The following is a 57,146-nucleotide window of genomic DNA, read 5'->3' on the forward strand; positions in this document are numbered from 1 at the left end:
CGACAAGCGTGGCGGGCTCGCCCACCCGGCCGCCGTGGCGCCGGAGGTCGTCAGGGGGCTGGGAGTCGGGTACGACGGGCAGTGCCGTAACCGCAACGACGTGGTCGAACGCGCGGCAGCCGCCTGGCTCCTGGGTCGCGAGCCGCGGTCCGACGTCGGGCTGGTGCCCGGTCTGGTCGAGGAGGATCCCGGGATCAACCCCGAGGCGGTCACCCTGTGGCGCGGGCTGCGTGAGCTGCCCGACGGCGAGGCGCTGGCCCGGGTCACGGCCGTCCGCGACGCGCTCCGCACCTGCCAGGACCCCGCCGGACTGCTCTCCGGGAGGGCCGGGTGACCGGGACGCTGCTGTACCTGCGTTCCCGGCGCGTACCCCTGGCCCTGGCCGCGGCCATCGGCGGCGTGGCCGTGGTCTGGGCGCTGTGGCTGGCGTTCGCCGAGGAGCGGGACGCCAGCGCAATGACCGTCGTCATGACCGTCGTGCTGATGGTCGCGGCGCTCGCGTCCACCCTCGGCGGCCCGGACGAGAACCTGGACCGGACCGCGTCGATGCGTTGGCCCTGGCGGCGCGCGGCGCATCTGCTCGCCGCTTTCCTGGTCGTCCTGGCGGCGCTGCTCGCCACTCGGCACACCGGCGCCCGGTTCGGACCCGCCGCCCTGGTGGCCCGCGACGCCGCCGGCCTGCTCGGGTTGACCGCGCTCGGTGCGACGGTGTTCGGCACCGCCCGGTCGTGGTTCCTGCCGCTGGCCTGGACCACCGTCGCGGCCCTCTACCCGCAGGGCGGCACCTGGGGAGCGGCCGCGACGTGGCAGGGCCAGCCACCCGGCAGCCGGGTCGCCGCGCTGACGGCGGCGGTGTTCGCCGTCGGTGGGCTGGTCGCCTACTCGATCGCCGGCCCGGCCCGCAGGGAGCCGGCCGAGTAGCGCGAAGCGGCGACAAAATTTCCGCACCCGGTGCAACTTTCCGGCGGGCCGCCTCCGTTCTACCTCCGTCACGAGGAGGCAGGCGACGTGAGAGCCGAAGACGAGCAAGCATTCCGCGAGTTCGTGACGTCACAGATGGCGTCGCTGCGGAAGCTGGCGTACATGACCTGCGGCGACTGGCACACGGCGGAGGACGCCGTGGCCAACGCGCTGGTCAAGCTCTATCCGCGGTGGCGGAAGCTGGAACGGCCCGATCTGTACGTCAAGACCATGGTCTATCGGGCCGCGGTCGACGAGACCCGCCGCCCCTGGCGGCGTGAGCGGTCGGCCGGCGACGCCATGCCCGACGTCGCGCTCCGGGACCCGGCCGGCGGGACCGACGAGCGGATGCGCCTACGGGCGGCGCTCGACGCCGTGCCGGCCCGGCAGCGGGCCGCGGTGGTGCTCCGGCACTACCTGGACCTGAGCCTGGAGGACACGGCCCGCGTCCTCGACTGCACCGTGGGCACGGCCAAGAGCCAGGTCTCCCGGGGCCTGGCGAAGCTGCGCGAGTCGCTCGGCGGCGAACACGTCAATCTCACCGGGAAGCCGATGGAGGAGTGGATAAATGCAGTTGCGTGAGTTCGTGGACGCCGTGACGGACGGCGAGCCGCCGATGGCCCGTACCGCCGACGACATCGTCGCGGCCGGGCGGCGGGCGCAGCGGCGTCGCCGCGCCGGGTTCGCGTCGGCCGGCGCGGCCGGGCTCGTCGTGGTCGCGGTCACCGGCGCGTTCCTGTTGCCGGCCCTGGTCGGCGAGCGGGACACCTCGGCCACGCCGGCCCCGGCCGGCGCGGCACCGCCGAGGGCCGTCGACGCCGGCTGGCCCGACGCCGCGCCGTTCGCCTTCACCTTCCGCGGGTACGACGCTGGCACGCTGCACGTGCAGGACCCGATCGTCACGTCCACCGGCTACCAGATCGCCTCCGTCTACTCCGACAAGCACACCTCCAACGACAAGCCCCAGACGGCGGAGGAGGCCGAGGCGCAGGGCAACATCGTCGAGCGGAAGAAGAAGGCCGGGGGGAAGCCGTCGCTGTGGGCGTACCTGACCGTCTACCGGCCGGGCGTCTTCGACCCCGCCGGGGTCTCCGGCGGCACGAACATCACCGTGGCCGGGCACCGGGCCGTGCGGGCTACGCTGCCGGTCGACCTCGACCCGAGCAAGCCGGTGGACGAGCGCAACAAGCTGTTCGCCTGGGAGTACGCCGACAACGCCTGGGCGGCGGTCACCTCGTTCTCCGGCGACGCGGCCACGCCGAGCTTCGAGGACCTGGGTGGCCTGGTCCAGGGCCTGAAACCCAGCCGTCCGAAGCCGGCCCTGGTGCCGCTCACGGTCGGCTATGTGCCGGACGGCTACCTGCCGCTCCAGACCGGCACCCACGCCATGCCCGGTCTCGTCGGGGTCGCCACGGCCCGCGAAGGTGACTACGGCGGCGCCACGTACACCCGGCCGGCCCTGCCCACCGCCGGTCTGACCGCGCCCTACGACGCGACCAGGGGCGTCATCACCGACGGGTTCCACATCTTCCTCACACCGAGCACCAGCGCGAACCAGTCGCCGGAGCCGGGCGCGACGAAGTGCTACGAGGTGGACCGCCGTCGTGTCCGGGAGGCCGGCCTGTCGGTCGGGGACTTCTGCAACATCTGGAGCGCCGACGGCAAGGTCGTCCTCCAGGTCAGCGCCACGGGCTCCGACAACAAGCTGCGGCGGGCCGAGCTGGAGAAGATCGCCAGGGGGATCACGGTCGCCGACGTCGGGGACGAGTCGACCTGGACCGCCGCGGAGGATGCCCTGCGGCCCTGACACGGTCTCCTGGAACGAGGCGGTGCCGGCACCTCGACAGGTGCCGGCACCGCCCGTCTGTGGTCGACTCGGGTGGCCGGCCGCCGGCGGCGCACGCGTTACGGGTGGACGAGCCGTGCGTTAGATCATCGTCGGGAAGGCCACCCACTTGAACCACTGGGTCGACATCCCGGCGTCATCCCAACCCGTCACGCAGGAACTGAGCATCGTGAGCGCGGAGTCGGCGAGCGGTTCCAAGAGGTGGACGGGCAACGAGAGGGCGATGTCGACAGCGACCTGAAGCCAGCTGATCATGGGCATGAGGCACCGTACCCATGATCGACAACACGCGCGAGCACTTTTCATATTTTGGGACGTATCTTTTATGTGCCATTAAGTGCATTTTTTAAATGACATGCAGGGAGTGGCAGCGATTATAGCGATCTGTGTCGACTGCGGGAGCCCCTTGCCGGGTGCGCTCTGGCGTTAGGCTCACCGGTAACGGCAATGCGAAGCGTCTATGTGAGTCGTGGTTCGTGGGAGGCCGTGCATGGATGACCAGATCGTCCTCGCTGTCGCGACCGCACTGGCGACCAAGGGTGCGGAGGCGCTCGGTGTCGGTGCCCGGAGCGCGATCGGTTCGCTGTTCAGTCTGGTCCGCGGCCGATTCGGATCGGGGACGCGAGAGTCGGCGGTGCTCGACGCCGCGATCACCCATCCGCAGGAGCGTTGGCGGCACGCCGCGCTCGCCTCAGCGTTGGCGGACGTGATGGCCCGGGACCCGAACTTCGCCGCCGCCCTCGACGACGAGTGGCGCAGGCTGGCGAGGACAGGCGTCGTAGCGGTCCAGGGCCAGGTGGTCAACCACTTCAGCGGGACGGCCGGCAAGGTCGTGCAGGCGCGCGACATACAGGGGGACATCAACTTCTAGGTCCGGCCGGGTCGGACGTGCGGCGGGCGGGTTGGGGCGCGGCGATTGGGAACGGATTCCAGCGGAACCGAGCGAACGATGCCGTCCGGTACGTCGAACGAACAGTCCGGGAACGTGTCCGGATTGAGCGTCCAGGCCGGTGTCATCCACGGCGGCGTGCATTTCGGTGGCGCTCCCGTCGACCGTTCTCCGATCCCCCGGCAGCTACCGGCGCCGTCGCCGAACTTCACCAACAGAACCAGCGAGATGTGCGTGCTGGACGGGTATCTCGCCGAGCGGGGAAACCTCGTCGCCGTTCTGTTCGGTCCGGGCGGCGTGGGAAAGTCGGCGCTGGCGAGGCAGTGGGCGCACGGCAGGCTGGACCGTTTCGCGGACGGGCAGCTCTATGCGGACCTGCGGGGGTTCAGCGGCACCGAGCCTCTGGACCCGGGCGTGGTGCTGTCCGCCTTCCTCCGGGCCCTGGGGGTGGCCCCGGACCGGATTCCCCCGCACCTGGCCGAACAGGTCACCCTCTACCGCACGGTGACCGCGGACAGGTCCCTGCTGGTGGTCCTCGACGACGCGTTCTCGGCGGCTCAGGTCAGAGCGCTGCTGCCGGCGTCGGCGTCGGCGGTGGTCGTGGTGACCAGCCGCCGGCGACTGACCGGGTTGCTGCCCGACGGCGCCCGCCTGGTCGAGGTGGGTCCGTTGCCGGCCCCGGAGGCGGTGGAACTGTTGGGGCGGGCCGTCGGCCGGGAGCGGATTCTCCGCGAGTTCGCGCCGGCCGAGGAACTGGCGGGCATCTGCGGCGGTCTGCCCATCGCGCTCGTCGTGGCCGCGGGACGGCTCGCTTCCCGTCCCAAGTTGACAGTACGACGGATGGTCGCCGAGCTGGCCGACGAGGCGCAGCGGTTGACCCGGCTTTCGGTGGTGGACGGTTTGTCGGTCCGGACGACGTTCCAGTTCTCGTACGAGGCGCTGACGCCGGAGGCGTCGATGTTGTACCGGAGGTTGGCTCTGCACCCGGGGGCGGAGTTCGGGATGGATCTGGTCGCGGCGGTGGCCGGCGCCGACGGGGCCCGGGTGGGCGCCGTGGTGGGGGAGTTGCTGGACGCGAACCTGGTGGAGGAGGTGGCCGAGGATCGCTTCCGCTACCACGATCTGCTCCGGCTGTACGCGCGGGAGATGTCGGAGCAGCATGATCGGCCCGACGGCCGGCTGGCGGCGGTGCGCACGATGCTGGAGTTCTACCTCGCCGCCGCCCGTCGGGCGGATCTCGTGGTGACCCCTTACCGGCGACGGTTGCCGTACGTCTATCAACAGGACCTGGACGGGCCACCGGAGTTCGCCGACCGGGCTGCCGCCCTCGGTTGGCTGGATCGGGAGCGGAGCAACCTGCTGGAGGCCGGCCGGGTCGCCTTCGACCTGGGCCTCCACGAGTTGGCTTGGCAGCTCAGCGACGTGGTCTGGCCACTCCTGCTCTATTTCAAGGGCTACGAGGACCGGCTGGCGATCGACGAGCGCGGGGTGCTGGCCGCCCGGGCCTGGGGCAACGTGTGGGCCGAGGCGGTCATGCTCAAGCGGCTGGGTCGGGCGTACAGCCGCCTCGGCGACCATGACGCGGCCGAGCGACATGGTCGGGCGGCGGTCGACAGGTATCGGCAGGTGGGCGACGCTCAGGGCGTCATCGACGCCGAGGAGGGGCTGGCCACCCTCTATGCCGATACCGGCCGGGAGGAACTGGCGGCGGAGGCGTACACCCGGGTCCTCGCCGGACGGCGGACGCTGCCGAACGTCCGGAGCGTGGGCCTGTCCTGTCTCAACCTGGGCATGCTCCGGACCCGGACCGGCCGGCCGGCCGAAGCGCTACCGCTGTTGGTGGAGGCCGGGCAGATCTTCGCCGAGCTGTCCGAGGTCGACCCCTACAACGCCGCCCGGGTGCTGATCGGCCTGGCCGATGCCCGCCTCGGCACCGACGACCTGGGCACCGCCGAGGAGTCGGCAACCGAGGCGGTACGCCGGATGGCCGGACTCGGCGCCGACAGTGAACGGGCAGAGGCGGTGTTCCTGCTCGGCCGCATCGCCCATCGGCGCGGCGACGACGAGACCGCACGACGACACTACCGGGAGGCCGCCAGCGTCTTCGCCGCGCTCACCGCGCCTCGGCTGCCCGACGTGCTCCGCCGGCTGGACGAGTTGGGTGGCGACGCGGACGAGCGATAGCACCTCCGCGCGGGTACGCCGGTGGCGCAGGGTTCCGGTGACCCACCGGCGGTGGAGCAGCCGACCCGTGACGGTGAGCAGCCCGATCGTCAGCCGGCCGGGTGCGGCCAGCCGGCCGAGGCGAAGTGGCGGATCGCCGCGCACCCCAACGGCGACCTCCCCCGCCGGGGTGCCGACGACGGCGAGGGCCAGCCCGGGATACGCCGTCAGCAGGCCCGCACCGACCTCGGCCGGGTCGTCGCCGTCGACGATGGCCACGACGATGTCGGCCAACCGGGCCGGGCGCGGCGCCTGCCCACCGGCCGACAGTGCCACGACGACGGGCTCAGCCGGCGAGGTCATGCCGGGCCTCCCGACGGTCGAGGCTCGGCACCGGCACGGGGCCTGACTGTCGGTGCCGGCCGGGCTCGGTCAGCTGGAGCAGGCGGTACATGGTGCGCCGCAACAACACGCCGGCCTCCCCCGGACGGCTGGTCAGCGCGGCCATCACCGCCTGCTCGTCGACTCCCGTGATGAGGGAGAGCTGGGGAGGAATCGGCCGGCGCGGATCCAGGCGGTTGGCGCCCGCGGCCAGCAGGTGCTGAGGCGTGCCGGCGGCCGGCACCGACCGCAGCGCGGGTAGCAGCAGGGTCGGACGTCCGATGGCGGCGGCGTACGCGGTGACGGAGCCGTGGTCACCGATGACGTGGTCGGCGGCGACCACCGGGCCGCGCCAGTCCTCGGTCGGGTCGGACAGCAGCAGCCCGACGTCGAGGCAGTCCCGGAGCCAGGCTCGGATCTGGCGGTGTCCGTGGGCGTCCCAGACCGCCGGGTGCAGCAGCGCGGCGATCCGGTACCGGCCCGCCGGGAGCTGCGTCATCAACCGCGGAAGCAGGTCGGGCCACCGTCCGAAGACGCCGTCCCGGCCCCAGGTGGAGGAGACCACGACGAGTTTCTCCCGCTCGCCCAGCCCCAGGCCCCGCCGGTAGTCCCGCCGCCGGGGGAGGCTGGCGACGAGCCGATCGGCGCAGGGGTCGCCGACCACCACGGCGGCCTCGACCGCCTCCGGGCACTGCCGGCGCAGCACCTCCAACTCGTGATCGTGGGAGAGGGCGAGGGCCGTCGGGAGGACCCGCCCACCATGGGTCAGTCGCTGCGCGTCGAGACCGTACACCGGCGGCTCGGCGAGCAACGGTCCGCCATGCGGTCCGGGGCGTACCCGTTTGCCGTGCCCGGCGCCGTGGGCCATCAGGAGCAGGGGTGCGTGCAGGTGGTGGAGTCCGCCGTGGGCGGCGGCGAGACCCAGATCGAACCGTTCCCGGACGGCCTGGTGCCAGGGGAGGACGAGCGCGCCCAGCCGGTCGAGGAATCGCTTCACCTGATGGTTGAAGACGTCCGGCGCCACCGTGAAGACCAGCTGCACCCTCGGGTCGCTCTCGACGTACTCGATCACGTCCAGGAGCCGCCGGCAGCTCGCGATGGTGTGCGCCACGACGAGCACCGTCCGGCAGCCCGACCGGGTTGCCCAGCGGTGGGCGTCGATGCCAACGGGGGTGGATGACCATTCCAGCGACGTCATTGGTGTCCCTCCAGCATTGAATGTCGGCGGGATTCAGCGTCGAAGAGCCGGTTGCGGATCAGCTTGCCGGTCGCCTTGCAGCGGGCTTGCAGAAGGCTGGGAAGTGGGGTGTCTGATTTTTGATTCCGCGGAGAAGGGTTTGAAGCGCTTGACCGCTGGAACGAGAATGAAATAGGCACATGTCGATCAAGAATGGTGGGGGCGGAGCTGATGGAGTTCGCGATTCTGGGTCCCACGAAGCTTACGGTCGAGGGGCGGTCGATCCCGCTGGGTGCGGCAAAGCAGCGCGGCCTGCTCGCCGTCCTTCTCTATCACGCCGACAATCCGGTGCGGGTGGAGACGATCGTGGAATTTCTGTGGCAGGACTCGGCTGTCGATGCTCGCCGCCCGCTGCTCTACACACTGGCCAGTCGTCTGCGGGCCGCCCTGAGGGTGGTCGACCTGCAGAACTCCCTGGTTCGAGTGCCCGGGACCGGCGCCTACCGGCTGGCCATCGATCCCGATCTGGTGGATTACCACCGATTCCTGCGGTTGGCCGCCGAGGCGAGGAAGGCGGTCGACCGAAATCAGCATGACCGGTGCGTCGCCCTGCTCACCAAAGCGGACGAGCTGTGGCGGGGCGATCCGCTCGCGGACCTGCGCGGGGCGCGGTGCGAACACCTTCGACGGGATATGCGCGAAAGGCAATTCAGCGCAGTGAAAATGCTGGCGGAAAGCGAGTTGGCCATCGGTCAGCACAACCGGGTGCTGGCTCGGCTGGAACCGTTGCTGATCGAGAACCCACTCGACGAGGGCCTGGCAAGGCTGTGGATCACCGCACTGCATGCGGCCGGGCGCACCTACGACGCGCGGGACTTCCTCGCCGCCTACCGCCGCCGCTACCGCCGTGCGATGCGAGCCGATCCGGTGCTCACCATCGCGGATCTCCTGCCCGGCATGTCCGCCGGGAACCACCTCACCGCCGAGGGCGCGGCGGTACCGGTGCCCCGGCAGTTGCCGAACGACGTGCCCGACTACACCGGGCACCGCGGCCTACTGGACGAGCTGGACGCCCTCGCCGCCGGCGAGAGCACTTCGAAGGTGGTGGTGTTGACCGGGATGCCCGGAGTGGGCAAGACCACCCTCGCCGGGCACTGGGGACATCGCAGGCAGGGGTGGTTCCCCGACGGACAGCTCTATCTCAACGCCGAAGCACACGGCCCGGTACCGCCCGTAGACACGCAGGAAGCGCTGCACCGCTTTCTCGTCGCCCTCGGTGTCCCGGCGGATCGGGTGCCCGCCGACGCCCATCGACGCGTCGAGCTGTACCACCGGCTGATGGACGGGCGGAACATGCTCGTCGTGCTGGACAACGTCGTCGACTCCGACCAGGCGCAGCAGCTCCTGCCCCGCTCCGACACCAGCCTCACAGTGGTGATCAGCCGCAATCGACTCCGCGGGTTGAGTGTTCGGCACGGCATCCGCAGCCTCACCGTCGCACCCCTGTCGCACCTGGAACGACACCACATGCTCGGCCGCATCATCGGACCCGAACGCACCGACGCCGAACCCGCGGCACTGGAGACGCTGGCCCGGCTGTCGGGCGGTCTGCCGCTGGCGTTACGGGTCATCGGCGAGCACGTGGTCTCCCGGCCCCAGGCACGACTCGGCGACCTCGCCGACGAACTCACCGGTCGACTACTCGACATCGAGGGCGACGACACCGATGAGATGACCCTTCGGACTGTCTTCGCCTGGTCGGTCAACGCGCTCGCTCCGATACCCACTCGGCTCTTCCTGGGCCTCGGCCTCTTTCCGGGCGGCACCATCGGGGCGGAGGCCGCGGCGGCGATGCTGGCGGTGGACGTCGCCGGTGCCGAGCGGGCCCTCGACCGGCTCGCCCGCGCCCACCTGGTCAGCCACGACACCGTCCGCCGATATCGGATGCATGATCTGCTACGCCGGTACGCCGCCGACCGGGCCCGGGCGGAGGAGCCCGCCGAGCAGCGGCGAGCGGCACTGCGCCGGCTGTTGGACTGGTACCTGCTCACGGCGGTCAACGCCGTCGCCATCCTGGAGCCCACCCGTGCACCCGTGCCCGACCTGCCCGAGCCGGGCGTGGTGCCACCCATGACGTTCACCTCGGACGGCGCCGCCCTGCGATGGTTCGAGACGGAGCGGACCAACGTGCTCAACCTGGTCCGCAGCGCGGCGGTGGAGGGGTTCCACAGGCATGCCTGGCAGACCGTCGACACGGTCCACGAGGTCTTCGACCGCTCCGGAAGTCAGGAGGACATGCGGGAGATGTTGCGCATCGCACTCGACGCCGCGACTGCCGACGGTCACGACCCGGGCCGGGCGGGCACCCTCGTCAACCTCGGGGCCACCTACTTCACCACCCACGACTATCACCGCGCCGGCCGACTGTTCGCCGAGGCTCTGCGTCTCGCCGAGGAGAACGGCTTCGCCGAGTTGCAGACGGCCTGCCGGCACAATCTCGCCTCCGTGCACCTACGGACCGGGGCGACCACCACCGCCATCGAGACCTTCGAGGAGGTCCTGACCGACTGTCGCGCGGCCGAGAACGCGACAGGTGAGGCGTACACGCTTTACCACCTCGGTGACGCCCACCGCCAGCTCGGACGGTACGACCAGGCCCGTCTTCTCTACCAGCAGGCACTCGCCATCTGGGACCGGATCGGCTCGCTTCGGGGCCGTAGCCTCCACCACGTTCGGCTCGCCGAACTGAGCCTCGACACGGGCCACCCCGAGACCGCGCTCGACCTCGGCCGCGCCGCTCTGGACCTGCACGACCGGGTCACCGACGACACGATCCGGTGCGACGCCCTCATCATCTCGGCCGAGGCCCAACTCCGCCTGGGGCGGCACCGTGACGTGCTGGCCGACGCCACCCTCGCCCGGGCGATCGGCGACGAACTGGCCGACCCGCTACGTCAGGCGCGTGCCCTCGCCGTACTGGCGGAGGCTCTCTGCGCCGTCGGCGACCACGACAACGCTCTCCGTCGGGGCCGGGAGGCCCTCGACCTGCTCGACGACACCGACGATCCGCAGCGGCTGGCCATTCGGGAGCGGATCTCCGCGTACCACGCCCACCAGGATCGGTGACGGCGCTGCCCGACCGGGTCGTGCTCGCCTCAGGTGGCGGTGGGGAAGTGGAAGTCCGAGCGGAACGTCTCGGTGCCGCCCGGCCACCGGCTGGTGACGACCTTTCCCCGGGTGTAGAACGCCACCCCCTCCGGGCCGTGGATGTGGGTGTCGCCGAAGAGGGACGCCTTCCAGCCGCCGAAGGAGTGGTAGGCCATCGGCACCGGCAGCGGGACGTTGACGCCGATCATGCCGACGGTGACGCCCCGGACGAAGCGGCGGGCCGCCGCGCCGCCGGAGGTGAACAGCGCGGTGCCGTTGCCGAACGGGTTCGCGTTGATGATCGCCACGGCCTCGTCCAGGCTCTGCGCCCGCAGCACCACCAGGACCGGTCCGAAGATCTCCTGCTGGTACGCGGACATCTGCGGGGTCACCCGGTCGAGCAGGCACGGGCCGACGAAGTATCCGCCGTCGTGTCCGTCCACCCGCAGCCCGCGGCCGTCGACGACGACCGTGGCCCCGGCCCGCTGCGCCTCGTCGACGCTGCTGATGACCCGCTCGCGGGCCTCGGCGGTGACGACCGGTCCCATCTGGGCGGACTCCTGGTCGCCGGGGCCCACCACGATCGTCGAGGCTTCCTTGTCCAGCAGCTCGACCAGCTCGTCGCCGGCCGGGCCGACCGCCACGACCGCGGAGATCGCCATGCACCGTTGCCCGGCCGAGCCGTACGCCGCGGAGGTGATCTGCCGCGCCGCGTCGGCCAGGTCGGCGTCGGGCAGCACCACGGCGTGGTTCTTCGCCCCGCCGAGGGCCTGGACCCGCTTGCCGGAGGTGGCGGCGCGCTCGTGCACGTACCTGGCGATCGGGGTGGAGCCGACGAACGACACCGCCGCCACGTCCGGGTGGTCGAGCAGCGCGTCGACGGCAGCCTTGCCGCCGTGCACCACGTTGAAGACCCCGTCGGGCAGGCCGGCGTCGGCGTAGAGCTGCGCGACCAGGTTGGTCGCCGACGGGTCGCGCTCGCTGGGCTTGAGCACGAAGGTGTTGCCGCAGGCGATGGCGATCGGGTGCATCCACATCGGCACCATGACCGGGAAGTTGAACGGGGTGATGCCGGCGCAGACCCCGAGCGGGGCGCGCAGCGAGTACGAGTCCACGCCGGTGGAGACCTGGTCGGAGTAGGCGCCCTTGACCAGTTGCGGGATGCCGCAGGCGAACTCGATGACCTCTCGGCCCCGGATCACCTCGCCCCGGGCGTCCTCGACGGTCTTGCCGTGTTCGGCGGTGACCAGCCGGGCCAGCTCGTCCTCGTGCCGTTCCACCAGGTCCCGCATCCGGAACAGGACCTTGGTCCGCCGGGACAGCGACATCTCGCTCCACGACTCGTAGGCCCGGGCCGCCGCCGCGACGGCCAGGTCGACCTCGGCCGGCCCACCGACCGCGACCCGGGCCTGGGGCTGCCCGGTCGCGGGCTGGTGCACGGTGGCGTAGTCGGTGCCGGTGACGGGCGCCCCGGCGATCCAGTGCTCGATGCTGCGCACCGTAGTTCCCTTCGTCAGCCGACGCGCCGCGCGTCGCCGGATCCGTTCCTGCGGTTGGCCTGTTCCGTGCCGGGTCCGTCCGCGGCGGCTACAACCACCGGGTGCCGATCCCGCTCAGGTCCGGGGTGCTGAAGGAGTAGAGCAACTCCATGTCGTGCCCGCCGCCGGTGGAGATGGCGTGGGCGACACCGGCGGGGATGTACATCGCGGTGCCGGCGCCCGCCTCGAACTCCTCGTCGGCCACCCGGAACAGCGCGGTGCCGGACAGCACGTAGTAGAACTCGGCCGAGTCGGCGTGCAGGTGCAGCGGGTGGGTCATGCCGGGCTCCATGCGGTAGACCCCGGTGAGGAACTCGCAGTCCGGGTCGCCGGTGAGCTGCCGGTCGACGAGGCGGTGTACGAGCCCCTCGTCGTCGGCGTTGTGGTTGAGGCTGGAGATCAGCTCGTAGGCCAGCTCGTCGCGGTGCACGACGAACGCCGGGCGTGCGACGCCCGCTCCGGCGTCGGCGGCGGCGATCCGGCGGCCACGGCCGGGCAGCGCCGTCACCGCTCGGCGTCCACGCTCGTCGCCCCGAGCGGGATCTGTGGGCTGGTCAGCGGGCCGTGGTGCTTGGACAGGCAGATGGCATCCCAGCCGGTGACCACGCCGTGGATGACGCCCGGCTCCCAGCACAGGTATTCCCCGGTGCGGTAGACGTGCTCCGGGTCGGTGGCGCACCAGCCGCCGAGGAAGAAGATCTCCTCCGTGCTGTGGTGGAACTCCAGCGCGGTCTTGGCGAAGTTGCGCGGCAGGACGAACAGGATGGTGTCCTTGCCGGTCTCCTCGACCTTGCGCAACCTGATGCACTGGGTGGGGACCTCGAGGTCGCCGTGGCTGCTGGTGTCGGTCACTCCCGCGAACGCCTCCTGGACGGGCAGCCAGTTGGCCTTGTCGAACAGGTCGACGGTCTCGCCGAGCGGCTTCGACGGCGGGGGCCGTTCGTCCGTGCGTACCTCGAACGGCGAGTCCGTCCAGAAGATCAACGTGGCGCCCTCGGTCGAGGAGACCGGGCCGATCCCGGTGCCGGTGGGCAGGAAGAGGTAGTGCCCGCGCCGGCACTGGCGTCCGGCGATGGACAGGTCGCCGTCGCGGACCAGGAGCTCGATGTCGGCGCTGTTCCAGTGCTCGGGCATCTGCCAGCCGGGCGGGACGTCGACGACGAGCGTCTGCGCGCCGGTCTCGGGGTCGGCGTTGATCTCCCGCACGAGTAGTCCGAAGGGCAGGTCCGGTGCCCGCCACACCCGCTGGGGTACCTGCTCGATGGTGACCCGTCGCTTGCCGGTATGAGTCACGGCGACCTCCTTCACGTTGCGCCAGATTGTATGTAATCTGGCGGAGCCCGTCTAGGGGTGTCAGGCGAACCTGCCGGACTGAGCAGCGGGTTCCACTGCATCTACTGAGCGCAGCGGAGCGTTATGTATGCAAGAAGGCGGCTGGTCGGGATGGTGACCAGGCCCGTCGGCGTCGGTACGGGGTCGGGTCGACTCCTTGTGCCGTCCCCATCGAGTTGTATACGGTCCACTGCCTAGCCTGCCTGTCACTCGCGTTTCCTCATCTGCACTGAACGGGGAAGAGATGCCGCGAAGGTTCGGTCTCGTCGGAGGCACGGTGGTCACCGAGGACGGCGTCCACCGGGCTGACCTGCTCGTGGACTCGGGGCGCATCGAGAGTGTCGGCCGGATTCCCGCATCGGCGGATATCGAGAAGGTCGACGTCCGCGGAAAGATCGTCATCCCCGGTGGCGTCGATGTGCATACACATATGGATACGCCGTTCATGGGGGCGATCACCTCCGACGACCATGCCTCGGCCAGTCGGGCCGCCGCCGTGGGCGGCACCACGACGTATGTCGACTACGCCTTCCAGCGCGCCGGCGAGCGCCTGCCGGAGGTGCTGGCCCGGTGGGCCGGGCGGGCCGGCGGCCGGTCCGCCATCGACTTCAGCTTCCACCTGGCCGTCACCTCGCCCTATCCGGACCTGGTGGCGGACATGGCGCTCGCGGTGGCCGACGGCGTGACCAGCTTCAAGGTGTTCATGGCCTACAAGGGCCTGGCCATGCTCGACGACGCGGAGCTGTTCTCCATCCTCACCGAGTCGTCCCGCCTCGGCGCCACGCTCTGCGTGCACGCCGAGAACGGTCACGTCATCGACGTCCTCGCCGAGCGGCTGGTCCGGGCCGGTCGTACCGGACCGCTGGCGCACCTGCTGTCGCGGCCACCCCAGACCGAGGTGGAAGCGGTGCGGCGCGCGATCATGCTCGCCGACCTGGCCGACGCCCCGTTGTACTTCGTGCACCTGTCCACCGCGGGCGCGGTCGCCGCCGTGGCCGAGGCCCAGCGGGCGGGCCGGCCGGTCGCGGGCGAGACCTGCACCCACTACCTCCTGCTCGACGCCGACCTCTACCACCAGCCCGGCTTCGAGGCGGCCAAGTACGTCGTCAGCCCGCCGCTGCGCACCGCCGAGCATCGGGAGGCGCTCTGGCAGGGGCTGCGGGAGGGCACCCTCGGGGTGGTCAGCTCGGATCACTGCCCGTTCTGCATGGCCGGGCAGAAGAGCCTGGGGGCCGAGGACTTCCGCCGGATCCCCAACGGGGCGCCGGGCATCGAACACCGGGTGCCGCTGCTCTACGGCCACGGCGTACGCCCCGGGCGGTTGAGCCTGCCGCGCTTCGTCGAGGTGGCGTGCACCGAGCCGGCCCGCCGGTTCGGGCTGTACCCGACCAAGGGGGTCATCAGGCGGGGCGCCGACGCCGACCTGGTCGTGCTCGACCCGGAGGCGGCCTCGGTGGTGCTCGCCCAGACGATGACGCAGAACTGTGACTACACGCCGTTCGAGCGGTGGCACGTGCCCGGTCGGGTCGACGCGGTCTATCTGCGGGGGGAGCTGATCGCCCGCCGTGGGCGATTCGTCGGCCGGCAGGACGCCGGTCGGTTCCTGGCCCGCCGCCCGGCGTGAGCATCCGGCCCGGCCAGCTGCGGGTTTCCACCTGCATGGAGCCTTGACAGGGCCAAATTTGTATACAAGCATCGCTCGTGTTATCCGCTTTACCAGGTTCGTTGCGCTAGACATATTCAAGCTTGCACACAATATGGAGGTGTCGGCATGGGAATGCGTTCCGTGCGGGTGCGGGCCGTGGCAGTGCTCGCCGTGGCGAGCCTGGCTCTCGCGGCCTGCGGCGCCGACGATGCGGAGAAGTCAGACGCCGGCGCCGGCCAGGCGCTGACGATCGCCGCGCCCGGAGTCCTGTCGAGTCTCGACTCCGAGCGCTATCAGGGTTTCATCTCGATCGACCTGCTCCCCAACACCGCCGGGACCCTGGTGCGCTTCAAGAAGCCCGAGGCCGGCGCGACGAAACTCCAGACGCCGGACCAGATCGAGCCCGAGCTCGCCGAGTCCTGGAAGCTCGACGACGGCGGCAAGAAGATGTCGTTCACGCTGCGCGACGCCAAGAGCCAGTTCGGCAACCCGATCACCTCCGCGGACGTGAAGTGGTCGGTCGACCGGATGGTCAACAGCACCGGCGTACCGATCGCCAAGATCCTGATGGGCATCGGCGGCTGGGACACCGCCAACCCGATCACCGTCACCGACGACAAGAACTTCACCATCAACGTCGCCAAGCCCAACGCGGTGAGCGTGTCGATCCTGAGCACCTTCTTCATGACCATGTACGACTCGGTGGAGGCCAAGAAGCACGCCACCGCCGACGACCCGTACGCCTACAAGTGGCTGGGGGAGAACACCGCCACCTTCGGGCCGTACCAGGTGCGCTCGTTCGACCCGGGCAAGGAGGTCCGGCTCTCCGCGAACGAGAACTACTTCCGGGGCAAGCCCAAGGTCACCGACGTGGTGGTCCGCGCCGTCGCCGACACCTCCAACCGACTCCAGCTGGCCCAGAGCGGGCAGGTCGACATCGCCACCGCGATGACCTTCGACCAGCTCTCCTCACTTGAGGAAAGCGACCAGGCCCGGCTGGAACGGGTGCTCTACCCCAACATCGACGTGCTGGTGCCCAACCTCAAGGCCGAGCCCTTCGACGACAAGCGGGTCCGCGAGGCCATCTCCTACGCCGTCGACCGCAAGGCGATCGTCGACTCCGCGTACCAGGGCTATGCGACGCCCTCGAACGACTTCATCCACGACGACTTCGGCGCCCCGGCGGCCAGCCAGCCCTTCGCCCAGAACCTCGACCGGGCCAAGCAACTGCTGACCGAGGCCGGCCTGCCCAACGGCTTCCCGATGGAGCTGGCCTACAACGCGGCGAACGTCGGGGCGCACAGCGAGCAGGTCGCCGTCCTGCTGCGCTCGCAACTGGCCAAGGTCGGCATCCAGGTCAAGCTCAACAACGTCGCCTCCGGCGCGGACTTCGACACCGCCAAGCGTGAGGGCAAGTTGCAGAGCTGGCTGGCCACCAGCACCCCGCTGGTGCCCGACCCCGCCTACTACCTGCAGGTCTTCTACTCCACGGGTGGGCTGACCAACCTGCAGAACTACAGCTCGCCGACCGTCGACGAGCTCTCCCGGAAGATCCTGGAGACCCAGCCGGGGCCCGACCGGGATGCGTTGATCAAGCAGGTCAACGACTTCCTGGTGGGTGACATGCCGGCCATCCCGCTTGTCGACTCCCAGAAGTACTACATCTTCAAGAAGGGCGTGACCGGGTTCCTCAGCTACTCCCAGGGCCACGTCAACTACTACGACATCAGCGTCTCCTGACCCCGCTGGCGTCCCTACCGGCGCGGTGACCCCCCGGCCCGGTCGGCACCCCCGGGCCGGGGACCACGCCGCGACGACGGAGAGAACGGCAAGCCGAGAGAAAGCAGGATGTGCACTGATGTACCGCCTAGGAGTCGATGTCGGTGGCACGTTCACGGACGTTCTTCTGATCGAGGAGGCGACCGGGAGGACCCGCCGGACCAAGGTGCCCTCGACGCCTCAGGACCAGTCCGTCGGCGTCCTTGAGGGTGTCACCCGGGTGCTGGCGGACGCCCGGGCCCGCGCGGCGGACATCCGCCAGTTCCTGCACGGCACGACGGTGGCCACCAACGCCGTCCTGGAACGCCGGGGCGCCCGGGTCGGCCTGGTGGTGACCGTCGGCTACCGGCAGGTCCTGCACATCGCCCGCTCGTTCGTCCCCGGCGGCCTGGGCGGCTGGATCGTCTGGGACCGGCCGGCCGAGCTGGTCGCGCTGGAGGACGTCCGCGAGGTCCGGGGCCGGATCGACGCCCGGGGCGAGCAGGTCGAGCCCCTCGACGAGGCGGCCGTGCGGGCCGCCGTCCGCCAACTGGTCGACCAGGGCGTGGACGCCCTCGCCATCGGCTTCGTCAACTCCTACGCCAACCCCGCCCACGAGCAGCGGGCGGCCGAGATCGCCGCCGCCGAGGCCCCCGGCGTGCCGGTCTCCACCTCCGCCGGGGTCCTGCCCGAACTCGGCGAGTACGAGCGGACCCTGACCACCGTCGCCAACGCCTACGTCCGCCCCGGCGTCAGCTCCTACCTGAGCAACCTCAGCGCGAAACTGGTCGCCGAGGGGCTCTCGGGCGAGCGCCGCGTGCTGCGCTCCGACGGCGGACTGATGACCTTCGAGCGGGCCGAGGACATCCCGGTCAGTCTGCTGATGAGCGGACCCGCAGGCGGGGTCGCCGCCGCCGTGGCCCTGGGCCCGGCCGCCGGCCACCCGGACCTGCTCACCCTGGACATGGGGGGCACCTCCACCGACGTGGCCCTGATCGAGAACGGCACCCCAGCCATCCGGCGCGAGACGACCGTGGCCGACCTGGCCGTACGTGCCCCGTCGATCGACGTGCAGACCGTGGGCGCCGGCGGCGGCTCCATCGCCCACGTTCCCGAGCTGACCGGCGCGCTGCGGGTCGGCCCGGCAAGCGCGGGCGCCCTGCCCGGCCCGGCGACGTACGGACGCGGCGGCGAACTGCCGACCGTCACCGACGCCAACGTCGTGCTCGGTTACCTGCCGCACGCCCTGCTCGGCGGCGCCATGCCGTTGGACGTGGAGAAGGCCCGCACGGCGGTCGGGACCGTCGCGAGCCGGCTCGGGATCACGGTGGAGGCCGCCGCCGCCGCGATCATCGACATCGTCAACGAGAACATGCTCGGCGCGCTCCGGCTGGTCTCGGTGCAGCGCGGCTACGACCCCCGGCGCTTCGCGCTGTTCGGCTTCGGCGGCGCCGGCCCGTTGCACGTCAACGCCCTGGCCAAGCTCCTCGGCTCCTGGCCGGTGGTGATCCCGCAGTCACCGGGGGTGCTGTGCGCCTACGGCGACGCCTCGACCGGGGTGCGGGCCGAGGCCAACAGGTCCCTGGTCCGCCCGCTCGACGACGTCGACGAGGGACTGCTGCGACGCGAGTTCACCGACCTGGCCGCCCAGATCGACACCGAGTTCGACCGGGCCGGGGTCCCCGACGACGCCCGCTCGGTGCGGTACGAGGCCGACGTGCGCTACCACGGCCAGGGCTTCGAGGTCTCCGTCGAGGTCGACGCGGGCCGGGGTACGGCCATGATCCCCGACCTGCGCGGCGGCTTCGACGAGGCACACAAGCGCCTGTTCGGCTTCGCCCTGGACGAGCCGCACGAGATCGTCAACATCCGGGCCGTCGGGGTCTCCCACGCGGAACGGATCACCCCCGTCGAGATCGAGTCCGGTGACCGCGACGCCGCGCAGGCGATCGTCGGCCGTCAGCAGGTCTACGTCGACGGCGGCTGGCAGGAGGCCGCCCTCTACGACCGCACCGCCCTGCGGGCCGGCAACGAGCTGGCCGGGCCGGCGATCGTGGTCGAGATGGATTCCACGAGCCTGGTCCTGCCGGGCTGTGTCGCGCGCGTCGACAGGCTGGGCAACCTGCTCATCCTGCCCGCCGAGCAGGGAGGGAACCGATGAGTGCGGTCATCGTCGAGACAGCACGCCCGGAGCGCGGCGTCGAGGTCGAGACCGCGGTGCTCGACATCGTCGAGAACGCGCTGCGGAACGCCCGCTTCGAGATGGACGCCGTGGTGCTGCGTACCGCGATGTCACCTGGCATCCGCGAGCAGCACGACGCCTTCCCGTTGATCGCCGACCGGCGCGGGCGCATGGTCGCCGGACAGTTCGGCTCCTTCATCGACGGCTTCCTCTCCGGCTACGACGGCACGGTCGAGGAGGGCGACGTCTTCTTCACCTCCGACCCGTACGCCTGTGACGGCGCCATCAGCCACGCCAACGACTGGCTGGTGCTGCTGCCGATCTACTTCGAGCAGGCGCTTGTCGGCTGGGCGGCGATGTTCGGTCACATGAGCGACGTCGGCGGGAAGGTCCCCGGCAGCCTGCCCACCGACGCGGTGTCGATCCACGAGGAGGGCGTCATCGTCCCGCCGGTGAAGCTGTTCCGCGCCGGGACGCTCGACCAGCAACTCCTGGACACCGTGCTCAACCAGGTGCGCCTGCCGAGCTGGAACCGGGCCGACCTGAACGCGGTCCTGGCCTCCTGCCGCACCGCCGAGACCCGGGTCCGGGAACTCTGCGAGCGTTTCGGCGCCGACACCTACCTGTCCACCCTGGAGTTGCTGCTGGAGCGCAACCGGCAGGCGATGGCGAAGCTGTTCCGCCAGGTCGTGCCCGAGCAGCCGGTCACCTTCGAGGACTTCGTCGACGACGACGGACGCGGCGAGGGGCCGTTCCGCATCCGCTGCTCGCTGTGGCGCGACGGCGACCGGGTGGTGCTCGACTTCACCGGCACCAGCGAGCAGGCCGACGGCTCGATCAACTTCCTGCTCAACGAGAACGTCCTGCGGATGTTCTTCGGGGTCTACACCATCATGGCCGTCGACCCGATGATCCTGTTCAACGACGGGTTCTATCCCCTGGTCGACGTCCGCATCCCCGAGGGCAGCCTGCTCAAGCCCCGGCGACCGGCGGCCATCTCCTGTCGTACCCATGCCCTGGGTCGGCTCTTCGACGTGCTCGCCGGGCTGCTCGGGCAGTGCCAGCCGGACTTCCTCGCCGCCGCCGGCTTCTCCTCCAGCCCGCACCTGATGTACTCCGGCCTGGACCGGCACGGCAAGTGGTTCCAGCTCTACCAGATCGGCTTCGGCGGGGTGCCCGCCCGGCCGGTCGGTGACGGCTTCGACGGACACTCGATGTGGCCCTCGTTCACCAACGTGCCGAACGAGTACCTGGAGGCGTACTACCCGCTGCGCATCGAGTCCTACGAGTCGGTCCCGGACTCCGGGGGCGCCGGTCGGCACCGGGGCGGCAACGGCATCCGGGTCGGCTACCGGTTCCTCGAACCGGGCGAGGTCTCGATCCACGACGACAGGTGGTTCACCAAACCCTGGGGCGTGCTCGGCGGCGAGCCCGGCGAACGCGGCACGAAGCTCCTGGAACGCGCCGACGGCTCCCGGCAGGTGGTCCCGGCCAAGTGCGACCACGTCGCGGTCCGCCCCGGCGACCTGCTGCACTTCGTCACCTGGGGCGGCGGTGGCTGGGGCGATCCGCTCGAACGCGACCCCGAGCAGGTCCGCCACGACGTCGAGCGGGGCCTGGTCACCGTCGACGGCGCCCGGCGCTACGGGGTGGTCCTGGCCGACGGCCGGGTCGACGCCGAGCGCACCCGGGCGCTACGCGCCGAACTGGCCGCCGGCCGCGGCGACCTGCCCCGCTTCGACCGGGGCGGCACGTTGGCGGAACTGCGGGAGCGCTGCCTGACCGAGACCGGCCTGGCCCCACCCCGGGAACCGGCGGGCCCCGGGGCGCGGCAGGAGTCGACGCCTCCCGGCCCACGGGCCGGTGCGAAGCCGGCCCGCCGCCGCGACGCCGGCGGGCCGCCGACCCCCGACAAGCGACCGGCGCAGTCCCCGCTGGAGGCGCTCGTGCACCACATCGCCCGGCAGGTGACCGTGCGATGAGACCACCCCACTTCCAGACCGCCACGGTCCTGGGCAACGGCGGGCACCCGCCCGCCGACCAACTCGCAGAGGAGAACTGTCATGGCTGACCTGCAGATGTCCGCGCTGGGCATGATCGAGACCCGGGGCCTGGTCGCGGCGGTGGAGGCCGCCGACGCGATGGTCAAGGCCGCCACCGTCGTCCTGGTGGGCACCGAGTACATCGGCGGTGGCCTGGTCACCGTCGTCGTCCGTGGCGACGTCGGCGCGGTCAAGGCCGCCACCGACGCCGGGGCGGCCAGCGCCTCCCGGCTCGGCGAGGTCGTCTCGGTGCACGTCATCCCCCGCCCGCACAACGAGGTCGAGGCGATCCTGCCGACCGGGTCGAGCCGAGGCGGAACAAAGTCCTGACCAGAGCCCGCGTGCTCATCGAAGGAGTTGAGACATGAGTCGGGTGTGGACTGCTGTCGATATCGAAGACGTCGCCCGGTCGGACGGGCCGCGCGAGGTCCTGCTGGGCCCGGGCGACCTGATCTCGCCGCACGCCCAGGACATCGCCCAGGGGCTGGGCGTCGACGTCCGGCGCGGCCCGGCGGGCGCGTCGTCGGCCTCGGCGCCGACCGCCCCCGCCGGCACCGTCCCCGGCGCGCCCCAGGGCGGCTGCGACGACGCCGACGGCTGCTCGTGTGGCTGCGAGGCCGCGGAGGAGGCGGAGCGGACCATCCGTACCATCGCCGCCGCGGTCGTGTCGGCCAACCCCGACGCGGACGCGTCCACGGTCGCCACCGAGACGCTACGGGCGCTCGGCGCCTACGGCGGGCCCGGGGTGGGCAGCCCCGAGCAGGCCCAACCGCTGCCCGGACAGTTGCTGCCCAAGAAGGCCAAGGGCGCCCGTCCCCAGTTCTTCGCCGAGCCGGGCATGGAGGCCCTGGTCTCCACGATGGTGACCCTCACCTCTGAGGTGTGGGTGCTGCGCGAGCGGGTGATGACCCTGGAACAGCTGCTGGCCGACCGGCGGGTGGTGGAGCGGGGCGCGGTGGACGACTTCACGCCGTCCGCCGGGGACGCCGAGACCAGGGACGCCGAGGCGGCGGCGTTCGTCGCCCGGGTGCTGCGGGTCTTCTACGAGTGGCGCGAGGAGATCGTGCGGGAGGAGACCCCGGAGTCCTACCGGGAGGTCATCCGGCAGGCCTTCGCGCAGGTGGGGGAGGACAAGTGAAACAACAGCAGCGGCACGGCCTGTTGCCGACGGAGAACCACGACGAACTGGCCCGGGAGACGTTCGTCCGGGCGTTGAAGTCGCACATCTCCACCGAGGTGACCCCGGGGGTACGGGAGCTGTACGCGCACCGCGTCGTGCCCCGTTACCAGCAGGAGATGGGCGTCCCGCCCCGGGACCGGGAGACGGTCCGCCGGGCGATGGAACCCGAGCCGTACTACCAGCTCTGGAGCTCGGTGCGGCGGGCGAGCCAGGACCTGCTCTGGAACGTGGTGGCCGACAGCATCGCCCGGCAACTCGACGACCTGCGGGCCAGGGCGGAGCGGACCGGACGTACCCTCGGTTCGCTGGAGCTGGACCCCGACTTCGTCCTGCCCTGGTATTTCTGGGGCATCGACATCCACGCCATGCCCGGCGGCTACCGGGGCGAGTACGTCCCCGGCGACGTCACCGCCGGGGCGCTCTACGACCGGGGCGTCTACGTCTACGCCACCGGCCAGATGGGCGAGCTCAACGACGACTACGGCCAGTCGGTGGTGAACAACTACCTGAAGGCCACGCACAAGGACTTCCGTCCCAAGCGCATCCTGGAGATCGGCTGCGGCGTCGGCAACTCCACGCTGCCCTACGTCGACGCCTATCCCGAGGCGGAGGTGCACGGCATCGACGTCGGCGCGGCCCTGCTGCGCTACGGTCACGGCCGGGCGGAGTCCCTGGGTCGCAAGGTGCACTTCGCGCAGCGCAACGCCGAGGCCACCGGCTTCCCGTCGGGGCACTTCGACCTGGTCGTCTCGCACATCCTGCTGCACGAGATGCCGCCGGAGGCGGTCCGCGCCGTGCTGCGGGAGTGCCACCGGCTGCTCGCCCCGGGCGGCATGATGATCCACGCGGACTTCCCGGGCTACGCCGGGCTGGACCCGCTCGTGCAGTTCCTCATCGACTGGGACACCTGGAACAACAACGAGCCGTTCTGGGGCCCGATGCGGGACATGGACCTGGTCCAGGCCGCCCGGGACGCCGGGTTCACCGGCGACTGCACCGAGCTGTCCTGCAAGCGGGAATGCGTCGAGGAGGTCTCCACCCCCACCGGCCGGGTGCTGCAGAGCGGTGAGCGGCGCAGCAGCGGCACTCTCGCGCTGCTCGTGGGTCGGCGCTGAGATGGCCCGCAACGACGTCGAGCTGCGCACCTTCGCGTTCGTCGACCGGCTCCAACCGCAGATGGCCGCCCTGCTCGGCAGCGTGATGTCAGGTGACCCGGTGGTCGAGGGGATGTCCGAGCTCTACCTGGAGATCTCCCCGGGCAGCGACGTCTACGCCCTGGTCGACGCCGCCGTCAAGGCCGCCGGGGTCCGCCCCGGCTCCCAGGTCGTCGAGCGGCAGTACGGCATGACCGAGCTGCACTCGATGTCGCAGGACGCCGTGCGCCAGGCCGGTCAGACCATCCTGGACCTGCTCGGGATCACCGAGGCGGACGCGCAGCCGGCGGAGCTGGTCTCGGCGAAGGTCGTCTCCAACATCGACGCCTACCAGGCGCAGCTGGTCAACCGTTCCCGCAAGGGATCCCTGCTGGTGGCCGGCGAGTCGATGCTCGTGGTCGAGTGCCAGCCCGCCGCCTACATCTCCGCGGTCGGCAACGAGGTGGAGAAGTCCGCCGGCGTCAAGATCATCGACGTCCGGGGGGTCGGCCAGTTCGGCCGGCTGTGGGTCTCCGGGCTGCACTCGGAGGTGGAGTCGGCCCGCGAGGCGGTCCGTCGGGCGTTCGAGACGAAGCCCTGGTCGCAGCGACGCTAGAGAAACGAGGTGGTTCGGCATGCGTGTCGCCCGGGTGATCGGCTCGGTGGTCAGCACCGTCAAGTCCGAGGCGCTGACCGGGGCCAAGCTGCTCGTCGTCGCGCCCCTGGGTGAGACGCCCGCCGGGGAGCCCTACGTCGCCGTCGACACCGTCGGCGCCGGCAGGGGCGAGGTCGTCCTGATCGCCACGGGTGGCGCCGCGCGGCTGGCGCTGCGGCAACCCGGTCAGGCGCCGGTGGACTCCAGCATCGTCGCCATCGTCGACCGGCTGGAGACCGAGGCGTGGCTCAACTACGTGAAGGACTGACGTGGATCTGTGGGATGCGGGTGCGCTCGGCATGGTCGAGACACGGGGACTGACCGCCTCGATCGTCGCCGTCGACGTGATGGGCAAGGCGGCCGAGGTGCGGCTGATCGGCGTACGACGCATCGGCGACGGACTCGTCACGGTCTCCCTCGTCGGCGACATGGCCTCGGTCACGGCCGCGGTGGAGAGCGCCCGGCGGGCGGTGGCCGCGATCGGCGGGACCGCCGTGACGACCGTGATCGGTCGACCCACCGTGCCGACGAACCTGCTGCGTGAACCCCGGGCCGGCGGGACGCCGCCGCCTGCGCCACCGACCACCGCGCCACCTCCCGCCGCCGGCGGGTCCGAGTCGCCCGACCTCGACCCCGGGCCCGCCGCGTTGCCGCCCGGCGAGCCCGCCCCTGCGTCGCCGCCCAGCGGACCCGCCGCGTCGCCGCCCACCGAGCCTGCCGGCCGACCGGCCCGCAAGGCCGGTGGCGGACCGACCCGGCGCGCCGCGCGCTCGACCGCCCCGAAACGGCGTCCGCCCACCGCCGGCCCGTCCGAGCCACCCCTCGAACCCCCCACCCCCCGACCCCGAGGGAAGTGACATGCGCGGATACGTCGGCCCGCCCGGAGCGCAGATCCACTACCGCACCGCCGGCACCGGTGGACCCGCCGTGGTGCTGTTCCACGAGTCGCCACAGGCGTCGAACGTCTTCGCCCCGGCCCTGCCCGCCCTCGGCCGCACGCTGCGCGCGTTCGCCTTGGACACCCCCGGGTACGGGCTCTCCGACCCGCCCCGCGAGTCGCTAGACATCCCCGGCTACGCCCGCCTGCTGCTCGACGCCGTCGACGCCCTCGGAGTCACCGAGTTCGCCGTCGCCGGGCAGCACACCGGAGCCTCGCTGGCCCTGGCCGTCGCCCAGCTCGCCGGCCCCGACCGGGTCACCCACGCCATCCTGTCGGGGCTGGTGCTGGACCGGGCCGAGCGGGAACGCCTCGGCGCCTCCTGGGCGCCGGACAAGCCGATCGACCCGGCCGGACGGCACCTGGACGAGCTCTGGGCCCGCTACCTCGACATCTGGGAGGGGCCGCCGGAGCTGGTCAACCTCGCGGTGGCGAACATCGCCTCGGTCTTCGAGCGGTACAACTGGGCGTACCGGGCCGCGTTCGCCTACGACCCGACCGAGCCACTGCGCGCCCTGCCCTGCCCGGTGCTGCTGCTGACCGCCGCCCGCGACATGCTCGCCGACGGCGACGCGCTGGCGCAGGCGATCCGTCCCGACGCCGTTGCCGTGCGGCTGACCGACACCACCGGCCAACTGCCCTGGCGGGTGCCGGAGGAGTACGCCGCCGTGGTGTCGTCCTTCGTCACCACCGGCCGGGTCGGGCACGACCGGGCGGGCGCGCGATGAGCGGGGAGGCCGACCTGCTGGTGATCGGGGCCGGCACCGCCGGCCTGCCGTGCGCGATCGAGGCGGCGCGGGCCGGGCTCCGCGTCGAACTTGTCGACGGGGGCACCGACATCGGCGGCACGCTCAGCGTCTCGGCCGGGCACATGAGCGCCGCGGGCACCCGGCGGCAACGCCAGGCGGGTATCGACGACGACCCGGACCGGCACTACGCCGACGTGCTGCGCATCGGGCACCACCGCGGTGACCCGGCGCTGATCCGGCTGGCGGTCGACGAGGCCGCCGGTGTCGTGGACTGGCTCGACGAGCACGGTTTCCCGTTCGCCCCGGGCACACCTGTGGTCTATCACGGGCACTCCCCGTACTCCCGGCCCCGGACCTACTGGGGGACCGGGCACGGCCGGTCGATCCGGGAGACGCTGCGTCCGCTGCTGGACGAGCAGGTGGCCGCCGGCCGGGTCACCCTGCGCCTGCGCTCGCGCGCCACCCGGCTGACCAGCGCCGGCGGCGCGGTCACCGGTGCGCTCCTGGACACGCCCGAGGGCCCCCGCGAGGTCCGCGCCGGAGTCACGGTGCTGGCCTCCGGCGGGTACGGCGCCAACCCGGACCTGTTCCGTGAGCTGACCCCGGGCGGGCCCCGGCTGGTGACCAACGCGGTGCCGACCTCCACCGGCGCGGCGATCGAGATGGCCACGCCGTTGGGGGCCGAGGTCCGCTTCGCCGATCTGCACACCCCCCGGCTCGGCCTGCTCGAACGCCGCTCCCAGCCGGGGCGGGTGGACTTCTGGTCGGAGTTGGCGCACCTCGCGCCGGTCGAGCGCCCGCCCCGGGAGATCTGGGTCAACGCGGCCGGGCGCCGGTTCGTCGCCGAGGACCTCGACGACGTCACCGGGCACGAGCGGGCCGTGCAGGAGCAGCCGGGGGGCGAGTTCTGGATCGTCTGCGACTCGGCGGCCCTGGCGGCGGGGCCACCCCTGGTGCCGGCCTGGGGGGAGGAGCGGTTCCGGGCGGAGGCGCGGCGGGGGGACGTGGCCTGGGTCGCCGACGACCTGGCCGACCTGGCCCGCCGGGCGGGCATCGACGCGCCCGGGCTCGTCGAGACGGTACGGGCGTACCACCTCGCGGTGCGGCAGGGGGTGGACCCGCTGGGCCGCCGGGCGCCCGCGTACCCCCTGGTCCGGCCGCCCTACTACGCCCTTCGCTCGGTGGCCGCGCTGCTGTGCAGTTTCGGCGGGCTGGACGTCGACACCGACCTGCGGGTCCGGCGGCCCGGTGGCGCGGTCGTGGCCGGGCTGCACGCCGTCGGTGAGGCCATCGGCATGGGGGCCACCAGCGGCGCGGCTTTCTGCGGGGGGATGGCGGTGACGCCGGCGCTGGCGTTCGGGCGGCTGCTCGGCCGGCGGCTGGGCGGACGGGCGTGACGGACGTCGAGCCTCCCTACCGTTCTGTGTATGCATGAACGTCCAAATGTGGGCGCGGCACTGAATCTGGCCGGAAGAAACCGCTGTTGACAGCGGGTCCCGCCTGCCTGTTGTATACAACAACCACTTGGTGGCTGCTATGAGAGGTGTTCATGTCTAGCGATCTGCACCACGAGGGACCGCTGCACGGGGTACGCGTGGTCGAGTTCGGTTCCCTGCTCGCCGGGCCGTTCTGCAGCCAACTCCTGGCGGACTTCGGCGCCGAGGTCATCAAGTGCGAACCCCCGCGTCAGGGCGACCCGATGCGCGAGTGGGGCCAGGAGAAGCCGCACGGCAAGTCGCTGTGGTGGCCGATCGTGGCGCGCAACAAGAAGTCCATCACCGTCGACCTGCGCACCCCCGAGGGCCAGTCGGTGGCCCGGCGGCTGATCGCCCAGTGCGACGTGGTGGTGGAGAACTTCCGGCCCGGCACCATGCAGCGCTGGGGCCTGGGCTACGAGCAGATGTCCGAGGCCAACCCCGGGCTGGTCATGGTCCAGGTCTCCGGTTTCGGCCAGGACGGGCCCTACTCCGCCCGCCCCGGCTACGGCTCCGTCGGCGAGGCCATGGGTGGCCTGCGCTACGTCGTCGGCGACCCGCAGACGCCACCCAGCCGGGTCGGCATCAGCCTCGGCGACTCCCTGGCCGGCACCTTCGCCGCCCTGGGCGCCCTGATGGCGCTGCGGGTCCGCGACCGCACCGGCCGGGGCCAGAAGGTCGACTCGGCGATCTACGAGGCGGTGCTGGCGATGATGGAGTCGCTGCTGCCCGAGTACGCCCTGGCCGGTCACGTCCGCGAACGCACCGGCGCCATCCTGCCCAACATCGCCCCCTCGAACGTCTATCCCACCCGCGACGACGGACTGGTGCTCATCGCGGCCAACCAGGACACCGTCTTCCGGCGGCTGGCCGCGGCCATGGACATGGCCGAACTCGGCACCGACGAGCGCTTCGCCACCCACGCCGGCCGGGGCCGGCACCAGGTCGAGCTGGACGGCATCATCGCGAACTGGTCGGCGCAGCACGACACCGAGGAGCTGATGGCGGTGATGGTCAAGCACGACGTCCCGGTCGGCCGGGTCTACCGCGCCCCGGAGATGCTCGCGGACGAGCACTTCGCCGCCCGGGAGGCCATCGTCCGCGTCGCCCACCCCGAGTTCGGCGAGTTCCCCATGCAGAACGTGGTGCCGAGGCTGTCGGCGACCCCGGGGCGGATCAAGTGGGCCGGGCCGCAGCTCGGGGAACACACCGACGAGGTGCTCAGCGACATCGTCGGGCTGGAGACCGCCGAGATCGACGCGCTGCGTACCAGCGGCGTCATCTAGGGGCGGCCACGGTGGATGACCTCCAGGGCGACTACCGCAGGGCCGGCTTCGGCGGCGACCTGGGTCGCGGCTCGCGCCGGGCCCTGCTCCTGGTCGACCTCGTCCGGGCCTACCTCGACCCGGCCTCACCGCTCTACGCCGGCGACACCGACCCGCCGGCCCTGCGGGCCTGCGCCACACTGCTCGACGCCGCGCGCCGCCACGGCGTGCCGGTGATCCACACCCGGGTGCAACTGAGCCCGGGCGGAGCGGACGGCGGTCTCTTCGCCCGCAAGGTGCCCGCCCTGCGGGTCTTCGAACAGGGCAGCGCGTTCGCCGCCGCCCCGCCGGTCCTGGCCCCGGCCCCCGGCGAGACGGTGGTTACCAAGCAGTACGCCAGCGCCTTCTTCGGCACCAGCCTGGCCAGCACCCTGCGGGTTCTGGGGGTGGACGCCCTCGTCGTCGGCGGGGCCTCGACAAGCGGCTGCGTCCGGGCCAGCGCGGTGGACGCCCTGCAACACGGCTTCGTCCCCCTCGTCGTCGCCGAGGCATGCCTGGACCGCGACCCGCGCCCGCACCAGGCCGCCCTGTTCGACCTCGGCGCCAAGTACGCCGAGGTGCTGGCCCTGGACGAAGCCATGGCGCTGCTCGGACCGGGAGGTATGTGATGCGGGTCCTCGGCTACGCCCGACGGCGGTTGCTCTTCCTGCCGGTGGGGCTGCTCTCGGTCATCGTGCTGGCCTTCCTCCTGGTCAACGCGCTGCCGGGCAACCCGGTCGGGGTCATCGCCGGACCGGCCGCCGGCCCGGAGGAACTGGCCGCGATCGAGCGACGCCTCGGTCTGGACCGGCCCCTGTGGGAGCGGTTCGTCGACTACCTCGGCGGCCTGGTCCACGGCGACCTCGGATCGTCGTACTACACCGACCGGCCGATCCTGTCGGAGATCCTGCGCTTCGCCCCGGCCACCCTGGAGCTGGTGATCCTCTCGCTCATCGTGGCCGCGGTGCTCGGTGTGGGCCTGGGCACCCTGGGCGCGTACTACAAGGGCAGCCTGGCCGACCGGGGCTCCCGCTTCGTGGTCACCACGTTCCAGTCGATCCCCGACTTCTTCCTCGCCCTGCTGCTGATCTACCTCTGCTTCTATCTCGCCGGGTGGGCGCCGGCCCCGGTCGGCCGGCTCGGTCTGATGGACGAGCCGCCGCCGACGGTGACCGGGGCCCTGCTCGTCGACTCGCTGATCGCCGGTGACATGACGATCTTCCGTTCGGCGGTGGCGCACTCGATTCTGCCGGTGCTGACCCTGGGCATCTACTACTCGGCGTACTTCGCCCGCAGCACCTACGCCTCCCTGGTGCCCGCGTTGGAGTCCAAGCAGGTCGAGTTCGCCCGGGCCTGCGGCCTGTCCGAGCGGACCGTGCTGGCGTACGCCTTCCGGCAGGCCCGCACCCCGATCCTGACCTACGGCGGCATCCTGCTGGCTGCCCTGCTCGGCGGCGCGGCGATCATCGAGACCATCTTCTCGTGGGGTGGCTTCGGGGAGTGGGCGATCGACTCCATCCTCCAGCTCGACATGCCGGCCGTGCAGGGCTTCATCCTCGCCGCCGGCCTGGGAACCCTGTTGGCATTCACCGCACTGGACATCCTGGTCGCGGTGCTCGATCCGAGGGTGCGTTATGACTGAGACCCTGGCCGCCGACCCCACCACGGTCACCGCGCCGAAGCCCCGCAAGCCCCGCCGCGGTCGTCGACGCCTGCGCCTGTGGGTACCCACCGGCATCCTCGCCGGCATGTTGGCGGCGGCCTACCTCGCGCCGCTGCCGTACGATCCGGCGGAGCCGCTGCCCGACACCCTCGCCGCGCCCGACGGCGCGCACTGGATGGGCACCGACAAGTTCGGTATCGACGTCTTCAGCCGCCTGGTGGCCTCGGCCGGGGTGGACATCCCGCTGGCCCTCGCCGGCATGCTGATCTCGCTCGTGGTCGGCGTCATGCTCGGGCTGGCCGCCCTGCACCGGGGACCGTGGGGGGAGCGCGTGGTCCGCGCGCTCGACGTCTTCCAGGCGTTCCCCCTGTTGATCCTGGCCATCGCCCTGGTCGCCCTGATGGGCAACAACATCGAGAACGTCGTGGTGGCCATCGCCATCATCAACGTCCCGCGGTTCGTCCGGCTGGTCCGCAGCGAGGGGCTGACCATCCGGGAGAGCCGCTACGTCGAGGCCGCCCACGCCATCGGCGCGACCGGACCCCGGGTGATGTTCCGGCACGTGCTGCCGAACATGACCGGCATCATCCTGGCCCAGGCGTCGCTGGCGGTGGCCCACTCGATCGTGGTGATCGCCTCGCTGTCCTTCCTGGGCATCGGCATCAACGCCGCCGACGCCAGTTGGGGCGCGATGATCCAGACAGGAGCGCAGAACATGACGACCGGCCAGTGGTGGGTATCGGTCTTCCCCGGACTCGCCATCTTCCTGACCGTGCTCTGCTTCAACGCGATCAGCGACGAGTTGCAGGACTCCTTCGGCCGGGCGAGGCAGCGATGAGCGCCCCCGGCGCGGTCGCGGACCGGGAGCCCCGGCTGCTGGAGGTCAACGGCCTCACCACCCGCTTCGACACCCCCGACGGGCTGGTGCACGCGGTCAACGGCGTCGACTTCCACGTCGACCGGGCCGAGATCGTCGGCGTGGTCGGCGAGAGCGGGTGCGGCAAGTCGGTGACCATCCGGTCGATCCTCGGCCTGGTCCGCCCACCGGGGCGGGTGGTCGGGGGCACCGCCCGCTTCAACGGCGTCGACCTGCTCGGCCTGCGCGCGGCCGAACTGCGCCGGTTGCGCGGCGCCGAGATCGGCTTCATCGCGCAGAACCCGTTCAGCGCGCTGAATCCGGTGATGCGCATCCACCGGCAGTTCGCCAACATCCTCGCCGCACACGGCGTCCGCTCCGACTCCACAGCCCGGGACCGGGCCCGCGACGCGCTTGCCGACGTCGGCATCGCCGGCCCGGACCGGGTCCTCGACGGCTACGCCCACCAGCTCAGCGGCGGGATGGCCCAGCGCGTCGTCATCGCCATGGCCATGCTGCTCAACCCGGCCTTCGTCATCGCCGACGAGCCGACCACCGGCCTCGACCTGACCGTGCAGCGGCAGATCCTCGACCTCATCCGGGGCCTGGTCCAGGAGCACGGCCGCTCGATGCTGCTGGTCACCCACGACCTCGGGGTGGTGGCCCAGTACTGCGACCGGGTGGTCGTCATGTACGCCGGCAAGGTCATCGAACACGGCACGGTCCGTGACGTGCTCACCAGCCCGCAGCACCCGTACACGCAGGCGTTGGTCCGGGCCGTTCCCCGGCCGGGCCAGCCCTTGGTGCACCTCACCGGGCGGTTGCCGGATCTGGTCGACTATCCGGCCGGCTGCCCGTTCCGGGCCCGCTGCCCGCACGCCTTCGAGCCCTGCGGGCAGGTGTTCCCGGAGCCGACGACCACCGCCTCGGGCCGGACGTACTGGTGTCACCTGTCGCAGGAGAGGGAGGCGGTCCGGTGAGCCTGCTGGAGCTGACGAACGTCAGCAAGGAGTTCCCCGTCGGCGGGACCACCACGGTCTACGCCCTCGACGACGTGTCGCTGACCGTGAACGCCGGCGAGACGCTTGCCATCATCGGGGAGAGCGGCTCGGGCAAGTCGACGTTGGGGCGGCTGGCCCTGCGCCTGATCGAGCCGACCCGGGGCTCGGTGCGCTTCCAGGGCACCGACGTGCTCGCGCTGCCCGCGGCCGGGCTGCGCCGGCTGCGCGCCAAGGCGCAGATCATCTTCCAGGAGCCGTTCGAGTCCTTGAACCCGCGCATGCGGGTGGCCGACATCGTCGGCGAGCCACTCGCCATCCACCAGCCGAAGACCCCGGCGGCCGACCGCCGGAGCCGGGTCGCCCGGGTCATCGACCAGGTGGGGCTGGCACCCGAGATGGCCCGGCGCTACCCCGGTGAACTCAGCGGCGGGCAGCAGCAGCGGGTCGGCATCGCGCGGGCCATCGTCACCGAGCCGTCCCTGATCGTCCTCGACGAACCCACCTCCTCGCTCGACCTGTCGGTCCGCGCCCAGATCCTGCAACTCCTGGCCGACCTGCAGACCGAACTCGGCATGGGCTATCTGTTCATCTCCCACGACATCCACACCGTCCGCTACGTCAGCGACCGGATCGCGGTGATGTACCGGGGGCGGGTGGTGGAGACCGGCCCCTCGGAGCGGGTCTTCGCCGACCCGCAGCACCCCTACACGCGAGCCCTGCTGGCCGCGGCGCTGCCGGTGGACCCCGACCAGGAGCTGCCGCCGGCCCGCCTGATCGGCGACCCGCTGAGCCCGACGGAGAAGGTGAGCGGCTGCGTCCTCTACGGTCGGTGCCCGGTCGGGGAGGACCGGTGTGTACAAACTGAGGTGCGACTGACCCCTCTCGACGCCGACCGCGCGGTGGCCTGCATCAAGCCGGGCGCGCCCGGGAGCTGACCGGTCCGGCGCCCGATGGCCGGGCCCGGGTCGGTCGGAGCGGCGTGTCCCGGGGCGCTCAGAGCTCCGGGTTGTCGGACATGGCGGCCAGCAGGACCCGCCGGGCGGCCAGCACGTGCGCGCGCATCGTGCTCGACGCCCACTCGGCGTCGCGGGCACCGAGGGCCGCCACCAGGTCACGGTGGTGGGCCATGCTGCGGGCCAGCGCGTCCGGGGTGTAGAGGCGGAACGCCCGGACGACGAGCGGGACCTCCACCACCGCCGAGAGCAGAGAGGTCAACCGAGGGCTGCCGGCGGCGCCGATGACCAGACCGTGCAGCTCCGCGTTGAGGGTGGCGATGTCGTCCAGGTCCTGCGGGGTCATCCGTTGCGCCCGCTGCTCCATCTCGTCGCAGAGCAGGCTCAGCCTCGGCAGGCAGTCGGCGTCGATGCGCTGGGCGGCCAGGGCCGCGCCGTAGCTCTCCAGCCGGGCCCGGATCTCGTACGTGTCCTCCAGGTCGCTCAGCGACCACTCGGCCACCCGGGCCCCCCGGTTGGGCTGGAAGACGACGAGCCCCTCCGCGGTGAGCCGGCGCAGGGCCTCCCGGATCGGGGTCCGGCTGACTCCGAACTGCGAGGACAGCTCCACCTCGCCCAGCCGCTCCCGCGGGCGGATGGATCCGTTCAGGATCGCGCTCCGCAACGCCTCGTAGGCGTCCTGCCCGGCATTGGTCACCCGTGCCTCCGTGGTCTGAAGCGATGTCGCGGCCGGTGTCTTGCCGCCCGCCCGCCGGTCTGGAATTGTATACACATGATGGTGCGCGTGGTGGAAGTGTCCCCTCGGGACGGGTTGCAGAACGAGTCCGAGATCCTCCCGACAGCGAGCAAGATCGAGTTGATCCGGCGCTGCGTCGACGCCGGAGCCCGGCGGGTCGAGGCGGTGTCGTTCGTCCGCGCCGACCGGGTGCCCCAGATGGCCGACGCGGAAGCCGTCATGGCCGAGGTGCCGCGCCGCAGCGACGTATCGTACATCGGTCTGGTGCTCAACCGGCGCGGCCTCGACCGTGCCCTCGCCGCCGGGGTGGACGAGGTGAACTGCGTCGTGGTCGCCACCGAGACGTTCAGCCGGCGCAACCAGGGCGCCTCCGTCGACACCATGGTCCAGGCGTGGTCCGAGATCGCCACCGCCGCCCACGCCGCCGGCCGCCGGGCCAGCGTCACCGTCGCCGCCGCCTTCGGCTGCCCCTTCGAGGGCGACGTCGCCCCGTCGACCGTCGGCGAGCTCGTCGCCCGGCTGGCCGAGGGCGAGCCGGACGAGATCGCCCTGGCCGACACCATCGGGGTGGGAGTCCCCGCCCAGGTGCGGCAGCTGGTGGCCGCGGCCGGCGCGGCGGCGCCCGGGGTGCCGCTGCGCCTGCACCTGCACGACACCCGCAACACCGCCATCGCCAACGCCCTGGCGGCGGTCGAGGCCGGCGTGAGCGTCCTCGACGCGAGCGTCGGCGGCATCGGTGGCTGCCCCTTCGCCCCGGCGGCCACCGGCAACGTCGCCACCGAGGACCTGGTCTACGCCCTGCACCGCTCCGGCCACCAGACCGGCCTCGACCCCCGCGGGCTGATCGAGACGGCGGCCTGGATCGGTGACCGGCTCGGCAAGGCAAGCCTGCCGGGCGCCCTCGGCCGGGCCGGCTGGTTCCCGGGCGAGCCGGCCTGAGACCACCGGGACACCGCGCCCGTCCATCGTTCGTCCACCGTAGACGGACCGCATCGGCAGCACAGGTCAGGCCGTCGGCCGCTCGTCCTCGGGGGTCACCAGGACCATCCGGCGCCGCCGGGCGGCGAGGAACAACGCACCGCCGACCGCCAGAGCCGCGACGCCGATCCCGCCGATCAGCCCGGCCTGCGGCCCGGTGACCGGCAACCCGCCGCCACCGTCACCCCCACCGCCGCCGCCACCATCGCCACCGCCACCGCCGCTCTTCGCGGCCAGCACCACGGCGAACCCGTCCCGGTTGTCGCTGTGGTCCACGTCGGCCACCCGTACGCCGACGGCGTTCGCCGGCAACTCGGCCCGCGCAGGCTCGGAGCGGTCGTTCGTCGCCCGCTCGGCGAGGCCCTCCACCTGCACGGTTCCGCCCCGCAACGTCGCCGGAGCGGTGGCGGATGCCGCAGTCGTCACCAGGTTGTACAGCTCGACCGCCGAGTAGATCGCGTCCTTCGGATCGGTGTCCTCGGCGGCCGGAACGAGGGTGAGGCCCGGGTAGGTGCAGACCGCCGAGCGCCGGGCGTCGGTGACCACACACTGGGCCGGCGGCCTGGTGAAGGTCACGCCCTTGGGCAGGCGCAGCGTGATCCGCACTCCGCGGACCGCCGTCCGGCCCTGGTTGGCGACGGTGTGCCACACCGCGCCCGTCTCACCCGGGTTCAGCGTCCCGGTGGGCCGGGGCCGGCCGTCGGCGCCGAGCCGCACCGACTGCTTCACGTCCCGGGCGACCAGCGAGAGGTCGGCACTGGGCTGGTCGACAAGCGTCAACGGGAACAACCTGGTGTCGTCAGCCGGATTCGCGTCCTTCTCCGGCCTGATGCTGACCGAGGCTTCGAACCTGCCCTCGTAGGGTCCCGCACCCCCGAAGACATTCGCGTCGATGGGAACGTCGGCGGTCTGGCCCGGCCCCGGAATCAGCTCCGGCGACAGTCGGCAGTAGAACCCGCCGAAATCGCCGTCGCACTCGCCCACACCACCCCCTGAATGCCAGAGCAGGGCGACCGGCAGTGGGTCCGGGCCCTCCTGCGGCTGGCGGACGTTGACGACGACGTCGCCGGGGGTCGCATCCCCCAGGTTGCTGATTTTCAGATAGACGACCTTCTTCGCAACTCCCAGCGGGATCGTGGTCCCGGAGGCGTCGACCGCGAGGTCCGGACCCCTCTTCGCTGCCGCGGCGGGACCGGCGGGGACGGTCACCCCGGCGAGGAGGAGCAGTGCGGCGGCGACAGTTCCCGGCAGCCGCCGACGACCAACGCTCATGGCAGAACCCTTCAGTACGCGCGGACAGTGTGGTGCAGAACACTATCGGCAATCGGCTTCTACGGGTGTCTATCCGTTGTCACTGGCCGAGGAAGGCTCATTGACGGAGTGAGTCCTCACTCCGTAGTCTGGTCGGCATGACTGAGACGCCCGGCCGGCGCAGAGCGCCGGGGATGAATGCGCAAGATCGACGCGAGATGATCGTGGCGGCGGCGCTGCCACTACTGGTCGAGCACGGCTCCGCGGTGACCACCCTGCAGATCGCGAAAGCGGCCGGGATCGGTGAGGCCACCGTGTTTCGGGCCTTCGCCGACAAGGATGAGCTGTTGGACGCCTGTGTGTCGGCGGCCCTGCGTAACGACCTCGTGCTGGCCGAACTCGACGCGGTGCCGCTGGACCAGCCCCTGGCTGCCAGGTTGACCGAGGCCGCCGCGACCCTGCATGCCTACCTGGATCGGATGGGCGCGGTGATCGGGGCGCTGCAGGCCGGTGGCCGCCGAGGCGAGCGGCGCGGGCCGGCCGACAACAGCGCGACCGGCGGTCGGGCAGCGGCGGTCGAGCGCACCCACCAGGCGGTGATTCGACTGCTCGAACCCGACCGGGCCGCGCTGCGACTGCCTGTCGAACAGCTCGCCGCCCTGTTCCTCGGCATTCTCATGGGCCGGCGAGGGGAGCACGGCGGCGCGGAGACTCCGGTCGAGACGCTTGTCGACGTGTTCCTGCACGGCGTGGTCGATCCGGCGTCGGATGCCACATGAGCCGCAGTCACCTCGGGGCCGGCGGGGTGGTGCTCAGCGCGTAGGGCCGCCGTGGTGGTCGAGTTTGGCGCGGAGCGTGCCGGCGAAGCCCTCCGCCATGGCGAGTTGGTCACGCAGGGCGGTGACGCGGGTGGTGGCGGCGGTGTGGAACGCGGCGAGCCGGTCGAGCAGTTCGGCGCGGTCGGCGCCGGTGGTGGTGTCGAGGGCGTCGAGGACGGTGAGGAGGGCGCGCATCTCGTCGAGGGTGAACCCGAGAGGCTTCATGCGTTTGACGACGGCGAGTCGGTCGAGATCGGGCTCGGTGTAGAGGCGGAAGCCGCCCTCGCTGCGGGCGGAGGGGACGATCAGGCCGGCTTCCTCGTAGTGGCGGATGGTGCGGATGCTCAGCCCGACCCGTTCGGCGGCCTCGCCGATCTGCATGAGGCGGCCGGAGGCGTGCGGCTCCGGCCCGGCGCCCCGGCTGTCGGCGGGGGCCATCAGTGGCCGACGCCGAGCTGCCCGGCGAGGGTGTCGTGGATGCGGGCGCTGGGCTGGTTCAGCTCGACGATCTCCACGGTCTTGCCCCGGGCGGCGTACCTGGTGGTGATCGCGTCCAGGGCGGCCACGGAGGAGGCGTCCCAGACGTGGGCGTGGGTCATGTCGATCACCACGTTCTCCGGGTCGTTCGCGTAGTCGAACTGGCCGACCAGGTCGTTGCTGGAGGCGAAGAACAACTCCCCGTGCACGGAGTAGATCCGGGTGCCGCCGTCGGGATCCAGGACGCTGGTGACCTCGACCAGGTGGGCGACCCGCCGGGCGAAGATCACCATGGCGGTGAGCACACCGACGACGACGCCGATGGCGAGGTTGTGGGTGGCCAGGGTGGTGGCGACGGTGGCCACCATGACGGTCGTCTCGCCGTACGGCATCCGCCTGAGGGTGGCCGGGGCGACGGAGTGCCAGTCGAACGTCGACACCGCCACGATGATCATGACGGCGACCAGGGCGGCCATCGGGATCACCGCGACCACATCGCCGAGCGCGACGACCAGGACCAGCAGGAACACGCCGGCCAGGAACGTCGACAGGCGGGTGCGGGCGCCGGACGCCTTCACGTTGATCATCGTCTGCCCGATCATGGCGCAGCCGCCCATGCCGCCGAAGAACCCGGTGACGATGTTCGCCACACCCTGCCCCCAGGACTCACGGGTCTTGCTGGACGGGGTGTCGGTGATGTCGTCGACGAGCTTCGCGGTCATCAGCGACTCCATCAACCCGACCAGCGCGATCCCCAGGGCGTAGGGGGCGATCAGGGTGAGGGTGTCCATGGTCCAGGGGATCTCAGGCAGGCCCAGGGTGGGCAGGCTGTTCGGCAGCGCGCCCTCGTCGCCGACGGTGGGCACCGCCACGTGCGCGGCCACCGTGACCACGGTCAGCACCACGATCGCGACCAGCGGCGCCGGCACGGCGCGGGTGAGCCGGGGCAGCCCGACCATGATCGCCAGCGCGACGACGACGAGCGGGTAGACCAGCCACGGCACGCCGAGCAGGTGCGGGGCCTGGGCGGCGAAGATCAGGATCGCCAGGGCGTTGACGAAGCCGACCATGACACTGCGCGGGATGAACCGCATCAGCCTCGCGACGCCGAGCACCGCCAGCAGCACCTGGATCGCGCCGCCGAGGATCACCGCCGCGATCAGGTAGTCCAGCCCGTACTCCTTGGCGAGTGGCGCCACCACCAGGGCGATCGCGCCGGTCGCGGCGGAGATCATCGCCGGTCGGCCGCCGCAGATCGCGATCGTGACCGCCATCGTGAACGAGGCGAACAGTCCCACCCGCGGGTCGACCCCGGCCAGGATCGAGAACGAGATCGCCTCCGGGATCAGCGCCAGGGCGACGACCAGACCGGCGAGGACCTCGGTGCGGAACACCTTCGGCGACAGCCAGGGCGGACGGGACAGACGCGGCCGGGAGACCGCGGACAGCACAGAAGACATACAGCCATTTCCACTCGGGCGTCACGCGGACGCGCACAGTTCCATCCCCGCGTCGGGGCGCAGCTCCTACGACCAGTCGGTCCTACCAGCCCGCGGGCCTCATCACCTGGACCCGGTCGGGGCCGGTGCCGACCCTACCCTTCCGTGAGGGGAGAGTTGACCGAACGTGGTGATCATCACGAATCACGTGCACCGGACGCCGCCCACGCCTCGCACACGATGTCCGGGTGCCCGCGGGTACGGCGGAGGCTGGGGTCGCCGTGCCCGCGGGGCCGGAAGTGGGATGGCTGCGTGCGTTCGCCGGGACCGCCTGCGGCGGTGGAAAGGGGCAGCCGCCTCAGCCGCTCAGCGCGGCCGGTGACGAGCCTCCATCGGCAGTCACCCACTCGAAGCCGTCGGGGTCGACGAAGGGGCCGGCGCTGCTGCCGATGACGAGCCGGTGTGAGCCGTCGCCGTCGGGCGGGACGCCCGCGTCCTTGGCGGCGGCACGACGGCCGTACAGCGCCAGCTTGATGTTCGAGGTCGCGAACTCGACATACTTGCGGCCGAAGCTCTTCGCCACGGTCAGGCCGCGATCGACGTAGAACCGTTTGGTCGCGGCGACATCGTGCACTCCCAACAGAAGCACGATCTCGTCGACGTGCCGGCTGGCCGGTCCGGTGTCCTTCTTCGACGATGTCGCGATCTTCCAGATGGTGCCGTACGGGTCGCGGAGTACCCCGCCGTAGCCCCAGAAGCCCTTCGCGGGTGGCTTCAGTGTGGTCGCCCCGCCGTCGAGGGCGCTGCCGAAGAGGCTGTTGACGGTGCCCGGCTGGGACACCACGAGCGACACGGCGAACCCACGAAAACCGGTCGTGGGTTCGCGTGCGGCGCCGACACGCAGGCGGTGGCCCAGATCGAAGGCTTCGGTGTAGAAGTGCTGGGCGGATGCCGGATCCGGCACTTCGAGCGTGACGGAATCGATGGCGAGCATGACGGTTTCCCTTCGTGGGTTACGGATCGCGGTCGGGCGGTTCGGACGAGCCAGGTCGTTCAGCTAGTCCTGGATGAGGCCCAGCAGGTTGCCGTCGGGGTCGGCGACGGTGGCCACGAGGCGACCGCCGCCGACATCGTGGGCGGGCTCGGTCACGGTGGCGCCGGCGGCGCCCAGCTCCGCCAGCTTCGCTGCGATGTCCGGAACGTGCCAGTAGGCCACCGGCGAGGTCAGGCCCTGCGGTCCACCGCCCGGCACCAAGCCGATGTGCTGACCCCCGGCATCGAAGCCGACGTAGTAGGACGAGTCGACCGTGGGCGACACGCCGAGCAGGGCCGCGTACGTCGCCTTGGCCCGGCCCAGGTCCGATACCGGATGCAGCACGGTCCTGATCCCCTGCGCGGAAGAACCCATCATGATCACTCCTTCGGTCCGCGGGCCATGGCCGGCCCGGTCGGTTTGTGTGCACAGCATGTCCTCGGGGACGTCCCGCCCGGATCCGTGCCGGCCACGGAGTCGACCACGGAACCGGCACACGGAGACGTGCGACAGAATGGGGTGATGGTGGACGTCTCCCCCCGGGAAGCCGAGGTGCTTGCGCTGGTCGGAGACCACCTCAGCAACGCCGAGATCGGAGCGCGACTCTTCATTTCGGTGCGTACCGTCGAGACGCACGTCTCCTCGCTGCTGCGCAAGCTGGAGGTCACGGATCGCCGGGCGCTCGCGCAGCGGGTGCCGGAACTGGCCGGCAGAGGCGCCGCCCCGCAGACGCCGGTCCTACCGGTCCCGCTGACCCCGTTCGTGGGGCGGGTGCGCGAACGCGCCGAGCTGACCGAGCTGATCCGGGATCACCGCCAGGTGAGCGCGGTCGGCCCCGGAGGAGTGGGTAAGACCCGGCTCGCGCTGGCGGTGGCCTCGCAGGCCGGCGGCGATCATCCTGACGGCGTGTGGTTCGTCGACCTGGTCCCAGTCGCCGACTCCGGCATGATCGCCGCCGCGGTGGGCGTCGCGCTGGGCCTGGGTGAGCAGCCCGGCCGGGACATGAGCGAGTCCGTCGTCGCCGCCCTGGCCGATCATCACGCGCTGCTGGTGCTCGACAACTGTGAACACGTGCTGGACGGGGTGGCGCTGTTTCTGGAACGGCTGTTGGCGGCGTGCCCCGGAGTGACGGTGCTGGTGACCAGCCGGGCCCGGCTGATGGTGCCCTTCGAGCGGGTGTACGCGGTGCCGCCGTTGTCGCTGGCCGTCGACGGCGAATCGGACGCGGTCGCGCTGTTCGTGCAGCGGGCGGCGGCGGTGGGCTGGCCACTGGATCCTCCGCTGCGCAACCAGGTCGCCGCGATCTGTGAGCGGCTGGACGGGATGGCGCTGTCGATCGAGCTGGCCGCCGCGCGGTATCCCATGCTGGGGCTGGACGGGATCACCGCCGCCCTGTCCCATCCGCTGCGGATGCTCACCGGTGGCGCCCGGGCCGACGACCGGCACCGATCGGTGCGGGCGACGCTGGACTGGAGTCACACCCTGTTGGAGCCGGCCGACCGGACGCTGCTGCGCCGGGTGTCGGTCTTCGTGGCGCCGTTCACCGCCCCGGCGGCGGCGGAGGTCGCCGGGGCGGAGGAGGGCATCGTCGCCGACGGACTGGCCCGGCTCGCCGAACAGAGCCTGCTGACGGTGAACGCCGTCCCCGGCGGGACCGAGTACCGGGTGCCGGAGACCATCCGCCAGTACGGGACGGAACGGCTCGCCGAGGCCGGTGAGTTGACCGACTCCCGCTCCCGGCACCTTCGCTGGTGCCTGGGCAAGGCCGCTGACCTGGCCGTGGTGCGAACGGACTGGCGAGCCCGGTTCGATTCGGTGGCGGACGACCTCCGCGCCGCCCTGTCGTGGGCAGTCGACCGCCCGGAGCAGCGCCCGGACGCCTGTCGCCTCGCCCGTCACCTGGCCGAGATGACCTTCGTCCGTACCCTGGTCGGTGAGTCTCAGCTGCGTTACGAGCAGGCGGCCGAGCTCGCCGCAGAGCCCACCGCCGAGGCGGCGATGCTCCGGCAGGCCGCAGCCGTGGCTGGATGCCGTATGCGCGGCGAGGACATGTACCGCCTCCAGCGGGCGGCCGCTCGGGCCGCCCGCCGGGCGGGAGACGCCGCCGGGGCCGCCGCCGACCTGGCGACCGCCGCCACCAGCTCCTACCGGTTCTGGAGCAAGTTCGCACAGCTCCCGCCACCGCAGGAGGCGATCGCTCTCATCGCCGAGGCGCGGGAGCTGGCAGGCGACGACCGGGCCGCCCGGGCCGCGGTGGCACTGGCCGAGGCCGGGGTGCTCACCGACGCGTTCGGTGCCGCGCAGGGCCCACCCGACAACGACGTACCCGAAACGATCGCCCGCGCCGAGCGGGCGGTCGAACTCGCGCGCCGCACACACGACCCGCTCGCCGAGTCCGCCGCGCTCGACGCGCTCACCGGCGCCCAGTGCTGGGCCGGCGACACCTTCGCCAGCGCAGCCACGGCGCGACGACGGGTCGCGCTGCTCTCACCCCTGCCGGCCACCCCGGCCAGCACCCACGAACTGCTCGACGCCCTCGGCAACGCAGCCGAGGCCAGCCTCGGCGCGGGAGACCTACCGGCCGCCTGCCGGTGGGCACGGCAGATCGCCGACCATGCGCTGCTCGCGGAGGTCGGCCACCGCGCCACGAGTTGGCTACTCGTGGCCGACGCGCTCGCGGGCAACACCGACCAGGTGCTCACCGAAAGTGCGCGTTTCCTCGACGCGTGGCAACGGGCCGGACGCCCCGCCAGGTCGGTCCTCGGTCCCGCGGCGGCCGGCGTCGCGATGATCCACGGGCTCCGCGACGACCGGGAGGCGCGACACGTCTGGACCGGGGTCCTGGATCAGCTCGGCACGTCGCCGGAACAGATCTACGGCTACGGCGCGGTCTTCGACGCGATGCTCCTGCTGCACCGGGGGGAGGCTGCGGAGGCGCTGGCTCGGATGGCGCCCGATCCCGGCGAGGTGTGGAAATCGGTCACGTGGGTGTGGCTCCACTGGTACGTCGCGCTACGCGCCGAGGCCGCGGTGCTCGCCGGGAGTCCGAGCGCCCGCGCCCACCTGGCCGGAGCCCGGACCGTCGTGGCCCGCAACCCCGTCGCCGAAGCCATGGTGCAACGAGCCGAAGCCCTGCTCGACGGCGACCACCAGGCGCTGCTCGCCGCGGCCGACGCGTTCGACACCGCCGGCTGCCGATACCAGTGCGCGAGAACCCTGGTGCTCGCAGGCGGCGCCCACGCGGAACGGGGTGCGGTCACCCTCGGTGACCTCGGACTCGCCCCGATGGGCTCCGGCCGACTTCCGATCACCTCAACCTGAGCCTCCTGGCGTTCGTCGCCGCTACCTCTGGGTCAGGACGGCGACATCGTCGCGGAGCCGTCACCTGGCTCCGGCCGCCCGTAGGTCGGCGATGAGCCGGTCGAGCAGCCGTTCCTCCATCACCGCTCGCCCGGTACGCCGCATCGACTCGCCCAGCGACTCGTCCCACGGCGTCCGGGCGGGCGCGCCGAGCAGTGCCGTGCCGGTGCCCGCCGCCGGCAGGTAGTCAGCCGCGGTCATCCGCCACGGGACCGCGCCCGGATACCGCTGAAGAGCGGCCCCCGTCAGTCGTACGCCGGTCCAGTCGAAGTCGTTGCGCCAGCGGATCACCGCTGCCGGAGCGGCGCGCAGCAGCGTGTGCACGGCGACCGACGGCACCCCTTCGGTGCAGATCAGCGGCGGGGCCTGGGCGCCGAGCACGGCGGTGGCCGCGCGCAACACGGCGGGGTTCTCGCAGACGCGGACCTCATCGCAGGTCAGGGCCAGCGGTGCCAGGCGTAGTTGGTGCAGGGTGACCCGGATCGGCACGCCGGCCCGCGCGGCCTCGGTCAGCCACCGCCCGACCAGCCCGCCGCTGGCCGGTACGTTGAGCACCAGCACCTGGCTGGCCAGGTCGTCCGGGACCAGACCGACCGATTCCCACAGCGCCCGTTCCCGCTCACCGTCGACCGGGAGCGCCGCCTGCTGCCAGGTGGCGACGGCACGGAGGACGAGCCCGCGCAGCGGCCCGTCGGTGAGGGCCTTCGTGTCCGCCAGCACCCGGTCGGCGAAGACCGGTATCGGCTCGTCGGCTGCGGGCAGCGCGTCCAGGACGCGGATCACGTCCCCGAACGGCAGTCCGGTGCGGACGACGCGGGTCAGGGTGCCGTCGCGGCGCAGGCCGTCGAGCCATTCGGCGTACCAGGCGGTGCCGGCGTGCCGGCCGTCGTCGGCCACGGCGAGGACGGCGTCGCGGGCCACCGCCTCGCGTCTGCGGTCGGACGGCCGGTCGCGCAGCGGGGCCGTCGTGGTGAGCACGTCGACCAGGCCGACTCCGTACGCGGCGTGCAGGTGCTCGTCCAGGTCGCTGAGCCGGACGCTGAGGCGGGCCGCCGCGGCGGAGCGGTGGGTGCCGGTGATGCCGATGACCACCAGGCGTTCGTCGTCGGTGGGGGCGGCGAGCGTCACGGTGGCGTCGAGCCGGCCGCCGGTGCGTTCCAGGCTGCGCCGGGCGGCCGTCAGCAACCGACGCCAGCCGGGCTGATCGACGAGATCCGCCGGACTTCCCGGCCGGTGCCGCCCGGTCGGCGCCGGCGACGGGTGCGCGGCGGAGCGGTCCGGCGGCTGCTCGCCGCGCCCGACGGTCATCAGTCCGTGAGGTCGAGCAGGACGCCGGCCCGGTCGGTATCGCCCGGGCCGCCGGGGGCGCGGCGGGTCTCCGGGGAGCCGAGCGCACGGGCCAGGGTGCCGTCGAAGTCGGCGATGTTGGTGGTGCCGTCCCAGACCAGCAGCACGGTGGACACGGCGTGCTCCACGGCGGAGTGCGACAGGTCGTAGTGGGCGGCGCCGCTGACCGCCGGATGGGTGGCCCAGAGGTCGTAGCCGGTCATGAACAGGTCCAGGTCGAACTGTTTCGCCAGCGCCATCAGCTCGCCCCGGCCGGTGTCGTCCACGCCGGCGAACGCCTCGTCGAGGCCGAGCAACCGGGGTGCGTCGGGTCGCGCCGAGCCGAACAGCGCGTTGGCGGCGGCGAACAGCGGCAGGTGCAGGGAAACCGACTGTTCACCACCGGAGAGCTGGCTGTGCCGGGCCCGGGTCAGCGCCTCCGTGCCGCCGCCGGGCCGGTGCAGGGTGAACGCGAACGTCCGCCACTGCCGGTAGTCGAGGACGTCACCGAGCAGTTCCCGGTACGGCCGTTCGGGCGCGGCGGCCCGCGCCGTCTTGATCCGCGCGGCGAAGTGCCGGCGCATGGTGGTGAGCTGGGCCGGACCGAGCCGGGCCGGGTCGCGTTCGAGGAGCTTGCACACGTCGCGTTGCTCGGCGTCGAGGTCGTCGGCGAGCCGCCAGCCGACACCGACGGTGAGCCCCGAGGACATGCGCCGGGCGCGCATCTGGCTGTCCATTGCCGCCACCAGGTCGCGGGCCTCGATGGTCCGGTGGTGGATCTGCCGGGCGAGCTGCCCGAGCAGGGCGTCCTCAAGCACCCGCTGCTCGGAGTCGGTAAGCAGTTGCTCCTGGTCGCGACGTTCGCGGGCGATCCGGTCGGCGAAGTGGGCGACGGGGGTGAGGCCCTGCTCGTCGGCGACCCGGACCACGATCACCCCGTCGTCGGTGTCCCACTCAGGCCGGTGGTCGAGACCGGCGGCGGGAAGTTGCGCCTGTAGCTCGGTGAGCGCGCTGGTGAGCCGGGTGGCGCTCTGCTTCAGCGAGGTCTCGGTGGGGCTCAGCTCCCGGGTGGCGGCGAGGATCGCCTCGTGCAGGGCCGCCACCCGCGGATGCAGCTCGTCGTCCGGGGTCTGCGCCGGCCAGCGCAGGTCGGTGGGGCAGCGCAGCAGGCCCAGCAGGTCCGGTTGGGCGTACGGGCGCAGCCGGTGGGCGTCGTGCTGCGCCTCGGCGACGGCCCCGACCAGGGCCTGCTCACCCAGCTCCACCCGGGTCAGCGCGGCGACCCGCCGCTCCCGGGCGGTGCCGAGAGCGGTGCGGGCCCGCTCGACGGACTGCTCCGCCTCCACGATCGCGTCGGCGGTCCGGGCCACGTCGGCCAGCACCCGTTCCGCGTCGGCGCCCACGCTGTCGCGCAACGTCCGGTACGCCTCCGCCTTCTCCTGGTGCCGTGCGCGGGCGGTGCGTGCGGTCTCCGCCGCGCCGGAGACCCGGTCGACCGCCTCGTCGTGCCGCTGCCGGGCCTGGTCCTCCTGCTCGGCGGCGCGCGCGGCGGCCGTCCGCGCGCCCTCCAGGCGTACCCCACGCTTCTCGAAGCGGCTCAGCGCCTCGGCGGTGTCGTCGAGCCGGTCGACCGGCAGCGACCGCTCGGCCGCGCTCCGCCGCAGCGCGGCCGCGGCGGCGGCCTGCTCGGCCAGGGCCTGGTCGAGGCGGGCGGCGGCGACCTCGCTGGCCTCCTGCCGGGCGCGCAGCGTCGCGGCGGCCCGGTCCAGCTCGCGCAGCGCCGCGTGGACCGGCGCGAGGGCCGGGAGTTGCGCGGCGGCGGCGTCCACCGCCGCCAACAGCGATTCGACTGACGCGCGGTCGCGGTCCACCGTGTCGAGGTCGGCGTCGACGGCGGTGAGCACCCGCTCGCACTCGGCGACCCGGACGGCGCGTCGGGTGGCCCGGGCGGTCGCGCCGATGTACTCGCAGGAGGTCTTGGCGAACCGGCCGGCGGCGATGCCCTGGGCGTACCGGCCGTCCACGCCGACGGTGACCGGCGAGGCGTCGGACGTGGTCACGTCGGCCAGCGCCACCGACGTGAGCACCTCGGTGATCCGCGCGGCGGGCACGTCGTCCTGCACCTCGGGGGCCAGCACGTCGGCGAGGGTGGCCCCGGTGGGCCGCCGGTGCGGCGGCAGCGGCAGCAGGTAGCCGTCGAGGTCGTCGCCGGCCAGCGCGGTCGTCGCCGTCCCCGGGTCGGGGTGCAGCCAGGCGTCCAGCAGCCCGGCCGCGTGCAGTGCCGCCTCGACGGCCGCCGCGTCCGCGCCGGTCACCGCGTCGGCGAACCGGACCAACCGCCACAGCGGCGCGCCGGGACGCCCGGCGCGCGGCGCCGGCCGGGTCACCGGGACGGGTGGCGCGTCGTCGTGCTCGGCGGCGATCCGGTCCCGCTCGGCGGCCACCTCCGCCCGCCGGTCGGCAAGCGCCGCGCGCTGCGCCGCCAACGCCGCGAGCCGGTCCCGCCGCTGGGCCACCGCGCTGGCCGTGGCCTCGGCGTACACCTCGCGCAAGGTCCGTGCGCCCGGCTCGCCGGTGGTGTCCACGGCGGCAACCAGCGCGGCGGCCAGGTCCGGGCGCGCGACGTCGGCCAGCAGCCCGGCGTTGCTCCGCGCCCACTGATCGAGCTGGTCGCGCAGCCCGGCGCGGGCCTGCGTGACGGCGTCCTCGGCGCGCCGCTCCGCCTGCTCGGCGTCCGCGGCGGCGGCCGTGGCGCCGGCCGCGTCGGCGGCGGCGCGGGAATGGTCCCGGTCGGCCTGGTCGTGCCGCGCCACCTGCGCGCGGACGGCGCGCACGTCGTCGCGGCGGGCGGCGGCCCGCGCGGTCATCCGGGCCGCCAGGTCGTCCGCGCCGGCGTCGTCGGCGCCCCACACGACCCCGGCCGCCTCGGCGTCGAGCAGCAGATCGGCGGCGAGCCGGTCGGCCGCCGCCCGCGTGTCCCGGGCCGCGACCGTGGCCCGTTCCGATTCGGTACGCCGCCGAGCCGCCGCGCTCTCCTCGGCGACGACGGCCTCGTCGGCCCGCCCGGCCGCCTCGGCCAGGTCGTGCACGTGCCGTTGCAGGTCGGCGAGCTGCTCGTGGGACTGGTATGCCGCCGAGGACTTCAGGCTGTCCAGGTGGGCGCGGAGCCGTCCGGGCTCGCCCTCGACAGCCCGTAGCCCCGCATCCGCCGCGGACTCCGCCTTCGCCGCCGCGTCGGCCGCGCCACGGGCGTCGTCGAGTGCGGTCGACCGGGTGGCGACCGCGTCGCGGCGGGCGGTCAGGGCGTCGGCGGCGGCCCGCGCGTGGGTGCGCAGGTAGGTCGAGTAGACCGTCAGGAACGCGACCGTGGCGCCGTCCGCCGCCACCAGCCCTTCGAGGGTACGGGCGACCGCCTCCATGTCGTCGAACGAGCGGGCTGCCTCCACCAGCAGGTGGTCCTCGACCGGACGCAGTCCCCGTTGCAGCGTGCGGGACAGCTCGACCGGGTTCAGGTCCTTGGCCAACTGCGGCTTGCGCAGGGTCAGCACCAGATCCAGCAACTGCTCGTAGCGGGCCGGGCCGAGGCCGAACAGCCGGGCGTCGACGAGCTGGCGGTAGTCCTCCGCGGAGTCCCGCACCGCGTCGGCGCCCAGCCGGTCGATCAGGTCGCGGCGGGTCAGCGGCCGGTCGTCGGCGTCCAGCAGGGAGAAGTCCACCCCCACCCGGCCGTCGACCACGAAGTGCCAGCGGGTGACCCGGTCGACGTGCCGGTGCGCCCGCAACCCGATGCCGACGGTCACGTGCTGCTCACCGTCGCCGAACTCCATCCACACGTACGCGTGGGTGACCTCCTGCCCCCGGTAGAGCAGGTTCGACTTCATCGTCCGGTCCTCGCTGGCGAACGGATTGAGCCGGCGCGGTTCGATCCGCCCGTCGAGGACGAACGGGAACAGCACCTCCAGCGCCTTGGTCTTGCCGGACCCGTTGGGCCCGCGCAGCACCAGCCACCCGTCGACGAAGCTGAACTCCTCGTCCCGGTAGTCCCACAGGTTGATGATCCCGGCCCGGGTGGGGGCGAACCGGCGGACGGTACGTTGCTCGATCACGATCGACTACCTCAGAACAGGGTTTCGGTGGCGGCGCGGGGCTTGACCGTGGCGACGGTGTGGCGATAGCGGCCGACCAGCGGCCGGACGACCACCCCGCCCGGCACGGCGGTGACCGCGCCGAACCGCTCCAGCAGCGCGACCGCCTCGACCCGCAGCCGCTCCGGGTCGGCGTGCCACTGGGCGCCGAACGCGGTCCCGTACCGCTGAAGGATCTCCCCGACGGCGGTGCGCAGGAAACTGTCGGTGATGAACGGCAACCGGCCGGCGCCGTCGGCCTCGTCGTGGTCACCCCGGTCCTCGGCGGTCCACGGCTCGCCCGGACCGGCGTCATCCAGGCGGATCAGGGTGGCCGTGGGCAGCCCGGCGTCGATATGGCCCGACAGCGCCTGCTGCCGGGCCTGACCGTCGGGCGGAGCCAGCCGCTTGACCCGACGGCCGTCGGGATCCGCCACCCGGTCGGCCATCTCCACCCCCAGCAACACCGCGGCCTGCGCCACCGAGCCGGTGCCCGGGAACCGCTCCCCGGTGAACCCGGCGGTGTCCACCAGCAGCACGCCCTCCGCCCGCCGTTCCACCCGCAGCCCGGTCAGCCGGGCCAGGTCGGTGGCGAGCGCCGAGCCGCGCAGATGGTTGGCGACCGCCGGCTCGACATCGGCGTGGTAGACGACAGGCGACTCCACCACCGCCCGCCGGGCCGCCTGGGCCGCCTGCCGTCGCTCGGCATTGCCGCTGCTGCCCACCGCCCGGCCCAGCAGCGCCGACACCGACTCGACGTGCTGGAGCACCCGGGGCGGCCGGAACAGCGCGAACACCACGTCCCGCGCCACGTCGTACAACGCCTCCCCGGCCCCCGGCCCCCGGGTCACTCGCCCAGGCGGCGCTGGAGCCGTCGGCCAGCCGCAGCACACCCCGCTCCTCCAGCCAGCCGACCGCGTCCACGAACGCCCGCCGGTCCGGGCCGTGGTCCGGATCCAACCCCAGGCCGGAGATCCGGTTGGCGTCCGCGGCCACCGAGTCGGCCAACTCGCTGAGAGTGATCTGGATCCCGGCCCGACCCAACACCGCCAGGCACAACGACAGGTACGCGTAGCGCTGCCGGTCGAACGGCCGCCCGGTGCGCGACACCGCCGGCTGGCTGCCGTCGAGCCGGTCCTTCGTGCGGACCAGCCGGGCCGTGGCACCGTGCAGCTCCAGCCGGTACCCGAACGCCTCGGCGAGATCCCGGCGCAGGGTGGCGGAGAACCGCCGTACCCGGGGCAACGCCCGCTCGTCGGGCCAGGTCGCCGTGATCAGCGGGTGACGCAGGACCAGCCGGACCGCCCGCTGGTAGTCCGCCAACTCGAACTCCGGGACGTCGACGGCGACCCGGTGCGCCGCCGGTCGCGGCGCGCCGGCCTCCACGGTCACGCCGGCACCAGGTCGGGACGGCGGACCGCGGTGTGCTGCGCTGCGGTGACCGTCAACGCGTACCCGTCCAGATGCAGCCGGCCCTCGGCGGTGCGCACCGTGGTGAACCGGCCCGGCGTCGGGGTGAGGGTCAGCCGGACGCCGTGCGCGGCGGCCGCCAGCGGCACCCCGGCCCGGCCACCCACCCGGGCAGCCAGCGCGATGTCCAGCAGGCGCAGCAGGACCTGGGTCTGCGACCCGTCCAACCGGTGGTCGTCCACGCCCTCGGCGGCCAGCGCCGTCGCCGCGTCGGCCCACCGGCGCTCCCGGGCGAGCTGATCGCCGCGCAACCGGTGCCGCCGCTCGTCGACCCGGTCCAGCCGGGCCGGCCGCCCCCGGCCCTGACCCGGTGCCCGGCCGGTGGTCACCAGGGTGCGGGACAGCTCCACCGCCGGCGCTTCCCACCACGACAGCCGGCTCGCGATCGCCTCCGGATCCGGGTGCGCCACCCCGACATGGCGCGGCGCGCCGAGGCCGAACACGACATCGAACAGGGCGTGCGCGCCCTCCTGCGTGCCGGTCCGGGTGAACCAGGCGGCCAGGTGCCGCAACTGCGACTCCCGGCTCACCCCACCGCGCCGCGCCTCGGTGACCCGGCGCAGCAGAGCCAGGACATCACCGATCGCGGCGATGGTGGCGTCCGACAACCGGTCCGCCTCGCTTGGTTGCTCCGGGCCCGGCGGCGCCAACCAGGACCGCAGCCCCGCCCAGCGCCGCCGCCAGTCCTCCAACCGCTGCACCGGGGTGTGGAACAGCCGCTCGTCGGCCTCGGCGGCGGCCTCGATCAGCCGGTCCAGGCCGGTCGCCTCGACCTCGTGCACCGCCGCGCGCAGCCGAGGCGTGTAGCGCTGCAACTCGTCGTGGAAGTCCCGCAGGTGAGCCAGCAGGGCGTCCTTGTGCGCGAGGAACACCTCCGGCCGCACGTCGTTGGTCCGCCCCAGGTCACCAAGCATGTGGTAGAAACGCGCCGCCCGCTCGGCGATGTCGGCCAACGCCCGGTCCAGCCGGTTGAACTTGCGGTAGACCTCCTCGGCGTCCCCGGCCTCGTTGGCCACCGCGAGCGCGTCGAGGTCAGCCAGGAGGTCGGCGAAGACCAGCCGGGACAGCGTCGAGTCGGCCATGCTCGCCGACAACACCGCCTCCACCGCCCGGTGCGCCCGGTATCCGGCCTCGGTGAACTGGTACACCGAGTGCCGGTTGCGGTACTCCGCGAGCGTGGTGGCCCGGGAACCGTCCTGCCCCCGGTCGAGCACCCCCCACTCCACCAGGGCGTCGAGCAGCCGCGGCAACTCCAGCCCCGCCGGATCCGGGCAGTCCGCGTCCGCCTCGTGCACCGTCGCCAGCGCCGCGGCCACGTCGGAGGTGTGCAGCACCACGTGGTAACTGGACCGGGCCGAATCGAACGCCCGCAGCAACCACAGGTAGGCGAACCGGTTCTCCGCCGTCACGTAACCGAACAGTCGCATCCGGTCGTCGAGCGCGAAATCGTCCAGCCCGAACGTCGGTCGGGATGGCTGCGCCGTCATCATCTACCTCCCACCGGGCGCGGACAGCCTCCCACCCTACTCAGGAGAGCCGACACGGCGGCCGGACGCGCGAGGGATCGGCGGCGGCCTGTCCCGTGGTCGTGATCGGCACCCTCGCGGCGGAATCTGTCACTCGCGGGTCAGCCCCGGTGGCAGCGCGTCCTCGTCGGGTCGGACCCGGCGGGCGTTGGCCACCGGGTCGCGTTCGAGACTGTCGATCAGTTGTTCCGGGCCACCGACACAGGTCCAGGTGTCGTCCCAGAGGGCGGAGACCAGCCATGACCGGTCGGCGGGGAAGAACAGGTCGGGTAGCGCGCCGTGCGCGTGGCGCATGTGACCGCCGGCGCGCCAGGTGAGGGCCGCCTCGGGTCCGGCCTCGACCAGCACGTACGGCCAGTTCCAGTAGAGGAACACCCGCGGGGCGTGGGGAAGGACGACGTCGTGGGCGCCGGTGTCGAGATAGGCCAGCCACCAGGGCTGGTCGGGGGTGTGCGTGAGGAGAACCTCGACCAGGGCCCGCTCGTAGGCGGCGGCGGTGACGTCGTCGGCCTGGTACGTGGTGGCGTAGGCGTCGAAGATCGGCGGGATGGCGGTGGTGATCGAGACACCGGCAGTGGTGTGACCGGCGATCCAACCCACGTCGGCGGCGCTGCCGATGCGCCAGTCCCGCCTGTCCCGGTCAACCCGCACCTAGCCATTCAAGCCGCTGCGATGAAGGGTTGGCGCGAAAATCGGGTCTCGCGGGGACCCACCGGCATGGCTGCCGGCGCAGCCACCGCCGAGCTGCTGCACCCACCCGGCGCCCTACAGTTGGCATCTGATGGACGCCGTGTGGAAGATCGCCGTGGGTGCCACCGTCGGTATGCTCGTGGTGTGGCTGGCGCTGATCGCGGCGTTGCTGTCGGCCGGGCGGCGCCATGCGCGCCCAGACCTCGGTGAGATGCTGCGGCTGCTGCCGGACCTGCTGCGCCTGCTGAAACGCCTGGCCGGCGACAAGAGCCTGCCGGGCGGGGTGCGGGTGCGGCTGTGGTTCGCCGCGGTGGGCGCCGCATCTGGGCTGAGCTCGGCGCTGCTGGGTTCGGTGGGGCCGTTGACGGCGCCCTTCTTCCTCGCTACGGGCTGACGCGGGCGGCGTACATCGGCACCGAGGCGGCCGGTGCCCTGACGATGCACCTGTCGAAGATCGCCGCCTACGGTGCGGGGGCGTGGCGAGGGATCAGGTGCGAGGTGGGCCCGGGGTCACGGCGGGCCGCTATCGCTCTTGCTGATGTGTGCGGTGTGCGATTCTCCAGCGGAGGTCACCCGGGTCGACCTGTGCCGCTTCGCTCGGCCCCCGCGACGGCCGGCAGCGGCACGGCGGTGACCGCCAGGCGCTGCCCGCCCAGCTGGATGTCCGCCCGCGGATGCGCCCGGAGGTTGCGGTACCAGTCGGACCGGGCGCCGAAGCCGGCGGCCACCACGTAGCCCTCGGTGGACGGGTCGACCACCTCGACCACGGTGTGCCCGAGCCGGCCGGTGCGCCGGCCGACGTGCTCGATCAGCACGAACCGGCCCGGCCCAGGTGGGCGCGGTAGAGCAGGATGGGCAGCCGGAACAGGCCGTGGGGCGGTGCGGGAGCGGCGAGCCGTCTCATCGGGCCGTTCCGACCGGCTCGGCGGAAGAGGTGACGACGCTGCTGCTCGACGTCGCCAGCGCGGGGCGCAGCAGGGCCGGCACGCCCGGCAGCGCGGCCGCGGCGAACGCGGCGGCCCGCACCGACAGCCGCCATCCGGTGTTGGGGACCAGCCAGTGCGCGGTTCGCCGGCCGGCTCGCTGCTTGGCCCGGACGAACGGCCGCATCCGTTTCTCGTACCGGTCCATCGCCGCCGGCACCCCACCGCCCCGCCGCAGCTCCTCGGCCAGTACGTAGGCGCCGCCCATCGCCATCGCGGCGCCCTGGCCAGCCATCAGCGATACGGCCTGGCACGCGTCGCCAACCAGGGTCACCGGCCCGCGATTCCAGCCCGCCATCTCGATCTGCGCCACCTGGTCGTAGTACAGCTCGGCACCCGTAGGGCAGTGGGCGAGCGCCCGGTCGGCCAGCTCGCCGAGGCCGACGTAGGTGGACCGGATGGTCGCCGCCGGTTCCGCCGGCAGCGCCGGTTGCGGCGACCGGTGCACCAGCCAGGCGGCGAGCCGCCGGTCGTCGATCGGGTACAGGCCGAGCTGGCGGTTCGGTACGGCAACCGCCAGGAACCGGTCGCCGATCTGGTCCCGCAGCTGCGGATCGGTGAAAACGTAGGAGGCGGTGTGGTACCCGATATAGCGCAGGTACGGTTCCTCCGGGCCGAACACGAGTCGCCGTACCCGGGAATGGATCCCGTCCGCGCCGATCAGCAGGTCCGCCCGCTGCTGCGTGTCGTCGCTCAGCGTCACGTCGACACCGTGGATGTCCGGGCGGACCGCGTCGATCGTGGTCCCGTACCGGATCGGCACCCGGTCGCCCAACGAGTCGTGCAGCACCCGTTCCAGGTGGCCGCGCATGATCGTTGCGATCCGGCCCCGGAACGCCACGTCGAAGGACTGGTAGCGCAGCTTGCCCCGGCCGTGTCCATCGGGGTCGACGTACTCGATGGCCTTCGCTCTGGTCTGGGCGCGGCGGAGCGCGGGGACCAGCCCCATGCGCTCGGCCACGTCATAGCCGGAGCCGAAGAAGTCGATCAGATAGCCCTCGTCGCGAAGCCCGGCCGCCCGCTCGACCAGGGTGACCTGCCAACCGTCCCGCTCGAGCCACCAGGCCGCGGTCAACCCGGCGATGCCGGCTCCACAGATGATTGCCCGCATTTCTCACGTACCTCTCTGCTCGATCGGATTCGATGTCGATGACGGCGGGGTGACGATCCGCCGCAGGATCCCGGCGAGCGCGGCCGGCTCGACGGCGACGCCCACCGCCCGGTAGAGCAGCAGGCCGTCCATGGCCGCGGCGAGCACCGTGGCGGCCGCCTCCGCGTCGGCCCCATGCCCGCACCGGTCCAGCCACGCCGTGACGACCTCCCGGAACGTCCTGATCGCCTCGTCGATGCGAGCGCCCAGGCTCTCGTTCCGGGTGGCGGCCAGGAAGATCTCGCTCGGCAGCCGCAGAGCGGTCGGGTCGCCCGCGTATCCGGTCAGGCTGGTGACGAACCAGTCCAGCCCGGTCTCCAGGTCGGCCGTGCTGCCCAACCCGGCCCGCACCTCGTCGATGAGTTGCCACAGCACCGGCGTGCAGGCCTCGATGAGTAGCTCGCTCAGCGACCGGAAGTGGTAGTGAACCGCACCCACCGGCACCCCGGCCCGATCGGCCACCAGTCGAGTGGTCACGTTGCCCCAGCCAACCTCCGCCACCAGCGCCACGGTGGCGGAGCACAGAGCCTCCCTGGTGCGCTGGCCGCGAGTGGACGCGGTGTCCGGCATGAGTTCCTCCGCTGTTCGGCCGGCTCCACCGACCTGGTCGATGGGTGCGGCCGTTCCGTTTGGTCGGCCAGGCGCCTTGGTCGATTGCCCTGTACAAGTGCCCTGTGCGTCCGCCTTGTGCATATGACCAAATCTTAGTGACCCTGTCGTCCCGACCGCAACCATTCGCCGGCACGCGCCGCTGGCGGCCTCCGATGTCTCGCTACTCCGGGCCCGTCCCGCCTTCGCCGCGCGCCACCTGCTCGCTGAGCCTGGGCTGGGCCGGTGACGCCGTACTGGGCGAAGTCGTCGGGATCGAGCTGGGTGGCTTGTCCGAGGGCGTCGGCGAAGATGCGCGGGTCGAAGTTACGGTCGGCGCGCTGGACGAGGGTGAGGAGGGCGTCGCGGGGCGGGTTGACCACTCACGCTCCGTGACAGGGTTCGACCGACGCCGACGGTGGCCGACGTCATGCCAACCCGGGGACTCTGGCGCCCTCACGGATGCCCTGGGCCGTCCCTTGACACCACAGGTCACCGTAATCAAGGATTAGCTTAATTAAGGAAATTCTTGAGGAGGGTCGGATGGGACCGGTGGAACTGTTCGAGGCGGCGGCCTGGCGTGCGGTCGGCCTCGCCGAGAACGTGGGCGACGAGCAGCTCGCCGGCCCGACGCCGTGTGCCCAGTGGGACGTGCGTGCGCTGCTGGACCATCTGCGGGGCGGGCCTGCCTACCTGCTCGCGGCTACCGGCCACGACCTTGACGCGGACGCCTCGTACCGGACCGTTGTCGCGCAGTGCCTCGCGGCGCTGCGCCAGCCGGGCGCGCTGGAGCGGCGGTGCATGTCGCCGCTGGGTTTCGAGTGGTCCGTCGGCGAGGCCGCGGCCGGCACGTTCATGGACCAGCTCGTCCACTCGTGGGACCTGGCCGTCGCGACCGGACAGAACCGCACTCTCGACCCCGCGCTAGTCGAGGCGTGCGTGGCCATGTTCCTACCCGACATGCCCGAACGCGGCCGGGCACGCGGTCTGGTCGGCCCCGCAGTCACCGTCGCCGCCGACGCCTCGGCGCAGGACCGGCTGCTCGCGGGCATGGGCCGGACGCCGTGACTCCCACCGGCGGCGCACGTGACGACGAGGTGGAAGAGGCCGTCCGCGCGATGGGCCATGCCGGACGGCGGGCGATGCTCGCGATGGCACGGGACGGCGAACGCACAGCGACCGAGCTCGCCAAGGCCGCGGGACTGTCCCCGGCCGCCGCGAGCCCGCACCTGAAGCTGTTGCGGCAGACCGGTCTGCTGCGCGTCCGGGTGGACGCGCAACGTCGGCTGTACCGGGTCGACTTCACGCGACTCGCGCAGGTCCGAGCCGTCCTCGACGAGATCTGGGGCGACGCCCTTGAACGGCTCCAGACGGTCGCGGAGCACGACGAGACGATCGACCGCCGCCGCGGCCGCCCCGCTCGCCGCACGGGGACGGACGGATGACCATCGAATCCAACGAGCCCTCGCACCCGGGGCTCGGTGTCCGCCTTGTCGACCGCACCCTCGTCATCGATGCCGCCCCGGAACGCGTCTACCTGCTCCTGACCACGGCCGACGGCCTCGTACGGTGGATGGCCCCGCAGGCTGACGTCGACGGCGTCGTCGACGGAGTTATCACCTGGCGGCACGCCAACGGCGACAGAGTGTCCGGCCGGTTCGTCGACCTTGTCCCGGACCGGAGTGTGGTCTTCACCTACGGCTGGGATCGCCAGGACGTCGGCATTCCGCCCGGCTCGACCACCGTCGAGATCACCCTGACACCGCTACCCGGCCCGGACGGCGACCGGACCGAGCTGCACCTCGTCCACCGCGGCCTGTCCGGACCGATGGCGAGCACCCATGACGGCGGCTGGGGGAACTACCTCGCCCGACTCGCTCTCGTGGCCGAAGGGCACGACCCCGGCCCGGACCTGCTGGCGCACCAACGCGTGCCCAGCGCCCGACCTGTCCCCAGGGAGACGACGCGGCACGAGCACTGACAAGTCGCGCGCGCTGTGGGAGCAGGTGCGGGACCTGCCTGCGTCATGGGCTCGACGATGACGGGCCTGCCCTGCCTGCGGCTGTCGGGCGTCTTCTTCGCCGCCTGGGACCACCGCCCCGGCAACCTGCTCGTCAAACCGCCGGCCGCCCGGGTCACCGCACTCGTCGACGCCGGACAGGCCCGTCCCTTCGCGCCGGCCGGCCGCCGCTCTCGCTGGGCCGCTCGACGAACCCGGCGGCCTGGACCGC

Annotated in this window: 51 protein-coding genes and 2 pseudogenes (1 of these 53 cut by a window edge); 32 read left to right on the forward strand and 21 right to left on the reverse strand. The window is 72.3% G+C overall.

Annotation, left to right across the window (positions count from 1 at the left end; translation table 11 throughout):
* The 4 genes from O7613_RS28845 to O7613_RS28860 all read left to right on the forward strand — a co-directional run.
* On the forward strand, positions 1-334 hold the final stretch of the coding sequence (locus O7613_RS28845; protein ID WP_281585195.1) for a hypothetical protein. 1,004 nt of this gene lie to the left of the window's left edge; 334 of the gene's 1,338 nt are visible here — the last part of the coding sequence; its start codon lies off the left edge, out of view; its stop codon occupies positions 332-334.
* Positions 331-921 (forward strand): hypothetical protein, encoded by a 591-nt coding sequence (locus tag O7613_RS28850; RefSeq protein WP_282291011.1) that lies wholly within the window; start codon positions 331-333, stop codon positions 919-921. The genes O7613_RS28845 and O7613_RS28850 overlap by 4 nt, the downstream gene beginning before the upstream one ends.
* 87 nt (positions 922-1,008) lie before the next feature.
* On the forward strand, positions 1,009-1,542 hold the full coding sequence (locus O7613_RS28855) for a SigE family RNA polymerase sigma factor (protein WP_282291013.1): 534 nt from the start codon (positions 1,009-1,011) through the stop codon (positions 1,540-1,542).
* Complete coding sequence (locus tag O7613_RS28860) at positions 1,529-2,767, forward strand: hypothetical protein (protein ID WP_282291015.1); 1,239 nt, start codon at positions 1,529-1,531, stop codon at positions 2,765-2,767. Before O7613_RS28855 ends, O7613_RS28860 begins: the two co-directional genes overlap by 14 nt.
* A gap of 120 nt (positions 2,768-2,887) precedes the next feature.
* Here O7613_RS28860 and O7613_RS28865 read toward each other — a convergent pair whose 3' ends face one another.
* A complete protein-coding gene (locus O7613_RS28865; protein WP_282291017.1) occupies positions 2,888-3,061 on the reverse strand; it encodes a hypothetical protein in 174 nt (57 codons plus the stop codon).
* A 235-nt stretch (positions 3,062-3,296) separates the two neighbouring features.
* Here O7613_RS28865 and O7613_RS28870 point away from each other — a divergent pair, with 235 nt between their 5' ends.
* Both O7613_RS28870 and O7613_RS28875 read left to right on the forward strand, forming a co-directional pair.
* Positions 3,297-3,677, forward strand: a complete 381-nt coding sequence (locus O7613_RS28870; RefSeq protein WP_281585191.1) for a hypothetical protein — start codon at positions 3,297-3,299, stop codon at positions 3,675-3,677.
* A gap of 252 nt (positions 3,678-3,929) precedes the next feature.
* Positions 3,930-5,879, forward strand: a complete 1,950-nt coding sequence (locus tag O7613_RS28875) for a tetratricopeptide repeat protein (protein WP_282291019.1) — start codon at positions 3,930-3,932, stop codon at positions 5,877-5,879.
* Positions 5,880-6,204: 325 nt separating this feature from the next.
* On the opposite strand, the gene O7613_RS28880 is transcribed toward O7613_RS28875, so the two are convergent.
* Complete coding sequence (locus O7613_RS28880; RefSeq protein ID WP_282291021.1) at positions 6,205-7,350, reverse strand: hypothetical protein; 1,146 nt, start codon at positions 7,348-7,350, stop codon at positions 6,205-6,207.
* 297 nt (positions 7,351-7,647) lie between these two features.
* Between O7613_RS28880 and O7613_RS28885 the strand changes: the two genes are divergently transcribed.
* A complete protein-coding gene (locus tag O7613_RS28885) occupies positions 7,648-10,542 on the forward strand; it encodes a BTAD domain-containing putative transcriptional regulator (RefSeq protein ID WP_282291023.1) in 2,895 nt (964 codons plus the stop codon).
* A gap of 29 nt (positions 10,543-10,571) precedes the next feature.
* Here O7613_RS28885 and O7613_RS28890 read toward each other — a convergent pair whose 3' ends face one another.
* From O7613_RS28890 to O7613_RS28900, 3 genes are all read right to left on the reverse strand, one after another.
* On the reverse strand, positions 10,572-12,053 hold the full coding sequence (locus tag O7613_RS28890; protein ID WP_282294641.1) for a CoA-acylating methylmalonate-semialdehyde dehydrogenase: 1,482 nt from the start codon (positions 12,051-12,053) through the stop codon (positions 10,572-10,574).
* 97 nt (positions 12,054-12,150) lie between these two features.
* Complete coding sequence (locus O7613_RS28895) at positions 12,151-12,609, reverse strand: dimethylsulfonioproprionate lyase family protein (RefSeq protein WP_281585187.1); 459 nt, start codon at positions 12,607-12,609, stop codon at positions 12,151-12,153.
* Positions 12,606-13,394 (reverse strand): DUF4437 domain-containing protein, encoded by a 789-nt coding sequence (locus O7613_RS28900; protein WP_282291024.1) that lies wholly within the window; start codon positions 13,392-13,394, stop codon positions 12,606-12,608. The genes O7613_RS28895 and O7613_RS28900 overlap by 4 nt, the downstream gene beginning before the upstream one ends.
* Positions 13,395-13,677: 283 nt before the next feature.
* Between O7613_RS28900 and hydA the strand changes: the two genes are divergently transcribed.
* The 18 genes from hydA to O7613_RS28990 all read left to right on the forward strand — a co-directional run bounded on the left by hydA (position 13,678) and on the right by O7613_RS28990 (position 32,948).
* The gene (gene hydA / locus O7613_RS28905; RefSeq protein WP_282291025.1) at positions 13,678-15,057 is read left to right on the forward strand and encodes a dihydropyrimidinase; all 1,380 of its coding nucleotides are present in this window, start codon (positions 13,678-13,680) and stop codon (positions 15,055-15,057) included.
* Between the two features lie 147 nt (positions 15,058-15,204).
* Entirely contained in the window at positions 15,205-16,818 is a 1,614-nt protein-coding gene (locus O7613_RS28910) for an ABC transporter substrate-binding protein (RefSeq protein ID WP_282291027.1), read from the forward strand.
* 118 nt (positions 16,819-16,936) lie between these two features.
* The gene (locus O7613_RS28915) at positions 16,937-18,997 is read left to right on the forward strand and encodes a hydantoinase/oxoprolinase family protein (RefSeq protein WP_282291029.1); all 2,061 of its coding nucleotides are present in this window, start codon (positions 16,937-16,939) and stop codon (positions 18,995-18,997) included.
* Positions 18,994-21,000 (forward strand): hydantoinase B/oxoprolinase family protein, encoded by a 2,007-nt coding sequence (locus O7613_RS28920; RefSeq protein WP_282291031.1) that lies wholly within the window; start codon positions 18,994-18,996, stop codon positions 20,998-21,000. Before O7613_RS28915 ends, O7613_RS28920 begins: the two co-directional genes overlap by 4 nt.
* Positions 21,001-21,090: 90 nt before the next feature.
* A complete protein-coding gene (gene eutM, locus O7613_RS28925; protein ID WP_104114777.1) occupies positions 21,091-21,390 on the forward strand; it encodes an ethanolamine utilization microcompartment protein EutM in 300 nt (99 codons plus the stop codon).
* A gap of 34 nt (positions 21,391-21,424) precedes the next feature.
* A complete protein-coding gene (locus O7613_RS28930) occupies positions 21,425-22,198 on the forward strand; it encodes a hypothetical protein (RefSeq protein WP_282291033.1) in 774 nt (257 codons plus the stop codon).
* Positions 22,195-23,355: a class I SAM-dependent methyltransferase gene (locus tag O7613_RS28935; RefSeq protein WP_281585180.1), complete on the forward strand. Its 1,161-nt coding sequence runs from the start codon at positions 22,195-22,197 to the stop codon at positions 23,353-23,355. Before O7613_RS28930 ends, O7613_RS28935 begins: the two co-directional genes overlap by 4 nt.
* Before the next feature lies 1 nt (position 23,356).
* Complete coding sequence (locus O7613_RS28940; protein ID WP_281585179.1) at positions 23,357-23,989, forward strand: hypothetical protein; 633 nt, start codon at positions 23,357-23,359, stop codon at positions 23,987-23,989.
* A gap of 19 nt (positions 23,990-24,008) precedes the next feature.
* Positions 24,009-24,296 (forward strand): EutN/CcmL family microcompartment protein, encoded by a 288-nt coding sequence (locus tag O7613_RS28945; protein WP_281585178.1) that lies wholly within the window; start codon positions 24,009-24,011, stop codon positions 24,294-24,296.
* A 1-nt stretch (position 24,297) separates the two neighbouring features.
* Positions 24,298-24,885, forward strand: a complete 588-nt coding sequence (locus tag O7613_RS28950; protein WP_282291036.1) for a BMC domain-containing protein — start codon at positions 24,298-24,300, stop codon at positions 24,883-24,885.
* A gap of 1 nt (position 24,886) precedes the next feature.
* The gene (locus O7613_RS28955; protein WP_281585176.1) at positions 24,887-25,693 is read left to right on the forward strand and encodes an alpha/beta hydrolase; all 807 of its coding nucleotides are present in this window, start codon (positions 24,887-24,889) and stop codon (positions 25,691-25,693) included.
* Positions 25,690-27,111 carry an FAD-dependent oxidoreductase gene (locus tag O7613_RS28960; protein ID WP_282291038.1) on the forward strand — a complete coding sequence of 474 codons (1,422 nt, stop codon included), beginning with the start codon at positions 25,690-25,692 and terminating at the stop codon, positions 27,109-27,111. Before O7613_RS28955 ends, O7613_RS28960 begins: the two co-directional genes overlap by 4 nt.
* A 152-nt stretch (positions 27,112-27,263) precedes the next feature.
* Entirely contained in the window at positions 27,264-28,475 is a 1,212-nt protein-coding gene (locus O7613_RS28965; RefSeq protein ID WP_281585174.1) for a CoA transferase, read from the forward strand.
* A gap of 11 nt (positions 28,476-28,486) precedes the next feature.
* Complete coding sequence (locus tag O7613_RS28970; RefSeq protein ID WP_281585173.1) at positions 28,487-29,122, forward strand: isochorismatase family protein; 636 nt, start codon at positions 28,487-28,489, stop codon at positions 29,120-29,122.
* Positions 29,122-30,135 (forward strand): ABC transporter permease, encoded by a 1,014-nt coding sequence (locus O7613_RS28975; protein WP_281585172.1) that lies wholly within the window; start codon positions 29,122-29,124, stop codon positions 30,133-30,135. Before O7613_RS28970 ends, O7613_RS28975 begins: the two co-directional genes overlap by 1 nt.
* Entirely contained in the window at positions 30,128-30,994 is an 867-nt protein-coding gene (locus O7613_RS28980; RefSeq protein ID WP_281585171.1) for an ABC transporter permease, read from the forward strand. Before O7613_RS28975 ends, O7613_RS28980 begins: the two co-directional genes overlap by 8 nt.
* Positions 30,991-31,992, forward strand: coding sequence for an ABC transporter ATP-binding protein (locus O7613_RS28985; protein ID WP_281585170.1), 1,002 nt, complete (start codon positions 30,991-30,993; stop codon positions 31,990-31,992). Before O7613_RS28980 ends, O7613_RS28985 begins: the two co-directional genes overlap by 4 nt.
* On the forward strand, positions 31,989-32,948 hold the full coding sequence (locus O7613_RS28990; protein WP_282291039.1) for an oligopeptide/dipeptide ABC transporter ATP-binding protein: 960 nt from the start codon (positions 31,989-31,991) through the stop codon (positions 32,946-32,948). The genes O7613_RS28985 and O7613_RS28990 overlap by 4 nt, the downstream gene beginning before the upstream one ends.
* Positions 32,949-33,006: 58 nt before the next feature.
* Here O7613_RS28990 and O7613_RS28995 read toward each other — a convergent pair whose 3' ends face one another.
* Complete coding sequence (locus tag O7613_RS28995; protein ID WP_281585168.1) at positions 33,007-33,663, reverse strand: GntR family transcriptional regulator; 657 nt, start codon at positions 33,661-33,663, stop codon at positions 33,007-33,009.
* 78 nt (positions 33,664-33,741) lie between these two features.
* Here O7613_RS28995 and O7613_RS29000 point away from each other — a divergent pair, with 78 nt between their 5' ends.
* A complete protein-coding gene (locus tag O7613_RS29000; protein WP_282294642.1) occupies positions 33,742-34,641 on the forward strand; it encodes a hydroxymethylglutaryl-CoA lyase in 900 nt (299 codons plus the stop codon).
* Positions 34,642-34,707: 66 nt separating this feature from the next.
* Here O7613_RS29000 and O7613_RS29005 read toward each other — a convergent pair whose 3' ends face one another.
* A complete protein-coding gene (locus O7613_RS29005) occupies positions 34,708-35,952 on the reverse strand; it encodes a hypothetical protein (RefSeq protein WP_282291041.1) in 1,245 nt (414 codons plus the stop codon).
* Between the two features lie 137 nt (positions 35,953-36,089).
* Between O7613_RS29005 and O7613_RS29010 the strand changes: the two genes are divergently transcribed.
* A complete protein-coding gene (locus O7613_RS29010) occupies positions 36,090-36,710 on the forward strand; it encodes a TetR/AcrR family transcriptional regulator (RefSeq protein WP_282291043.1) in 621 nt (206 codons plus the stop codon).
* A gap of 33 nt (positions 36,711-36,743) precedes the next feature.
* On the opposite strand, the gene O7613_RS29015 is transcribed toward O7613_RS29010, so the two are convergent.
* The 4 genes from O7613_RS29015 to O7613_RS29030 all read right to left on the reverse strand — a co-directional run bounded on the left by O7613_RS29015 (position 36,744) and on the right by O7613_RS29030 (position 40,076).
* Complete coding sequence (locus tag O7613_RS29015) at positions 36,744-37,187, reverse strand: MerR family transcriptional regulator (RefSeq protein WP_281585165.1); 444 nt, start codon at positions 37,185-37,187, stop codon at positions 36,744-36,746.
* On the reverse strand, positions 37,187-38,686 hold the full coding sequence (locus O7613_RS29020) for a SulP family inorganic anion transporter (protein WP_282291045.1): 1,500 nt from the start codon (positions 38,684-38,686) through the stop codon (positions 37,187-37,189). The genes O7613_RS29015 and O7613_RS29020 overlap by 1 nt, the downstream gene beginning before the upstream one ends.
* Before the next feature lie 337 nt (positions 38,687-39,023).
* Entirely contained in the window at positions 39,024-39,659 is a 636-nt protein-coding gene (locus tag O7613_RS29025) for a glyoxalase (RefSeq protein WP_282291046.1), read from the reverse strand.
* 63 nt (positions 39,660-39,722) lie between these two features.
* Complete coding sequence (locus tag O7613_RS29030) at positions 39,723-40,076, reverse strand: VOC family protein (RefSeq protein ID WP_282291047.1); 354 nt, start codon at positions 40,074-40,076, stop codon at positions 39,723-39,725.
* A gap of 144 nt (positions 40,077-40,220) precedes the next feature.
* Between O7613_RS29030 and O7613_RS29035 the strand changes: the two genes are divergently transcribed.
* Positions 40,221-43,019 carry a LuxR C-terminal-related transcriptional regulator gene (locus O7613_RS29035; RefSeq protein ID WP_282291048.1) on the forward strand — a complete coding sequence of 933 codons (2,799 nt, stop codon included), beginning with the start codon at positions 40,221-40,223 and terminating at the stop codon, positions 43,017-43,019.
* Positions 43,020-43,079: 60 nt separating this feature from the next.
* Here the strand turns inward: O7613_RS29035 and O7613_RS29040 are convergent, their stop codons facing one another.
* The 6 genes and pseudogenes from O7613_RS29040 to O7613_RS29065 form a co-directional block, all read right to left on the reverse strand.
* Entirely contained in the window at positions 43,080-44,366 is a 1,287-nt protein-coding gene (locus tag O7613_RS29040) for a TIGR02679 family protein (RefSeq protein WP_282291051.1), read from the reverse strand.
* Positions 44,366-48,490 (reverse strand): TIGR02680 family protein, encoded by a 4,125-nt coding sequence (locus tag O7613_RS29045; RefSeq protein ID WP_282291053.1) that lies wholly within the window; start codon positions 48,488-48,490, stop codon positions 44,366-44,368. The genes O7613_RS29040 and O7613_RS29045 overlap by 1 nt, the downstream gene beginning before the upstream one ends.
* An 11-nt stretch (positions 48,491-48,501) precedes the next feature.
* A complete protein-coding gene (locus tag O7613_RS29050; RefSeq protein ID WP_282291055.1) occupies positions 48,502-49,359 on the reverse strand; it encodes a DUF2398 family protein in 858 nt (285 codons plus the stop codon).
* Positions 49,360-49,405: 46 nt separating this feature from the next.
* Positions 49,406-49,900 (reverse strand): annotated as a pseudogene (locus O7613_RS29055) (DUF2398 family protein); the annotation flags it as partial.
* Complete coding sequence (locus O7613_RS29060; protein ID WP_282291057.1) at positions 49,897-51,465, reverse strand: TIGR02677 family protein; 1,569 nt, start codon at positions 51,463-51,465, stop codon at positions 49,897-49,899. The gene O7613_RS29060 and the pseudogene O7613_RS29055, both read right to left, overlap by 4 nt.
* Before the next feature lie 129 nt (positions 51,466-51,594).
* Positions 51,595-52,155: a hypothetical protein gene (locus tag O7613_RS29065; RefSeq protein ID WP_282291058.1), complete on the reverse strand. Its 561-nt coding sequence runs from the start codon at positions 52,153-52,155 to the stop codon at positions 51,595-51,597.
* Positions 52,156-52,285: 130 nt separating this feature from the next.
* Between O7613_RS29065 and O7613_RS29070 the strand changes: the two genes are divergently transcribed.
* Positions 52,286-52,588, forward strand: a complete 303-nt coding sequence (locus tag O7613_RS29070) for a hypothetical protein (protein ID WP_281585158.1) — start codon at positions 52,286-52,288, stop codon at positions 52,586-52,588.
* Between the two features lie 175 nt (positions 52,589-52,763).
* Here the strand turns inward: O7613_RS29070 and O7613_RS29075 are convergent, their stop codons facing one another.
* From O7613_RS29075 to O7613_RS30840, 4 genes and pseudogenes are all read right to left on the reverse strand, one after another.
* Positions 52,764-53,009 (reverse strand): nitroreductase family deazaflavin-dependent oxidoreductase, encoded by a 246-nt coding sequence (locus O7613_RS29075; protein WP_282291060.1) that lies wholly within the window; start codon positions 53,007-53,009, stop codon positions 52,764-52,766.
* A gap of 85 nt (positions 53,010-53,094) precedes the next feature.
* A complete protein-coding gene (locus tag O7613_RS29080) occupies positions 53,095-54,288 on the reverse strand; it encodes an FAD-dependent oxidoreductase (protein WP_282291062.1) in 1,194 nt (397 codons plus the stop codon).
* A 3-nt stretch (positions 54,289-54,291) separates the two neighbouring features.
* The gene (locus tag O7613_RS29085; RefSeq protein WP_348775391.1) at positions 54,292-55,062 is read right to left on the reverse strand and encodes a TetR/AcrR family transcriptional regulator; all 771 of its coding nucleotides are present in this window, start codon (positions 55,060-55,062) and stop codon (positions 54,292-54,294) included.
* Positions 55,032-55,283: pseudogene (locus tag O7613_RS30840) on the reverse strand (hypothetical protein); the annotation flags it as partial. The pseudogene O7613_RS30840 and the gene O7613_RS29085, both read right to left, overlap by 31 nt.
* A 175-nt stretch (positions 55,284-55,458) precedes the next feature.
* Between O7613_RS30840 and O7613_RS29090 the strand changes: the two are divergent.
* The 3 genes from O7613_RS29090 to O7613_RS29100 are packed head-to-tail and all read left to right on the forward strand — an operon-like array spanning position 55,459 to position 56,896.
* A complete protein-coding gene (locus O7613_RS29090) occupies positions 55,459-55,983 on the forward strand; it encodes a TIGR03086 family metal-binding protein (protein WP_282291066.1) in 525 nt (174 codons plus the stop codon).
* Positions 55,980-56,360 (forward strand): metalloregulator ArsR/SmtB family transcription factor, encoded by a 381-nt coding sequence (locus O7613_RS29095; RefSeq protein ID WP_281585153.1) that lies wholly within the window; start codon positions 55,980-55,982, stop codon positions 56,358-56,360. The genes O7613_RS29090 and O7613_RS29095 overlap by 4 nt, the downstream gene beginning before the upstream one ends.
* On the forward strand, positions 56,357-56,896 hold the full coding sequence (locus O7613_RS29100) for an SRPBCC domain-containing protein (protein ID WP_281585152.1): 540 nt from the start codon (positions 56,357-56,359) through the stop codon (positions 56,894-56,896). The genes O7613_RS29095 and O7613_RS29100 overlap by 4 nt, the downstream gene beginning before the upstream one ends.
* Positions 56,897-57,146 lie beyond the last annotated feature (250 nt).

It is taken from the genome of Micromonospora sp. WMMD975 (assembly GCF_029581215.1).
Taxonomy (GTDB): Bacteria; Actinomycetota; Actinomycetes; order Mycobacteriales; family Micromonosporaceae; genus Micromonospora.

What these genes read in the sequence shown, in the direction of transcription:
- O7613_RS28860 (WP_282291015.1), top strand. Translation starts at nt 1,529, where the DNA reads ATGCAGTTGCGTGAGTTCGTGGACGCCGTGACGGACGGCGAGCCGCCG.
- O7613_RS28865 (WP_282291017.1), bottom strand. Translation starts at nt 3,061, where the DNA reads ATGATCAGCTGGCTTCAGGTCGCTGTCGACATCGCCCTCTCGTTGCCC.
- O7613_RS28870 (WP_281585191.1), top strand. Translation starts at nt 3,297, where the DNA reads ATGGATGACCAGATCGTCCTCGCTGTCGCGACCGCACTGGCGACCAAG.
- O7613_RS28885 (WP_282291023.1), top strand. Translation starts at nt 7,648, where the DNA reads ATGGAGTTCGCGATTCTGGGTCCCACGAAGCTTACGGTCGAGGGGCGG.
- hydA (WP_282291025.1), top strand. Translation starts at nt 13,678, where the DNA reads ATGCCGCGAAGGTTCGGTCTCGTCGGAGGCACGGTGGTCACCGAGGAC.
- O7613_RS28910 (WP_282291027.1), top strand. Translation starts at nt 15,205, where the DNA reads ATGGGAATGCGTTCCGTGCGGGTGCGGGCCGTGGCAGTGCTCGCCGTG.
- O7613_RS28915 (WP_282291029.1), top strand. Translation starts at nt 16,937, where the DNA reads ATGTACCGCCTAGGAGTCGATGTCGGTGGCACGTTCACGGACGTTCTT.
- O7613_RS28920 (WP_282291031.1), top strand. Translation starts at nt 18,994, where the DNA reads ATGAGTGCGGTCATCGTCGAGACAGCACGCCCGGAGCGCGGCGTCGAG.
- O7613_RS28930 (WP_282291033.1), top strand. Translation starts at nt 21,425, where the DNA reads ATGAGTCGGGTGTGGACTGCTGTCGATATCGAAGACGTCGCCCGGTCG.
- O7613_RS28940 (WP_281585179.1), top strand. Translation starts at nt 23,357, where the DNA reads ATGGCCCGCAACGACGTCGAGCTGCGCACCTTCGCGTTCGTCGACCGG.
- O7613_RS28945 (WP_281585178.1), top strand. Translation starts at nt 24,009, where the DNA reads ATGCGTGTCGCCCGGGTGATCGGCTCGGTGGTCAGCACCGTCAAGTCC.
- O7613_RS28955 (WP_281585176.1), top strand. Translation starts at nt 24,887, where the DNA reads ATGCGCGGATACGTCGGCCCGCCCGGAGCGCAGATCCACTACCGCACC.
- O7613_RS28960 (WP_282291038.1), top strand. Translation starts at nt 25,690, where the DNA reads ATGAGCGGGGAGGCCGACCTGCTGGTGATCGGGGCCGGCACCGCCGGC.
- O7613_RS28965 (WP_281585174.1), top strand. Translation starts at nt 27,264, where the DNA reads ATGTCTAGCGATCTGCACCACGAGGGACCGCTGCACGGGGTACGCGTG.
- O7613_RS28975 (WP_281585172.1), top strand. Translation starts at nt 29,122, where the DNA reads ATGCGGGTCCTCGGCTACGCCCGACGGCGGTTGCTCTTCCTGCCGGTG.
- O7613_RS28980 (WP_281585171.1), top strand. Translation starts at nt 30,128, where the DNA reads ATGACTGAGACCCTGGCCGCCGACCCCACCACGGTCACCGCGCCGAAG.
- O7613_RS28985 (WP_281585170.1), top strand. Translation starts at nt 30,991, where the DNA reads ATGAGCGCCCCCGGCGCGGTCGCGGACCGGGAGCCCCGGCTGCTGGAG.
- O7613_RS29000 (WP_282294642.1), top strand. Translation starts at nt 33,742, where the DNA reads ATGGTGCGCGTGGTGGAAGTGTCCCCTCGGGACGGGTTGCAGAACGAG.
- O7613_RS29005 (WP_282291041.1), bottom strand. Translation starts at nt 35,952, where the DNA reads ATGAGCGTTGGTCGTCGGCGGCTGCCGGGAACTGTCGCCGCCGCACTG.
- O7613_RS29010 (WP_282291043.1), top strand. Translation starts at nt 36,090, where the DNA reads ATGACTGAGACGCCCGGCCGGCGCAGAGCGCCGGGGATGAATGCGCAA.
- O7613_RS29015 (WP_281585165.1), bottom strand. Translation starts at nt 37,187, where the DNA reads ATGGCCCCCGCCGACAGCCGGGGCGCCGGGCCGGAGCCGCACGCCTCC.
- O7613_RS29020 (WP_282291045.1), bottom strand. Translation starts at nt 38,686, where the DNA reads ATGTCTTCTGTGCTGTCCGCGGTCTCCCGGCCGCGTCTGTCCCGTCCG.
- O7613_RS29025 (WP_282291046.1), bottom strand. Translation starts at nt 39,659, where the DNA reads ATGCTCGCCATCGATTCCGTCACGCTCGAAGTGCCGGATCCGGCATCC.
- O7613_RS29030 (WP_282291047.1), bottom strand. Translation starts at nt 40,076, where the DNA reads ATGATGGGTTCTTCCGCGCAGGGGATCAGGACCGTGCTGCATCCGGTA.
- O7613_RS29035 (WP_282291048.1), top strand. Translation starts at nt 40,221, where the DNA reads ATGGTGGACGTCTCCCCCCGGGAAGCCGAGGTGCTTGCGCTGGTCGGA.
- O7613_RS29040 (WP_282291051.1), bottom strand. Translation starts at nt 44,366, where the DNA reads ATGACCGTCGGGCGCGGCGAGCAGCCGCCGGACCGCTCCGCCGCGCAC.
- O7613_RS29060 (WP_282291057.1), bottom strand. Translation starts at nt 51,465, where the DNA reads ATGACGGCGCAGCCATCCCGACCGACGTTCGGGCTGGACGATTTCGCG.
- O7613_RS29070 (WP_281585158.1), top strand. Translation starts at nt 52,286, where the DNA reads ATGGACGCCGTGTGGAAGATCGCCGTGGGTGCCACCGTCGGTATGCTC.
- O7613_RS29080 (WP_282291062.1), bottom strand. Translation starts at nt 54,288, where the DNA reads ATGCGGGCAATCATCTGTGGAGCCGGCATCGCCGGGTTGACCGCGGCC.
- O7613_RS29085 (WP_348775391.1), bottom strand. Translation starts at nt 55,062, where the DNA reads ATGGTTGCGGTCGGGACGACAGGGTCACTAAGATTTGGTCATATGCAC.
- O7613_RS29090 (WP_282291066.1), top strand. Translation starts at nt 55,459, where the DNA reads ATGGGACCGGTGGAACTGTTCGAGGCGGCGGCCTGGCGTGCGGTCGGC.
- O7613_RS29100 (WP_281585152.1), top strand. Translation starts at nt 56,357, where the DNA reads ATGACCATCGAATCCAACGAGCCCTCGCACCCGGGGCTCGGTGTCCGC.